General features: G+C 67.0%; 35 protein-coding genes (2 of these 35 cut by a window edge). 13 read left to right on the top strand and 22 right to left on the bottom strand.

Annotation, left to right across the window (positions count from 1 at the left end; all coding sequences use genetic code 11):
- The 3 genes from EV641_RS22645 to EV641_RS22635 form a co-directional block, all read right to left on the bottom strand.
- On the bottom strand, positions 1 to 20,181 hold the 5' portion of the coding sequence (locus tag EV641_RS22645; RefSeq protein WP_132474751.1) for a non-ribosomal peptide synthetase. 6,978 nt of this gene lie to the left of the window's left edge; 20,181 of the gene's 27,159 nt are visible here — the first part of the coding sequence; it begins with the start codon at positions 20,179 to 20,181; the stop codon falls past the left edge of the window.
- Positions 20,182 to 20,234: 53 nt separating this feature from the next.
- Positions 20,235 to 21,365 (bottom strand): alkane 1-monooxygenase, encoded by a 1,131-nt coding sequence (locus tag EV641_RS22640; protein ID WP_054717801.1) that lies wholly within the window; start codon positions 21,363 to 21,365, stop codon positions 20,235 to 20,237.
- 324 nt (positions 21,366 to 21,689) lie between these two features.
- Complete coding sequence (locus EV641_RS22635) at positions 21,690 to 21,893, bottom strand: cold-shock protein (RefSeq protein WP_054717809.1); 204 nt, start codon at positions 21,891 to 21,893, stop codon at positions 21,690 to 21,692.
- Positions 21,894 to 22,055: 162 nt separating this feature from the next.
- Here EV641_RS22635 and EV641_RS22630 point away from each other — a divergent pair, with 162 nt between their 5' ends.
- Together EV641_RS22630 and EV641_RS22625 are read left to right on the top strand one after the other, a co-directional pair.
- Positions 22,056 to 23,321 carry a pyridoxal phosphate-dependent aminotransferase gene (locus tag EV641_RS22630; protein WP_132474749.1) on the top strand — a complete coding sequence of 422 codons (1,266 nt, stop codon included), beginning with the start codon at positions 22,056 to 22,058 and terminating at the stop codon, positions 23,319 to 23,321.
- A gap of 309 nt (positions 23,322 to 23,630) precedes the next feature.
- Entirely contained in the window at positions 23,631 to 24,890 is a 1,260-nt protein-coding gene (locus EV641_RS22625) for a YibE/F family protein (protein WP_132474747.1), read from the top strand.
- Positions 24,891 to 24,967: 77 nt separating this feature from the next.
- Here the strand turns inward: EV641_RS22625 and EV641_RS22620 are convergent, their stop codons facing one another.
- Together EV641_RS22620 and EV641_RS22615 are read right to left on the bottom strand one after the other, a co-directional pair.
- Positions 24,968 to 26,380 carry an Hsp70 family protein gene (locus EV641_RS22620; RefSeq protein ID WP_132474745.1) on the bottom strand — a complete coding sequence of 471 codons (1,413 nt, stop codon included), beginning with the start codon at positions 26,378 to 26,380 and terminating at the stop codon, positions 24,968 to 24,970.
- Between the two features lie 156 nt (positions 26,381 to 26,536).
- Complete coding sequence (locus EV641_RS22615) at positions 26,537 to 27,856, bottom strand: UDP-glucose/GDP-mannose dehydrogenase family protein (RefSeq protein ID WP_132474743.1); 1,320 nt, start codon at positions 27,854 to 27,856, stop codon at positions 26,537 to 26,539.
- 273 nt (positions 27,857 to 28,129) lie between these two features.
- Here EV641_RS22615 and EV641_RS22610 point away from each other — a divergent pair, with 273 nt between their 5' ends.
- Positions 28,130 to 29,653 (top strand): MFS transporter, encoded by a 1,524-nt coding sequence (locus EV641_RS22610; RefSeq protein ID WP_277874521.1) that lies wholly within the window; start codon positions 28,130 to 28,132, stop codon positions 29,651 to 29,653.
- Positions 29,654 to 29,680: 27 nt separating this feature from the next.
- Here EV641_RS22610 and EV641_RS22605 read toward each other — a convergent pair whose 3' ends face one another.
- Together EV641_RS22605 and EV641_RS22600 are read right to left on the bottom strand one after the other, a co-directional pair.
- Positions 29,681 to 31,087, bottom strand: a complete 1,407-nt coding sequence (locus tag EV641_RS22605) for a DUF2252 domain-containing protein (RefSeq protein WP_132474741.1) — start codon at positions 31,085 to 31,087, stop codon at positions 29,681 to 29,683.
- A gap of 15 nt (positions 31,088 to 31,102) precedes the next feature.
- Entirely contained in the window at positions 31,103 to 31,501 is a 399-nt protein-coding gene (locus EV641_RS22600; RefSeq protein WP_054719567.1) for a hypothetical protein, read from the bottom strand.
- A 143-nt stretch (positions 31,502 to 31,644) separates the two neighbouring features.
- On the opposite strand from EV641_RS22600, the gene EV641_RS22595 reads away from it, so the two are divergent.
- Positions 31,645 to 32,985 carry a diacylglycerol kinase family protein gene (locus tag EV641_RS22595; RefSeq protein WP_132474739.1) on the top strand — a complete coding sequence of 447 codons (1,341 nt, stop codon included), beginning with the start codon at positions 31,645 to 31,647 and terminating at the stop codon, positions 32,983 to 32,985.
- 7 nt (positions 32,986 to 32,992) lie between these two features.
- Here the strand turns inward: EV641_RS22595 and EV641_RS22590 are convergent, their stop codons facing one another.
- Both EV641_RS22590 and EV641_RS22585 read right to left on the bottom strand, forming a co-directional pair.
- A complete protein-coding gene (locus EV641_RS22590) occupies positions 32,993 to 33,781 on the bottom strand; it encodes an SDR family NAD(P)-dependent oxidoreductase (protein WP_132474737.1) in 789 nt (262 codons plus the stop codon).
- Position 33,782: 1 nt separating this feature from the next.
- Complete coding sequence (locus EV641_RS22585; protein WP_132474735.1) at positions 33,783 to 34,637, bottom strand: TauD/TfdA family dioxygenase; 855 nt, start codon at positions 34,635 to 34,637, stop codon at positions 33,783 to 33,785.
- A gap of 175 nt (positions 34,638 to 34,812) precedes the next feature.
- Between EV641_RS22585 and EV641_RS22580 the strand changes: the two genes are divergently transcribed.
- From EV641_RS22580 to EV641_RS22570, 3 genes are read left to right on the top strand one after another with little or no spacing between them, the layout of a single operon-like run.
- Positions 34,813 to 35,568 (top strand): IgiC, encoded by a 756-nt coding sequence (locus tag EV641_RS22580; RefSeq protein WP_132474733.1) that lies wholly within the window; start codon positions 34,813 to 34,815, stop codon positions 35,566 to 35,568.
- Between the two features lie 2 nt (positions 35,569 to 35,570).
- Entirely contained in the window at positions 35,571 to 37,556 is a 1,986-nt protein-coding gene (locus EV641_RS22575) for an FAD-dependent oxidoreductase (RefSeq protein ID WP_132474731.1), read from the top strand.
- Between the two features lie 55 nt (positions 37,557 to 37,611).
- A complete protein-coding gene (locus tag EV641_RS22570; protein WP_132474729.1) occupies positions 37,612 to 38,367 on the top strand; it encodes an SDR family NAD(P)-dependent oxidoreductase in 756 nt (251 codons plus the stop codon).
- Positions 38,368 to 38,376: 9 nt separating this feature from the next.
- Here the strand turns inward: EV641_RS22570 and EV641_RS22565 are convergent, their stop codons facing one another.
- The 7 genes from EV641_RS22565 to EV641_RS22535 form a co-directional block, all read right to left on the bottom strand.
- Positions 38,377 to 38,982: a response regulator transcription factor gene (locus tag EV641_RS22565; RefSeq protein WP_132474727.1), complete on the bottom strand. Its 606-nt coding sequence runs from the start codon at positions 38,980 to 38,982 to the stop codon at positions 38,377 to 38,379.
- Positions 38,979 to 40,007: a sensor histidine kinase gene (locus EV641_RS22560; protein ID WP_199233357.1), complete on the bottom strand. Its 1,029-nt coding sequence runs from the start codon at positions 40,005 to 40,007 to the stop codon at positions 38,979 to 38,981. Before EV641_RS22560 ends, EV641_RS22565 begins: the two co-directional genes overlap by 4 nt.
- A gap of 76 nt (positions 40,008 to 40,083) precedes the next feature.
- The gene (locus EV641_RS22555; protein ID WP_132474723.1) at positions 40,084 to 40,845 is read right to left on the bottom strand and encodes an ABC transporter permease; all 762 of its coding nucleotides are present in this window, start codon (positions 40,843 to 40,845) and stop codon (positions 40,084 to 40,086) included.
- The gene (locus tag EV641_RS22550; RefSeq protein ID WP_132474721.1) at positions 40,842 to 41,768 is read right to left on the bottom strand and encodes an ABC transporter ATP-binding protein; all 927 of its coding nucleotides are present in this window, start codon (positions 41,766 to 41,768) and stop codon (positions 40,842 to 40,844) included. The genes EV641_RS22555 and EV641_RS22550 overlap by 4 nt, the downstream gene beginning before the upstream one ends.
- Before the next feature lie 69 nt (positions 41,769 to 41,837).
- Positions 41,838 to 43,010, bottom strand: a complete 1,173-nt coding sequence (locus EV641_RS22545; RefSeq protein WP_132474719.1) for a CoA transferase — start codon at positions 43,008 to 43,010, stop codon at positions 41,838 to 41,840.
- Entirely contained in the window at positions 43,007 to 44,713 is a 1,707-nt protein-coding gene (locus tag EV641_RS22540; RefSeq protein ID WP_132474717.1) for an acyl-CoA dehydrogenase family protein, read from the bottom strand. Before EV641_RS22540 ends, EV641_RS22545 begins: the two co-directional genes overlap by 4 nt.
- A 34-nt stretch (positions 44,714 to 44,747) precedes the next feature.
- The gene (locus EV641_RS22535) at positions 44,748 to 46,097 is read right to left on the bottom strand and encodes an MFS transporter (protein ID WP_241997407.1); all 1,350 of its coding nucleotides are present in this window, start codon (positions 46,095 to 46,097) and stop codon (positions 44,748 to 44,750) included.
- Positions 46,098 to 46,233: 136 nt separating this feature from the next.
- Between EV641_RS22535 and EV641_RS22530 the strand changes: the two genes are divergently transcribed.
- The 3 genes from EV641_RS22530 (at position 46,234) to EV641_RS22520 (ending at position 48,598) form a co-directional block, all read left to right on the top strand.
- Positions 46,234 to 47,202: a LysR substrate-binding domain-containing protein gene (locus tag EV641_RS22530; RefSeq protein WP_132474715.1), complete on the top strand. Its 969-nt coding sequence runs from the start codon at positions 46,234 to 46,236 to the stop codon at positions 47,200 to 47,202.
- The gene (locus tag EV641_RS22525) at positions 47,199 to 47,978 is read left to right on the top strand and encodes an enoyl-CoA hydratase (protein WP_132474713.1); all 780 of its coding nucleotides are present in this window, start codon (positions 47,199 to 47,201) and stop codon (positions 47,976 to 47,978) included. Before EV641_RS22530 ends, EV641_RS22525 begins: the two co-directional genes overlap by 4 nt.
- Positions 47,979 to 48,058: 80 nt before the next feature.
- Positions 48,059 to 48,598, top strand: a complete 540-nt coding sequence (locus EV641_RS22520) for a dihydrofolate reductase family protein (protein ID WP_132474711.1) — start codon at positions 48,059 to 48,061, stop codon at positions 48,596 to 48,598.
- A 115-nt stretch (positions 48,599 to 48,713) separates the two neighbouring features.
- On the opposite strand, the gene EV641_RS22515 is transcribed toward EV641_RS22520, so the two are convergent.
- The 3 genes from EV641_RS22515 to EV641_RS22505 all read right to left on the bottom strand — a co-directional run bounded on the left by EV641_RS22515 (position 48,714) and on the right by EV641_RS22505 (position 52,127).
- Positions 48,714 to 49,277, bottom strand: a complete 564-nt coding sequence (locus EV641_RS22515; protein WP_132474709.1) for a TetR family transcriptional regulator — start codon at positions 49,275 to 49,277, stop codon at positions 48,714 to 48,716.
- Complete coding sequence (locus EV641_RS22510; RefSeq protein WP_132474707.1) at positions 49,264 to 50,787, bottom strand: MFS transporter; 1,524 nt, start codon at positions 50,785 to 50,787, stop codon at positions 49,264 to 49,266. The genes EV641_RS22515 and EV641_RS22510 overlap by 14 nt, the downstream gene beginning before the upstream one ends.
- A 95-nt stretch (positions 50,788 to 50,882) precedes the next feature.
- Complete coding sequence (locus tag EV641_RS22505; RefSeq protein WP_132474705.1) at positions 50,883 to 52,127, bottom strand: amidohydrolase; 1,245 nt, start codon at positions 52,125 to 52,127, stop codon at positions 50,883 to 50,885.
- 139 nt (positions 52,128 to 52,266) lie between these two features.
- On the opposite strand from EV641_RS22505, the gene EV641_RS22500 reads away from it, so the two are divergent.
- Positions 52,267 to 53,139, top strand: coding sequence for an alpha/beta hydrolase (locus EV641_RS22500; protein WP_132474703.1), 873 nt, complete (start codon positions 52,267 to 52,269; stop codon positions 53,137 to 53,139).
- Between the two features lie 75 nt (positions 53,140 to 53,214).
- On the opposite strand, the gene pcaD is transcribed toward EV641_RS22500, so the two are convergent.
- The 3 genes from pcaD to EV641_RS22485 are packed head-to-tail and all read right to left on the bottom strand — an operon-like array spanning position 53,215 to position 56,677.
- A complete protein-coding gene (gene pcaD / locus EV641_RS22495; RefSeq protein WP_132474701.1) occupies positions 53,215 to 54,381 on the bottom strand; it encodes a 3-oxoadipate enol-lactonase in 1,167 nt (388 codons plus the stop codon).
- Entirely contained in the window at positions 54,378 to 55,700 is a 1,323-nt protein-coding gene (locus EV641_RS22490; RefSeq protein ID WP_132474699.1) for a lyase family protein, read from the bottom strand. The genes pcaD and EV641_RS22490 overlap by 4 nt, the downstream gene beginning before the upstream one ends.
- A 56-nt stretch (positions 55,701 to 55,756) precedes the next feature.
- On the bottom strand, positions 55,757 to 56,677 hold the full coding sequence (locus EV641_RS22485; protein ID WP_132474697.1) for a LysR substrate-binding domain-containing protein: 921 nt from the start codon (positions 56,675 to 56,677) through the stop codon (positions 55,757 to 55,759).
- 99 nt (positions 56,678 to 56,776) lie between these two features.
- Here EV641_RS22485 and pcaH point away from each other — a divergent pair, with 99 nt between their 5' ends.
- Together pcaH and pcaG are read left to right on the top strand one after the other, a co-directional pair.
- Complete coding sequence (gene pcaH / locus EV641_RS22480; RefSeq protein WP_054719276.1) at positions 56,777 to 57,508, top strand: protocatechuate 3,4-dioxygenase subunit beta; 732 nt, start codon at positions 56,777 to 56,779, stop codon at positions 57,506 to 57,508.
- Between the two features lie 9 nt (positions 57,509 to 57,517).
- On the top strand, positions 57,518 to 57,671 hold the 5' portion of the coding sequence (gene pcaG, locus EV641_RS22475) for a protocatechuate 3,4-dioxygenase subunit alpha (RefSeq protein WP_054719282.1). Its footprint extends 503 nt past the window's final position; the window shows 154 of its 657 coding nt (coding positions 1–154); the start codon lies at positions 57,518 to 57,520; its stop codon lies off the right edge, out of view.

Genomic DNA, 57,671 nt, shown 5'->3' with positions numbered 1-57,671 from the left:
CCACATCCGCTGTTGCGCGAGCGACAACGGGATCCGCTCGGGGCGTTCCTGCGGCACGAGGGCCGGGCGGTCGGCGGATCCGTACCGGAACACTTCGGCGGCCAGGCCCACCACCGTGGGCGCCTCGAAGATCGCACGAACCGGCACGGTGGTGCGCAGCGCTGCTCCGATGCGGGCGGCGATGCGAGTCGCGACGAGGGAGTTGCCGCCGAGCGCGAAGAAGTCGTCATCCAGCCCGACACGCTCGACACCGAGGACCTCGGCGAATACGGACGCGACGGTCTGCTCGACATGCGTCACCGGTGCGCGGAATTCACGTTCTTCGAACACGGGATCGGGCAGCGACTTGCGGTCGACCTTGCCTGAAGGATTGAGCGGCATCCGCTCGAGCACCATCACGGTCGACGGCACCATGTACGACGGGACACGCTGTGCCACCGCATTCTTCACGTCGTCGACGTCGAGGACTGCGGCGTCGTGCGCGACGAGATATGCGGCGAGGCTGTCGCCGACGTGCGGATCCTTCCTCAGCACCACGACGACCTGACGCACCGCGGGGTGCGCACCGAACGCGGCTTCCACTTCGCCGAGTTCGATACGCAGACCGCGTAGCTTGACCTGGAAGTCGGTGCGGCCCATGTATTCGAGTTCGCCGGCACTGTTCCACCGCACGAGGTCGCCCGTGCGGTACATCCGGGTTCCGGTGGGTCCGTAGGGGTCTGCGACGAACCGCTCTGCGGTCAGTTCCGACCGCGACACGTAGCCGCGACCGAGCTGCTGTCCCGCGAGATACAACTCGCCCGCGGTACCGCGCGGAACGGGCTGAAGCCTGGTGTCGAGGACGTACGCACCCGCGTCGCCCTGCGGAACGCCGACGGGCAGCGACGGCACGCCTGTGTCGGACGCGACATGGCGGGTGATCGAGAGCGTGAACTCGGTCGGCCCGTATTCGTTGGACACCTCCGCCCCGCTCGCCGCATGCACGGCCTGCGCGAGACGCGGAGTCAGGACCTCACCCGAGCAGTACACCTGGCGCAGCGAGTCCAGTTGCCCCACGCGCGCCATCGCCACTACCTCGCTGAGCACCGACGGAACGAAGTACGCCGAGGTCACGCCGTGTTCTTCGATGGCTGCGGCGAGGTAGGACGGGTCGCGGTGCCCGTCCGGTGAGGCGACGACGAGGCGCGCACCGGCAGTGAGCGGCCACCAGAATTCGCGACCCGACGCGTCGAACGTGAACGCGGTCTTCTGGAGGACGGTGTCGCCGACCCCGAGTCGGTACCGCTGCTGACGCCAGTCGATCGCGACCGCGGCCTGCCCATGCGGAACCGACACACCCTTGGGCTTGCCGGTGGAGCCCGACGTGAAGATCACCCACGCGGTGTTCTCCGGACGCAGCGCACCGATCCGCTCCGCATCCGTCACCGTCGTGTCGGCCAGATCCGTCAGTTCGACCCTGTCGACGAGCAGCAGCGGGGCGTTGCTGCGCGCGGTGAGCGCCTCGTCCGAGGTCGCTACGAGGAGAACGGGTGCTGTCATCTCGAGCACGTACTCGTTGCGCTCGTCGGGCAGGTCCGGGTCGATCGGGACGTAAGCGCCACCGGCCTTGACGATCGCGTACATCGCGACCAGCTGGTGCAGCGACCGCGCCATCGCCAACGCGACGTGGGTCTCGGGTCCGACGCCCAACGAGATCAGGTGACGCGCCAGGCGGTTCACGCGCGCATCGAACTCACGGTAGGTGAGGGTGACGTCGTCGGCCACCACCGCGATCGCGTCCGGCGTCCGCTGCACCTGCGCGTCGAACAGGCTCGGCAGGGTCCCCTGCGGCGCGGTGCCGGTCCAGGTGGTGAGCAGCTCCGCGCGCTCGGTGGGCTCGAGCACGTCGATGGTCGAAAGTCGGCGTTCGGGCTCGTCCACCACGGTCCGCAGTACGCGTTCGAAGCGGCCGGCGATCGTCTCGATGGTGGGGGCATCGAACAGTGCTGTTGCGTAGGTGAATTCGGCGACCATTCCGGTGATGTCGCCGGCGCCGTCGTAGGTTTCGCCCAACGTGAGCTGCAGATCGAAACGTGCCTCGGCGAAGTCGATGTCGAGGGCGCTCATCCGTACGTCGTCGAGTTCGAATGCGGCGTGCTGCATGTTCTGCAGGACGAGCATGACCTCGAACAGCGGGGTCCGAGATTGCGATCGGACCGGTGCGAGGACGTCGACGAGGCTTTCGAACGGGACATCGGCGTGCGCGAACGCGGCGAGGTCGGTGGTGCGGACGGAGTCGAGGAACTCGCTGAACGACCGGTCTGGGTCGACGTCGGTGCGCAGCACCAGCGTGTTGACGAACATCCCGATCAGGTCGTCGAGCGCCGCCTCACCACGCCCTGCGACGGGAGTGCCGACGGCGACGTCGCGGCTGCCGGACAATGTAGAGAGCAACACCGCGAAAGCCGCATGGATGACCATAAAAAGAGTCGAATGATGTTCTCGAGCAATACCTTCTAGTCGGGTATACAGGTCGCGGTCGATCGTGATCCGGTGAAGCGCCCCGTGCTGTGTGCGGACGGCGGCGCGCGGACGGTCGGTAGGCAGATCGAGTTCCACGGGCGCTCCGGCCAGCGTCTCGGACCAGTAGGCGATCTGTCGCGACACGAGGCTCGAGGCATCGTCTTCGGAACCGAGGAGCTCGCGCTGCCAGAGCGCGTAATCGGCGTACTGCACGGCGAGTGGTGTCCACGCCGGGCGTTCACCGGCGGTACGGGCGGTGTACGCGACCATCACGTCGCGCATCAGCGGCGCCATCGAGAACCCGTCGCCCGAGATGTGGTGCACGACGAAGACCAACACGTGTTCACTGCCGCCGAGGTGGAACAGCCGTGCGCGCACCGGGACGTCGCGGGTCACGTCGAACGCAAACGTGATGAATTCAGTTGCCAACGAGACCACGTCGTCGTCGGATGCCGGAACCCGAGTGAGATCGAGGGTGACCTCGCGTGGCGGCAGGACACGCTGGTGGGCGGTGCCGTCGAGCTCGGGGTAAACGGTTCGCAGGATTTCGTGGCGGTCGATCAGGTCGGCGACCGCCGCGTTGAGCGCATCGACATCGACGGCGCCTGACAACCTCACCGCGATCGGGATGTTGTAGGCGGCCGAATCCGGAACGAAGCGGTTCAAGAACCACATCCGCTGCTGCGCGAACGACAGCGGCACAAGTTCCGGACGTTCCTTCGCGACGAGCGGGAGTCGTGCACCATTCGTAGCGAGATCCGCCACCGCCGTGGCGAGGGCTTCGACGGTGGGGTGCTCGAAGAGAGTGCGCAGCGGCAGGTCGACTCCGAGTGCCGCACCGATCCGCGACACCACACGTGTCGCGACGAGCGAGTTTCCACCGAGTGCGAAGAAGTTGTCGTCCAGGCCGGCACGTTCGACGTCGAGCACCGATACGATCGCTGCGGCCACCGCATGTTCGACGTCGCTGCGAGGTGCACGGAATGCGCGGACGGCCACTTCGGGTTCCGGCAGGGCGCGTCGGTCGAGTTTGCCGGATGCGTTGAGCGGCAATGCGTCGAGCATCATCACTGCGTCGGGGACCATGTAGCGCGGCAACGTCCGGCCGGCGGCACCACGAACCTTGTCGCTGTCCACTTCGGCACCCTCGGTCGGCACGACGTACGCGACGAGTTGAGGTCCGTGGTTGCTGTTGTGCGCCACGACCACGACGCGTGCCACCTCGCCGAGGGCAGCGATCGCGGATTCGATCTCACCGAGTTCGATGCGTAGGCCTCGGATCTTGACCTGGAAGTCGGTGCGGCCGAGGAAATCCAGGGTGCCGTCGGAAAGCAGCCGCACACGGTCACCGGTGCGGTACAGGCGTTCACCACTCGGAGTGGCCACGAATCGTTCGGCCGTGAGATCGGGGCGGCCATGATACCCGCGCGCCAGTTGGAGTCCGCCGAGGTACAGCTCGCCGGGGATGCCCACCGGTGCCGGGTGCAACCGCGCGTCGAGGACGTGGGCGGTGGTGTTCCGGATGGGGCGTCCGATCGGCACCGCGCCGCGGTAGTTGCCGTCGCTGCGCAGCACCGTCGAGGTCACGGTGGCTTCGGTGGGGCCGTATGTGTTGTCGAGGACTGCATCGGAGCGGGCCGCGACCGCGGCGGCGAGGTCGGCAGGCAGGGCTTCGCCGCCGACCGACAGGTACCTCACCGACCCGGGTAGTTCGAGGTCCGGGTCGGCCAGGAACACCGCGAGCATCGACGGCACGAATTCGAGGATGCTCACGTCCTCGTCACGCGACAGTTGCGCAAGGTAGGCGGGGTCGCGGTGGCCGCCGGGGATGGCGATGACGAGTCGCGCGCCCACCTGCAGGGGGTAGAACAGTTCCCACACCGATGCGTCGAACGTGATCGGCGTCTTGTGCATCGCGGCGTCGCCGGGGCCCAGGTCGTAGCGTTCCCGCATCCACGCGATCTGATTGGCCACGGCGCGGTGTTCGACAGCGACACCTTTGGGTCGCCCGGTGGATCCGGACGTGAAGATGACATACGCGATGTTGCCGCCACGCAGGGGTGCGAGTCTGTCGGCGTCGGTGAGGGGCGCATCGGCCAGGTCGGGCAGCGAGGCGTCGACCTCCACGACCCGGTGTTCACCCGGAAGCGTGGACCGTTCCCCCGAGGTGGTGAGCACGAGCACCGGCTTCGCGGTGGCGAGCACGTACGCGGTGCGGTCTGCGGGATGTTCGGGGTCGAGCGGCACGTAGGCGCCGCCGGCCTGCAGCGTCGCGTAGATCGCGACCATCATCTCGACCGAGCGCGCGGCATAGATCCCGACGAGCGTATCGGGCCCGACACCGGCACCCACGAGGTGCCGCGCGAGCCGGTTGATGCGCGACGCGAACTGCCCGTAGGTCACCACTCCGCCGTCGAACACGAGTCCGGCCGCATCCGGTGTGCTCGCTGACTGTGCGAAGAAGCGGGTGAGCAGGGTCTCGCGGTCGACCTCGGCCGCGGTGTCGTTGACGGCGTGCACGAAGGCGCGTTCGTCGGGCCCGCGCAGGTCGATGTCCCCGACCACCGCACGAGAGTCTCGGGTCGCGGCATCGAGCAGGGTCACGAGGTGTTCGGACAGCCGGCCGACGGTGTGGTCGGTGAACAGGTCGGTCGCGTAGGTGATGGACCCGTCGACCCCGGTGCGCTGTCCGTCCGCATCCACGCTTTCCCCGAGGTGGATTTCGAGATCGAGTTTCGCGCCGACCGCGCCGGGTTCCACCGGTGCAACGGTCAATCCGGGCAGCGACACCTCGGAGCGGGTGAAGTTGTGCACGACGAGCAACGTCTGGAACAGCGCGGAATACGCGGTCGACCGTGCCGGGTCGAGGAGTTCGACGAGTCGTTCGACGGGAACGTCGGGGTGTGAAAATGCGGCGAGGTCGACGTCGCGGGCCTGTGCGAGAACATCGTCGAACGTGGTGGCGGGATCGACCTGCAGGCGCAGCACGAGAGTATTGCCGAACATCCCGACAAGATCGTCGAGAGCGGGTTCGCCGCGACCGGCGACCTGCGTGCCGATCGCAATGTCGGTGCTGCCGGACCACCGGGCGAGCAGTACGGCGACAGCGGCGTGCGCGAGCATGAACAACGTGACTCCGCGTTCGCGGGTGAACCGTTCGATTCGGTCGGCGAGTTCGACGTCGAGTGAGAACTCGACGGTGGCTCCGCGCGACGATTGCACGGCCGGACGCGGATGATCGGTGGGCATGTCGACGAGGTCAGGGAGATCGGCGAGGGCATCGGTCCAGTAGGCGAGCTGCCGCGCGATGAGGGACGACGAGTCGTCCTCGCTTCCGAGCAGCTCCTTCTGCCACAGTGCGTAATCGGCGTACTGTACGGGCAGCGGCGCCCAGCCTGGGGCGTCACCGTCCGAGCGCGCCAGATATGCGGTGACGAGATCGCGTGACATCGGGGCCTGCGATCCGCCGTCGCTGGCTATGTGATGGGCGACGACGGCAAGCACATGCTCGTCGGCGGAGATCCTGAACAGCCGCGCGCGCACCGGGGCGTCGATGCTGAGATCGAATCCGCGGGAAGCGAATTCGACGAGGATCGAGTCGGCAACCTCCGCGGTGACGTCGACCGTCACGAATTCGGTGACTGCCTGATCCGACGGCACGATCACCTGAGTCGGCCCGGTGTCCGTGTCCGGGTACACGGTGCGGAGAGATTCGTGGCGTTCGAGAACGTCGACCAACGCCGCCCGCAGCGCCGGTTCGTCGAGAGCGCCGGTCAGCCGCAGCACGATCGGAATGTTGAACGCGGCGGATCCGGGATCGAACCGGTTGAAGAACCACATCCGCTGCTGCGCGAGCGACAGCGGGATATGTTCGGGCCGATCGTATTTCACCAGCGCCGGCCGTGACCCCTCCCCTGCGGTGTGGGCGATCACCACGGCGAGCGCGCTCACCGTCGGGTTCTCGAACACGGCCCGCACCGGGACGGTGGTATCGAGGGCAGCGCCGAGTCGCGCGACGAGCTGGGTGGCGCTGAGCGAGTTGCCGCCGAGTTCGAAGAAGTCGTCGTCGAGGCCCACGCGGTCGGTGCCGAGCAGGTCGGCGTAGACCGCGGCGACGATCTGTTCGACGGGGCCCTCGGGTACCCGGAATACACGCGTTTCGAACCCGGGGACGGGCAGGGCCTTGCGGTCCAGCTTGCCGTGCGCGGTGATCGGCAGAGCGTCGAGGACAAGGATCTGCGCGGGCACCATGTACGCCGGGAGTTCGTCTGCGAGCCGGTCGCGGATCTGCTGGGGATCGACGGTGGCTCCCGCCGCCGGCACCGCGTATCCGATGACGCGGTCGCCGGTGTGCGGGTCCGAATGCACGACGACGATCCCCTGCGCGACGTCGTCGCCGCGGGTGAGGGCGGCTTCGATCTCACCGAGTTCGATGCGCAGACCACGGACCTGGACCTGCGCGTCGCTGCGGCCGACGAAGTCGAGTTCACCGGTGGTGGTGCGTCGCACGAGGTCGCCCGTGCGATACATGAGGTCGCCGGTGAACGGGTTCGCGACGAATCGGGACGCGGTCTGGGCGGGGCGCCGGTGGTAGCCGCGTGCAAGACCGGCACCCGACAGGTACAGCTCACCGATGACGCCGTCGGTGACGGGCTTCAGCCGGTGGTCGAGCACCACGGCACCGGAACCCTCGATGGGTGTGCCGATGGTGATGGCGTCGCCCGGCGTCAGCGGTTCAGTGGCGGTGATGATGATGGTGGTTTCGGTGGGGCCGTAGCTGTTGACGAACCGGCAGGTCGGGCCGAATCGTTCGACGAGTTCGGGAGGACACACGTCTCCGCCCACGACCACGGCGTCGAGGTCGGGGAAACCGCCGGTGGTCAGCGTGCCGAGTGCGGCGGGCGCGGAGAGGATGTGGGTGACGCGTTCGCGTCTCAGCAGATCGGTGAGCTCGGCTCCGCCGACGATGTCCGGAGGCGCGACCACCATGGTGGCGCCGGCGGAGAACGCGGCGATCTGTTCGAACACCGACGCGTCGAAGCTCGACGACGAGAACCGCAGCATCCGCGAGGTCGTGCCCAGGCCCAGTTCCGATCGGTGCTCCGCGGTGAATGCCGCGAGCCCGCGGTGAGTGACGACGACACCCTTGGGAGTGCCGGTGGAACCCGACGTATAGATCATGTACGCCGCGGATGACGCCGTGATCGGCGGCGAGAGTGGAGTATCGGGCTGGTCGTCGGCCTCGACCGACAGCCACTGCACATCGGAGGGGCCGGTGCCGATCCCGACGCTCGCACCCGAATCCGACAGCAGGTACTCGATGCGCGCCGCCGGCAACGCAGGGTCGATCGGCACGAACACGGCGCCGGTCTTCACGACCGCCCACAGTGCGACGATCGCATCGATCGATCGTGGGAACGACAGTGCCACCACAGTTTCCGGAGCGACACCGCGTCCGAGCAGCTTGTGAGCGAGCTGGGTGGAGGCGCGGTCGAGTTCGGTGTAGGTGAGCGTGCGGGTCCCGTCGGTCGCGGCAATACCGTAGGGGTTCGCAGCGACACCGGCGGCGAAGATGTCGGGCAGCAACCGCACCGGCAGTGCAGCGGGAATCGCGTGCGCGAGGGCCTGGACGGTCTCGGCGTCGTCGAGTAGCGGCAGGTCGCCCACGGTGAGCGTCGGGTCGGACGCGATCGCGCGAAGCAGTCGTCCCCACCGGTCCGTGAGGGTTGCGGCGGTCGAGGAGTCGAACAGATCGGTCGCGTAGGTGAGCGACATAGCGAGTCCACCGTCGTGGTCACGGAGGGTGAACTCGAGATCGACCTTGGCGACGTCGATGCCGGGCTCGAGGGGTTCCACCGCGAGGCCGGGCAGCTCGAGGGTTCCGGTGCCCTGGTTCTGCAGCGACAGCGACACTTGGAACAGCGGTGCGTGTGCTTGCGAGCGGACGGGGTCGACGGCGTCGACGATCTCCTCGAACGGCACGTCGGCATGACCGAATGCGGCGAGGTCGATGTCGCGGACTTGTTCGAGGAACTCGGCGAATCCGGTGCCCGGATCGATCCGGGTGCGCAACACGAGGGTGTTGACGAACATGCCCACAAGATCGTCGAGCGCGGCCTCCCCGCGACCGGCGATGGGCGTGCCCACGCTGACGTCGTCGCTGGATCCGAGCCTGCCGAGCAGCACGGCGAGCGCCGCGTGCAGGACCATGAAGCGGGTCGCGCCGTGGCTCCGGGCGAGGTCGTCGAGCGCGCGCACGGTGCCGGGGTCGATGCGGAATTCGGTGCGGGCGCCGCGCTGTGAGGCGACTGCCGGTCGCGGGCGGTCGGCGGGCAGATCGAGCACCGCAGGCTTGTCCGCGAGCGTCTCGGTCCAGTACGCGAGCTGACGCGCCGCGATCGACGCGGGATCCGAGTGATCGCCCAGCAGAGCGCGTTGCCACACCGCGTAATCGGCGTACTGCACGGCGAGCGGCGCCCACGCTGGTTCCGATCCGGACAGTCGCGCCTGGTAGGCGACGAGAATGTCGCGGGAGAGCGGCATCGTCGAGGCGCCGTCTGCGGCGATGTGGTGAACCACGACGACGAGGACGTGCTCGTCGCCTGTGAGCTGGAGCAGCGCTCCGCGGGCGGGAGTCTCGACGGTGACGTCGAACCCACGACCGGCGACGGCGACGATCTCGTCGTACAGAGTGTCGGCGGTGACGACACGCGGGGTGAGATCGAGCGGTGCGGCGTCGACCACCACCTGGTGCGGTAGCGCCTCCGGCGCTGATGGCCGAATGTCACCTTCGGTCAGTTGGACTGACCGAAGGTGACATTCGGCCATGGGGAAAATGGTGCGGAGGGTCTCGTGCCGCTGCACGACGTCGTCGACCGCTGCCTGTAGTGCGTCGACGTCGAGGTGCCCGGACAGGCGCACCGCGACGGGGATGTTGTAGACCGGCGATGCGGGGTCGAACCGGTTGATCAACCACATTCTCTGCTGCGCGGGCGAGAGTGGGATGCGCTCGGGTCGCGGACCCGCGACCAGAGCAGGACGGTCCCCCGTCGCGCTGCCGCGGGCCGCGACTGCCAGCGCCGCGACCGTCGGGTTCTCGAACAACGCACGGACCCCGAGCGACGAGTCGAGCCGCGCGATCACCCGCGTCGCCGACAGCGAGTTGCCGCCGAGCGCGAAGAAGTCGTCGTGCGCACCCACCCGGTCGATGCCGAGGACCTCGGCGAATACGTCGGCAACGCGCCGCTCGTCCACTCCGCGTGGCTCGACGAATTCTGTTGCCGCGAAAACAGGCTCGGGGAGGGCGCGGGTGTCGATCTTGCCGGCGCCGGTGCGCGGGAAGACGTCGAGGACGGTGATCGACGACGGCACCATGTACCCGGGCAGCACCTGCGCGGCGTGCACGGACAGTTCGGCCGGATCGACTGTGCCGGTCACGTACGACACGAGAGTGCCGGTCGCCTCGTGCGGCACGGTCACCGCCGCATCGACACCGGGATGACCGGCGAGCACAGCGTCGATCTCCGACACCTCGATCCGGTGACCGCGCACCTTGACCTGGAAGTCGGTGCGCCCCAGGTAGTCGAGGTGGCCGTCGACCCACCGGACGAGGTCGCCGGTGCGGTACATGAGCCCGCCGTGCAGCGGGTTCGCGACGAATCGGGATGCGCTGAGCGACGTCTGGTCGTGGTAGCCGCGGGCGAGTCCGGCGCCGTACACGTACAGCTCGCCCGGGACCCCGTCGGGAACGGGACGCAGACGCTCGTCGAGCACTACTGCGCCGGTGCCGATCACGGGTCGGCCGATCCGCACGGGCTCGCCCGTCGTCATCGGCCCGAAGTGGGTGGCCATGATGGTCGACTCGGTCGGGCCGTAGGCGTTGAACATCTCGCGTCCCGGCGCCCACCGTTCGACCAGCGACGGCTCGCATGCCTCGCCGCCGACGACGACTACTCTGATCTGTTCGAGCCGTTCGGGATTCAGGGACGCGAGGGCAACCGGGGTGAGGAACAGGTGTGTCACCGACGCGAGGTGTTCCTCGAGTTCGGTGCCGCCGTACACATCGGTCGGGATCAACTGGAGGGTTGCTCTCCCGCCTACGGCCATGAAGATCTCGAGCAGCGACGCATCGAAACTCGGCGACGCGAACGCCGCGACCCGGTCGCCGGGCCGTACGCGGTAGTGGCGCTGCTGTTCTGCGACGAATGCGCCGAGTCCGCGGTGTGTGACGACGACGCCCTTGGGCACGCCCGTGGACCCGGAGGTGTAGATGAGGTAGGCGGCGGCGTCCGGACACGGCACGCGATCGGTGATCGGCCTGTCGTCAGCGCCGGTATGCGGCGACACCCAGGTGATGTCGCCGGGCAACGTCGAGTCGGCAACACCGAGGCGCGCACCGGAGTCGGTGAGCATGTGTTCGATGCGCGCCGCGGGATAGCGGGGATCGACGGGCAGGAACGTGGCGCCGGTCTTGGCGACGGCCCACAACGCGATCACCGAGTCCACCGATCGCGGTACCGCCACCGCCACGACCGATCCGGGCACTGCCCCGGCGTCGATGAGGTTGCCGGCGAGGATGTTCGAACGCCGGTCCAGCTCGCCGTAGGTCAAGGCCACGGAGCCGGAGACGAGCGCGAGAGCCTCGGGGTCGGAGGCGGCGTCGGCGAACAATCCGGGCAGTGACAGGTACGGGGGGTCCTCCGGCGCCCGCAGGAGCGCGATACGTTCGTCGTCCGTCAGTAGATCGACGTCACCCACTGCCGCCGACGGATCGGTCGCGGCACCGGAGAGCACTCGCACGTATCGCTCGAGCATCGCGACGGCGGTGTCGTCGTCGAACAGGTCGCGCGCGAACGTCAATGCGACGGTCGCGTGGTCGTCGTGCTCGGTGACGGCGAATTCGAGATCGAACTTGGCGATACCGAAATCGACGGGAAGCACATCGATTTCGAGACCCGGCAGCGACACGGACGTCGGACGGGGAACCTCGAGCGCGAGGACGGTCTGGAACACCGGGTTGTGCGAGGTGGCCCGCGACGTGCCGAGTGCGTCCGCGAGCCGCTCGAACGGCAGGTCGGAATGCGCGTAGGCGGCGAGGTCGACGTCGCGCACCCGCGCGAGCACCTCGGTGAACGACTCGCCGGACGCCACCGACACACGCAACGGGAGTGTGTTGACGAACATGCCGATGACGTCGTCGAGGTTCGACTGTCCGCGACCGGCGACCGGTGTGCCGATGGTGACGTCGTCGGTGCTGCTCAGCCGGGCCAGCAGCGCTGCGAGGGCGGCGTGCAGCACCATGAACAGCGACGCACCGCTGTCCCGTGCGAGTTCCTCGAGCTGCGAGTACAGCCGAGGGTCGAGTTCGGCCGAGACAGTGCCGCCGCGGAACGACGGCACGGCGGGACGGCGACGGTCGGTGGGGACGTCGGACACCTCGGGCGCACCGGCGAGGGTGTCCCGCCAGAAGTCGAGTTGACGGGCACCGAGTGAGTCGGGGTCGTCGACGCTGCCGAGCAGGGCGTTCTGCCACACCGCGAAGTCTGCGTATTGGACGGGCAGCGGTTCCCAGGTGGGGGCGTTGCCGAGGACACGGGTTCCGTACGCGGCGACGAGATCGCGGGCGAGGGCCTGCATGGACCAGCCGTCGATCGCGATGTGGTGCACCACCAGCACGAGCACGTGACTGTCCACGATTGCGCCCTCAGCGCTACTCTCCCGCAGCACCGTCAACGCGACGGGCGGCGCGAGGGTGACGTCGAAGCCGCGTCCCACCACCGCGCGCAGCCGCTCCTCGAGCAGACCGTCGAGCGGTTCGATCGCCGGAGCCCGACCGGCCTCGGCGATGGACAGAACCTGCTGGTACGGGCCGTCTCCGGAGTCCGGGTAGCGGGTGCGCAGCGTCTCGTGGCGTCCGACGATGTCGATCACGGCAGCGTGCAACGCCTCCTCGTCGAGTGCACCGGTGAGCCGCAGTGCGACCGCGACGTTGTAGGCGCCGGAGGTGGGGTCGAAACGGTTGACGAACCACATGCGCGCCTGCGCGGGCGACAGCGGGATGCGCTGGGGGCGCGGTTGCGCGGTCAGCTGCGGTCGCCTGTCTTCCCGGCTGCCGTCGATGATCTGCGCCAGTCCGGTGACCGTGGGATTGTCGAACAGGTCGCGCACCTGCAGGCGCGTACCGAAGTGGTCGTCGAGTCGGGCGAGGAGGCGGGTCGCGGTGAGCGAGTTGCCTCCGAGGTCGAAGAAGCTCGTCGTCGCTCCGACCCGGTCGTGGCCGACGAGTTCGGCGATCACCCCGGCGACGAGGTGTTCGGTGCCCGACGCCGGTGTCACGTGTTCGGCGGATCCGAACTCGGGGTCCGGCAGGGCCTTTCGGTCGAGTTTTCCGTTCGCGGTGACCGGCATCGCGGCGAGGGACACGGCCAGGGTCGGGACCATGTGCCGTGGGAGTCGCGACTCGGCGTGCGCGAGAGCCGCGTCGCCGTCGCCGACCACGTACGCGACGAGGTGTTCGCCGGCGGTGTCGTCGCGATGCAGCACCACGACGGCCTGGGTCACGGTGTCGTGCTCGAGCAGTACGGCTTCGATCTCACCGAGTTCGATGCGCTGACCTCGGAGCTTGATCTGGAAGTCGCTGCGGCCGACGTATTCGAGTGCGCCGTCGGCGCGCCACCGGACCAGGTCGCCCGTACGGTACAGGCGCCCATTGCCCGCGGGGTCGGCGACGAATCGTTCCGCTGTCAGTCGCGCTGCACCGTAGTAGCCGTTCGCGAGTTGTACACCGCCGAGATAGAGCTCGCCTTCGACCCCGATGGGCACGGGGCGCAGACGCCCGTCGAGCACCCGCACAGACGTGTTCCATACGGGTGTACCGATGGGCACCGGGGTCTCGCCGGGCACTGTCGCGTGGGCGGTGACGTCGACGGCCGCTTCGGTCGGTCCGTACAGGTTGTGCACGGGCACGCCGAGTGTCTCGGCCACCCGCGACACGCTCGCCGCGGTCAGCGCCTCACCGCTGGTGAAGATCTGCCGCAGAGCGGCACACCGCGACACGTCGCCTTCCGCGAAGAAGACATCGAGCATCGACGGAACGAAATGCGCGGTGGTGACCTGACGTTCGTGGATCACACGCGACAGATAGCGGGGGTCGCGGTGCCCGTCCGGAGTCGCGAGCACCATCGCGGCGCCGGTCAGCAACGGCCAGAACAACTCCCACACCGACACGTCGAAGGTCGCCGGGGTCTTCTGCAGGACGACGTCGTCACCCGTCAGCGGGTACCGGCCCTGCATCCACTGCAGCCGGTTGACGATGCTGCGATGCGAGATCGCGACGCCCTTGGGCCGCCCGGTGGAGCCGGAGGTGAACAGCACGTACGCGAGGTCGCCGGAATGCAGGGGCCTGCGACGATCGGTGTCCGTGACCGCGCTGTCGGAGAACGACAGAGCATCGGGCAGCGCGTCGAGCACCAATGCGGGACGCGCCGTGTCGAGGACGTGCGCGGTGCGCTGCTCGGACTGATCAGGATCGATGGGCACATAGGCCGCGCCGGCGGTGACGATGGCATGTATCGCGACGAGCTGCTCGAGCGACCGCGGCATCGCGACTGCCACGAGGTCGCCGGAGCCGATCCCGTCGGCGATCAGCGACCGCGCGACCCGATTCACGCGTCCCGCGAACGATGCGTAGGTCAACGCGCCGCCGCCGTCGACGACGACCGCGGTGTCGTCGGGCGTGCGTGCCGACTGCTCCCCGAGCAGATCGGGAAGGGTCTTCGCGGGCAGCGCGACGTTCTCGCCGCGCTCGAAGTTCGCGATCACGTCGAGTTCACCGGGTACGAACACCTCGACGTCGCCGACATGCGTGTCGGGATGCGCGACAAACGTTTCGAGTACACCGAGCAGTCGCTGCACGATCCGCTCGACGGCGGCGCGGTCGAACAGGTCGGTGCGGAAACGCACACTCAACCGCAGGATGGGTTCGAGGATCGCCATCACGGTGATCGGGTAGTGCGTGGCGTCGCGGGCACCGATGTCCGTCACGTGCATCCCGGCGAGATCGGTGGTCTCGTCGAATCCGGCACGGTCGACGGGGTACGACTCGAAGACGGTCAGCGTGTCGAAGAGAGTTCCGGCGCCGACGCGACCCTGGATCTCGCTGAGCCCGATGTGGTGATGCTCGAGCATCGCGACCTGGTCGTCCTGCACGCGCCGGAGCAGGCCGACGACGGTGTCGGACTCGTCGAGCCGGACCCGCACGGGCAGGGTATTGATGAACAGGCCGAGCATGTACTCGACGCCGGGCAGCTCGGCGGGGCGACCCGACACGGTGGCGCCGAACACGACGTCGTCGCGACCGAGCATGCGCCCGAGAACGAGCGCCCACGCCGTCTGCACCAGGGTGTTGACGGTGACGTCGGTGTCGCGGCGGTCTACGAGGCCCGTGCGCAGCCACGCGGGCATTTCGACGTCGATCTGCTCGGGATCGACGTCGAGCACTTCCCCGGCATGCGGGGCGACGAGCGTGGGTTCGGTGAGCCCGGACAGCGCGTCGCCCCATGCCTGCAGCGACCGGTCGCGGTCCTGGACGCTCCACCACCGGAGATAGTCGCGATAGGGCACTGGTTCGACGAGCGCGTCGGGTGAGACGTAGCAGGAGAGCACTTCTCGCACGAGCAGGGGCATCGACCAGCCGTCGAGGACGAGGTGGTGGTTGGTCAGCACCAGCACCGCGTCTGCATCGGTACGCACGAGAACGGCCCGCAACAGCGGCGGACGTGCGGTGTCGAACGGCGAAGTACGCTCCGAATCGAGCACGTCCGCAAGATCCTCCGGCTCCACCGACATCTCGCGCCACGGAACGTCGACGTGGTCGAGCACGACCTGGGCGGGCACCCCGGTGTCGTCGTGGACGAACGCGGTGCGCAGGTTTGCGTGCCGGGCGACCACGGTCTCGATCGAGGCACGCAACCGTGCCGCGTCGATGCTGCCGGTGAGGTTCAGCGTGAGCTGAGCGACATAGACGTCGTGCGACCCCACAGCGAGCTGCGAGTGGAACAGCAGGCCCGACTGCAGCGGCGGAAGCGGCCAGATGTCCTGCACACCGGAGTATTCGGATTCCCACCGTGCAATCTGACTCTGACTCACCGACACCAGCGGCACATCGGAAGGAGTGAGACCACCCGCGTCGGGCCCATCCACGTGTGCGGCGAGGGCTGCGAGAGCGGTGTGCCAGCGTGTCGCGAGGTCGGTGACGAAGTCTGCCGACACCACCCGCGGCGCGTACGCGAACGTCGCGGTCAGATGAGGACCGTCGGGGCCGTCCACCACCATGGCGTTGATGTCGACGGCCGAGGACACCGCGAGCCCGGAGGTGCGTGTCGGGTCGAGGTCGACCTCCGCGGGCACCCAGCCGATGTCTCGGATCTCCTCGGGAATGTGCCCGGAGGTCAGGCGTCCGAGGTAGTTGAACCCGATCTGCGGGACACCCGATGCGGCGAGGACGGGGCGCGCCTCGTCGTCGAGATGGCGGAGGATGCCGTATCCCGCACCGTGATTCGGGACTGCGGCCAGCTCCTCCTTGATGGCTTTGAGCACCGCTCCCGCGGCGGGACCGCCCGCGAATGCGTCGTCGAGGTCGATCGACTCGGGCACTGCGGGACGAACCGGATAAACACTGGTGAACCAGCCGACGGTGCGCGCGAGGTCGGCGCCCTCGTGATCTCGGCCGTGGCCTTCGAGCATGATCGGCACTGCGCGGTCATGCCTCGACAGAGCCAGCGCAAGCGCGGCGATGAGCCCGTCGGCCGTGCCCGAACGGAACACCTCGGGCAATCGTGTGAGCACTGCGGCGGTGGTCGCGGAGTCGAGGTCCACTCGTACGCGCTCGGTGGTCGCGAGCGTGTCCACCCGCGGGTCGAGTTCACCGATACCCGGAAGCGGCGTCACTGCATCGAGGGTGCGCTGCCAGAATCCGAGCTCGTCGGCGTGTACGCCATCGCGGGCATCCGAGTGCAACGCGTGCGCCCACCGGCGATAGGACGTTCCGACCTCGGCGGGCACTGATTCGTCCGGCACAGATTCGATATTCGCGACGATCTGCATCCACGCTCGAGCGAGGTCCGGCAGCAGCACGCGCCACGACACACCGTCGACGACGAGGTGGTGCGCCACGAGCAGCAGCCGGCCGTGACCTTCGGCGGCGTCGAACCACACGCACTGCAGCATCTCGCCCGCAGTAGGGTCGAGACGCTGTGCGGCCGAGTCGCAGTGCGAGTCGACGAGGTCGTCGACCGACGCGGCGTCCGGGACGGTGATCCGCTCGATCGCCACCGCACCGGCGGGACTCTCCGCCCAGACCTGCCACGCGTCGCCGGTGAAGGTCGAGCGCAAGATGGGATGCTGCGCCTCCACGACGGTGAGCGCGGCGGTCAGCTGATCGTGGGTCAGGTCGACGGGGGTCGTCACCAGCACTGCCTGCGCGAACGTCGAATAGTCGCCGCGGCCGAGCATCTCGTGCACGATCGGAGTGAGGGGCACCGGGCCCACGCCACCACCGTCGAGTTCGCTGAGGACCGGGTTCTCGGAGACCGCGGTCGCAACTCGGGCGAGTGCCGCAATCGTCTTGTGTTCGAAGATCTGTCGCGCCGTGATGTACAGGCCGGCATCCTTCGCGCGAGCAGCGAACTGCATCGCGACGATGCTGTCGGCGCCGAGCGCGAACAGCGAGTCGTCGGCGCCCACGCGTTCGACGTCGAGCAGTCCCTGTGCAACCTCGACCAGCACGCGTTCGGTGTCGGTGACGGGAGCGCGGAACTCGGCCGACGCGAACCGCGGCGCGGGCAACGCGGCACGGTCGAGTTTGCCTGCGAGAGTGACAGGTACGTCGTCGAGTTCGACGACGGACGCGGGCACCATGTGCGACGGCAGGGTACGTTCCACTCCGCGAGTCAAGGCCTCGGCGTCGAACACTGCGCCGGTCTCCATCACCACATACGAGACGGGAACGACGGAGTGCCCCGTGTCGTGGACGACGGTGACCGCGTAGTCGACCCCGTCGAGCGCGAGCAGCGCCGAGTCGATCTCGCCGAGTTCGATGCGGAACCCGCGGATCTTGACCTGAAAGTCGGAGCGTCCCACGAAGTCGAGTTCGTGATCGGCTGTCCAGCGCACCTCGTCACCCGTGCGATACAGCCGGGTGCCGGGGTCGAACGGATTCGCCACGAACCGGTCCGCGGTCTGCCCTGGACGATTCAGATAGCCGCGCGCGAGTCCGGCACCGCCGATGTAGAGCTCGCCGACGAATCCGACGGGGACCGGCCTGAGCCTGCGGTCGAGGACCACGGCCGTCACCCCGTCGATCGGGCTACCGATCGTGATCGGTGCGCCGAGGGTCAACGGGTCGCCGGCGGAGACGACGATGGTGGTCTCGGTAGGCCCGTAGCTGTTGACGAAACGGCACGTGTCGCCGAACCGGGCGACGAGGTCGGGGGTGCACACGTCGCCTCCCACCACGACGGCTTCGAGATCGTCGAGGCCCGTGGGGTCGACGGTGGTGAGCACCGTCGGCGCCGACACGATGTGCGTGACGCGGTGACGACGCAGCACCTCGGCGAGGGCGTCCCCGCCGATCACGTCGGCCGGGGCCACCACCATCGAGGCACCCGCGCTGAACGCCTGCAGCATCTCGAAGATCGAGGCATCGAAACTCGCGGACGAGAACCGCAGCATGCGCGACTGCGACGTCAGGCCCAGCTCGGGCCTCGCTTCGGCGGCGAACGTCGCGAGCCCGGTGTGAGTGACGACGACACCCTTCGGTGTTCCCGTCGAACCGGAGGTGTAGATCATGTAGGCCGCGTGGTCGGGGCGCAGCGAAGGCGGAGCGAACGACTCGACGGACCGATCGGCCGTGATCGGATCGTCGACAGCGATCCAGCGCGGCCCCTCCGGCAGCTCATCGATTCGCGCATGTACGGTAAGTCCCAGCCGCACACCGGAATCGCGCACCATGTAGGCGACGCGTTCGGCGGGCAGTGCCGGATCGATCGGTACGAACGCGGCCCCGGTCTTCGCCACCGCCCACATCGCGATGATGGCCTCGGCGCTGCGGTCCATGCTCAGCGCGACGAATTCCTCCGGCCGGGCACCGGCAGCGCTCAGTACACCGGCGAGCCGCTCGGCGCGGTCGTCGAGCTCGCAATACGTCAGCGTTCTGGCACCGTCGAGGATCGCAGGTCCGTCGGGATTGCACGCGACCCCGTCGGCGAGCAGGTCGCGCAGTTGCCGTACCGGCCGAGCGACCGGCCCGTGCGCGGGGACGAGCGCGGCGCGTTCGTCGTCGTGCAGCACATCGAGTGCACCCACCGGCCCGGCGGTCGAAACGAAGCCGTCGAGGAACTCCACGAACCGTGCGTGATGCGACCGCAGCTCCGCCCGCGAATACAGGTTCGGGTTGGCCTCGAAGTCGATGTGGGCGGGGTTGTCGGCGTCGCTCGGATAGATGTTGACCGAGAGGTCCTCGACGGGCCCGGTGCTGAGCACATGCAGCGTGCCGATGGCGTCGCCGAGACGGACCTGTCCCTGGAACATCATGATGTTCACGGCCGGTCCGAAGAATCCGCGATCGGCGCTGCCGTAGCCCGTGTCGCGGCGCATGTCCTCGTGCCGGTACCGCTGGTGGCGCAATGCCCCGGTCAGTTCGAGCTGAACGCGTCGCATGAGGTCGGCAGCGGTGTCGTCGGGCCCCACCGTCATCCGGATCGGGACGACATTGGAGACCATGCCGCCGGAGCGACGCAGTTTCGCGGTGGTGCGCGCGGAGACGGGCAGGCTCAGCACCACTTCGCGTTCGCCGGTCACTCGCGACAGGAACGCCCCGAACGCGGCGACGACCACCGTCGCGAAGGTGGTGTATTCGTGTTCGACGAGCAATCGGTCGACGGCCTCGGCCACATGGTCGGACAGCGGCGCACTCCACCGCACCGGATGCGACCCGACGGGAGCCGCGCGTCCGGCGAGGCTGATGGGGTGCGGAAGGTTGCGGATCCGCTCGGCCCAGTGGCTGCGGTCGGAATCGAACCGAGTGGACGCGCGGTAGCGGGCTTCGTCCTCGACGATGTCGGGCAGCGCGCTCACCCCGAAGGGTTTGGGGTCGCGACCTTCGACCGCCGCGGTGTACCGCTCCGCAGTGCGGTTGCTGAAGGTCATCGCGCCGAAGCCGTCGAGGGCGATGTGATGGATGCGGGTGTAGATGAAATGACGCTGGTCGGCGACACGGAGGACAGCGCACACGATGAGCCGGTCGCGGAGCATGTCGAGTGGCGCGACCCACTCGGCGCGGATCCATGCGATCGCGGCCGCTTCAGGGTCGCCGTCACCGCGCAGATCGATGATCGTGGCCCGGTCGTGGAGGGTGTCGTCGATCACTTGGAGCGGCTCGCCGTCGACCTCGTCGAGCCGCAGCATGCCCGTGCCGATCTCGCGAGCGGCCTCTGCGCCGGCGTCGGCGAAGATCTCGGGCTCGAAGTCGCCGTGGACGTCGAGGTACTGGGCAATCGTCAGCGGCACATCGCCGAGTAGATGTTGCGCGAACCAGATGCCACGTTGGGCAGTGGAGAGAGGGAATCCCTCGAGCGAGGCATTGCCCTCGTGATGTCCATCAGACCCGAAAACCGCCGACACTAGCCTCCCACCCGCGCGTTCCCCCGAGCTGCGACGCGATCGTTATCGCAAACTCATCTTCCTGTTACAGGATTACCGGGCTGTCCGTACCGCGCAACCAGTGCATCCACTTTATCCGGATCCGTATTGATACGACTCAGATCGTAACCGTAGTGCTCGAGAAGCTTCGGATCGATGACCCGACGCCACAGCGGCGGGAACAACGCCAGGATGATGAGCACGGCATACCCCGCGGGAAGCTGCGGCGCGTCACCCATGGACCGCAACGTCTGGTAGCGACGCATCGGGTTGGCGTGGTGGTCGCTGTGCCGCTGGAGGTTGTACAGAAACAGGTTCGAGCACACGTGGTTGCTGTTCCAGCTGTGCTCGGGAGCCACCCGCACGTATTTCCCGTCGTCACGCTTGCGTCGCAGCAGCCCGTAGTGCTCGAGGTAGTTGGCCCCCTCGAGGAACATGATCGCCATGACGGCCTGCACCACGAGCCACGGTGCGATCTGCCACCCGAACGCGGCGATGAGGGCCGCGTACAGCAGCACGCTCATCAGCCACGCGCTCAGGATGTTGTTGTGTTTCGGATTCCACATCGACACGCCCCGTCGGGCGAGTCGTGCCTTCTCGTACTTCCACGCAGACGTCAGGCTCCCCACGACGGACCGCGGTAGGAACTTCCAATAGCTCTCACCGAACCGCGCGGTCGCGGGATCCTCCGGGGTTGCAACACGGATGTGGTGTCCGAAATTGTGCTCGACGTAGAAATGACCGTAGAACGACTGGGCGAGGGCTACCTTCGCGAGTCGTCGTTCGATCTTCGTTCGCTTGTGGCCCATCTCGTGTGCCGCGTTGATTCCGACTCCACCGACGATGCCGAGTGTCGCGGCCAACGCGAAGTGTTCGGCCCAGCCCATGGGCTGCGACACCCACATCCAACAGCCGAATACCAGCCCCGCGTACTGCAGCGGCAGGTAAACATATGTGCAGCGCCGGTAGTACTTGTCGTTTTCGAGATCCTGCATGACCTCTTCGGGCGGATTACTGGTATCGAGCCTCGTGAAGCGGTCCACCAGCGGGCAGATGACGGCGATCATGATGGCGCCGGTCGCCCAGAAGACGCCGAGATGCAGATAGTGGACCAGGAGCCACGCCAGAAATGGACTCAGTGGGATCGCCAGACCGTACAGCCACATGTATCTCTTGGGATCTCGCCACTGGCGCCGACTCGTCCCCTGCTGCAAGTCTTGCGCAGCAGAGTTTCCTCCCCGAATTACCGACACGATCAACCCGCTCCATGCCACTCGGGAGAATCCCCCGAGCACGATTTGCTTGCCCACAGAAACCAACTGGCCTCTGTGACCCCCCGACGCGGATAGATGTTACCGAAGCTCGCCTCACCTGCAGCAACCTCATGCGGGTTTGTGCCCCAACGCACACGGCGGCCCCACCTCGGCCTACACGACGGCGGCGCCGCATCTCACGATGCAACGCCGCCGGCAGAAAAGCTGTGGGTCGAGTCAGATGACGCGGACGCCCTGAGCCTGCGGCCCCTTCTGTCCCTGTCCGATCTCGAACTCGACGCGTGCGCCCTCATCGAGGCTCTTGAAGCCCGAGCCCTGGATCTCGGAGTAGTGCACGAAGACGTCAGCTCCGCCGCCGTCCTGCTCGATGAAGCCGAACCCCTTCTCTGCGTTGAACCACTTGACTGTTCCCTGCGCCATTCCGAGTACTCCTAAATCGTCCCGCTTCATCACCCCGATGAAGCAGATCTTGCATGGAGCCCCAATCATTGCACTGATACGGACAAACGTCGCCCCTGAGTTTCGACAAATTTTGCGTGTCGCGAAAAACCGGGTGAAAACCGTTTGCTCGACAGTGGCACGATGGTCCCCGTGAACAACGAGGATCAGGGCCAACTTCACCATCGAATGACACGCACACTCGAGCAGTCGTCGAAGCTCCAGAACGTGCTGTACGAGATTCGTGGGCCGGTACACGCCCACGCCGCGCGCCTCGAAGCCGAAGGTCACCGCATCCTCAAGCTGAACATCGGCAACCCCGCACCGTTCGGATTCGAAGCCCCCGACACGATCGTGCAGGACATGATTGCATCGCTCCCGCACGCGCAGGGCTACTCCGAATCGCGCGGGATCGCCTCCGCGCGCCGCGCGATCGTCACCCGCTACGAGCTGGTGCCGGGCTTCCCCAAGTTCGACATCAACGACGTCTACCTGGGCAACGGCGTGTCCGAGCTCATCACCATGACGATGCAGGCACTGCTCGACGACGGCGACGAAGTCCTCATTCCCGCGCCCGACTACCCGTTGTGGACGGCGATGACGTCCCTGGCCGGCGGTACGCCCGTCCACTACCTGTGCGACGAGACGAACGACTGGAACCCGGACATCGACGACATCGAGTCCAAGATCACCGAGAAGACCAAGGCGCTTCTCGTCATCAACCCGAACAACCCGACCGGCGCGGTGTACTCGGCGGAGATCCTCGCCCGGCTGGTCGCACTCGCCCGCAAGCACCAGCTGCTGCTGCTCGCCGACGAGATCTACGACAAGATCCTCTACGACGACGCCAAGCACATCTCCCTGGCGACGCTGGCCCCCGACCTGCTGTGCCTGACGTTCAACGGCCTGTCGAAGGCCTACCGCGTCGCCGGGTACCGGTCGGGCTGGATGGTCATCACCGGCCCGAAGGAGCACGCGTCCGGGTTCCTCGAGGGCATCGACCTGCTCGCCTCCACGCGACTGTGCCCCAATGTCCCGGCACAGCACGCGATCCAGGTGGCGCTCGGTGGCTACCAGAGCATCGACGACCTGGTGCTTCCCGGCGGGCGCCTCCTCGAGCAGCGCGACGTCGCGTGGGAGCGTCTCAACGCGATCCCCGGCGTCAGCTGCATCAAACCGCGCGGCGCGCTGTACGCGTTCCCGAGGCTCGATCCCGAGGTGTACGAGATCCACGACGACGAAAAACTCGTCCAGGATCTGCTGCTACAGGAGAAGATCCTCATGGTGCAGGGCACGGGCTTCAACTGGCCGAACCACGACCATCTGCGCGTCGTCACGTTGCCGTGGGCACGCGATCTCGCGGTGGCGATCGAGCGGTTCGGCAACTTCCTGTCCAGCTACAAGCAGTAGGAATCGTTGCCAAACGGAGATCTGGACAGTCGTGGTTCGGAAAGTACCAGGTCGGAGCAGGTCACCTCTAGGTCGACATGGGGGATTTGTCCGAGAGTGATCAGACCCACACCCCGATCTGCTTCCCGGATTGGTGAAACTACAAGTAACTTGGTGTCCGGCACCTCGAGTGCCGGGCTCCCTGGCTCACGCCATCCCCCCCTGTGCGAAGCCAGGTGAAGGTGGCGGGGACACCCCCTGCTCCCCGCCACCACCAGCCCTTTCTCCCCCACCGCGAAACTCCCACCGATCTATGGCTAGCCTGTTGCGGTGAGTCACGGACACGGGCACGGACACGGCCACTTCGAGGGCCCGGCTCCCCTCGCCCCTCTCGCCGCCAGAATCGTCGTCGGCCTCCTCGTCGCAATCGGCGCGGTTGTGCTCGTGGGCACAGCGATGCTGTGGCCGAGCGAGCAATCCGTCGACATTCCCGCACCGTTCCAGACTTCCGACGGCGGCGCCGTTGTCACCGAGGCCGGCACCGTCGTCGAGCAGAACACCGGGTGGTGTGGAAGTGCCTCGATGGGCAGGGTGTTCACGGGTGAACCTGCTCCCCCGTCGACCGAATCGTTCGAATGCGAACGCAGTGTCATCGATATCGAGTCGGGCCCCAACACTGGTACCCGCACTCTGCTCGAAGTCATTCCGGGCCCTGGCCAACCCGAACTGCACACCGGCGATTCGATCCGTCTGGTACGCCAGACCGATCCGTCCGGCGCGACGGTGTACTCGTTCTACGACTTCGCCCGCGGACTGCCGCTCACCCTGATCGTCGCGGCGTTCGCGATCGTCGTCGTCGCAGTCGCCCGGTGGCGCGGCCTGCGGGCGCTGATCGGCCTCGGTGTGGCGTTCGGTGTGCTCGTGCTGTTCATGCTCCCCGCGTTGCTCGACGGACAGCCTGCCGTCCCGGTCGCGCTGGTCGGTGGGTCGCTGATCCTCTACGCGGTGCTCTATCTCGCACACGGCGTCAACCTGCGGACGAGTTCCGCGCTCCTCGGCACCCTCGCGTCGATGGCCCTGGCGGCAGTGCTGTCGTACGTCGCGATCGAAATGACGCATCTGACGGGCCTGTCGGAGGAACAGAACACCGACGTACAGCTCTATATCGAGCAGGTGTCGATCACAGGACTGCTGCTCGCCGGTTTCATCATCGGTTCGCTCGGTGTGCTCAACGACGTGACGATCACCCAGGCGTCGTCGGCGTTCGAGCTCGCAGGCCTCGACCCGCGCGCGTCTCGGCGGGAGATCTTCGTCTCGGCGATGCGTGTGGGCCGCGATCACATCGCCAGCACCGTCTACACCCTCGTCCTCGCCTACGCCGGCGGTGCGCTGCCGCTGCTGCTGTTGTTCTCCGTCGCGGGCAGGTCGGTGTCGGATGTGATCACCGGCGATGCCGTCGCCATCGAGGTGGTCCGCGCGTGCGTCGGCGGTATCGCGTTGACGCTGTCGGTGCCGCTCACCACGGCAATCGCCGCGGTGCTCGCGCGCACCGGCGCCCCGGCCGCTCCCGCCGGCCGTCACTCTCGCTGACGTAACAACTTTCGTCCGCTTGTGCAGGTTGCCTCACGCGCACGACCTGAGGAAACCTGCACAAGCGGAGGAAACCCTCAGAGCCCGGGCAGCTGGATCTGCGGGAGCGGAGGCAGCTCGATGGTCGGAAGCTGGATGACGGGGAGCTCGACACCCGGGATCAGTTGCGGCGGCGGTGGCGGCGCAGGCTCCGGAGACGGAGGAACCGGACGCGGCGCCTCCTGCGTCACGGTCGTGGTGACAGGAGGAGTGGTGGTCACGGTCGCCGGCGCAACAGCAGGCTGCGGGCGCGGGACGGTGCGCGACGTCGTGGGTGTCACGAACGTCTCGGTGGGGCTGGTTCCATCGTCGCCGGAAGAACCGGAGAACAGGCTGTTACCTGCACCCAGACCCACACCGATCACCGCGACCACGGCCAGCGCGGTTCCGGCGAGACCGGCACCGGAGATCTGCTTGCCGCTCACCTCCGGTCCCCTCTGGGTCAGCGCGCCGATCCACGACTTCTTCACCGTGGAACCGGCAGGTTCCGGCTCGGCCGACGCAGTCACCGGCACGGTGACCACCGGGATCTGCTCGGTGACCGCCGACATGTCCACCGTGGGCGGAACGATGCGAGTCAGGGAGCTCACCGGCTGCGAGGACTTCGGCTTCCCTGCGAGGATCGCGCCGCCCTTGGCGAGCACGAGTTCGGGCTCGTGGGGCACGACCAGCGGAAGCCCGATCCACGAGCGCAGCACTTCCTGCACGAGCGGGATGTGGGCGCCTCCGCCCAGGAGGACCACCGCTTCCGGATTGCGACCGGACCGCGCGATGACGTGGTGGACGAACTGCGCCGACGACTCGACGCATTGCGCAATGAGGGGATCGAACGTGTCGCGCGACATCAACACGACGCCGGCGGCACCGGGGACGGCGACACTGTCGGTCTCCGACAACTGCTCCTTCGCCTCCCGGCACTGCGCCGACAGTTCGTCGTCGGCCGCCGGGTCGTCGGGTCGCCACACTCCGTTGGTGTCGAGCTGGTGCTCACGGATCACCTGATCGAAGATGCGACCACCGACGGTGTCGGTGCGTTCGGCGAGGACCTCGCGAAGATCGAGGTCGACGACGGTGACGGTGAGACCCGAGTCGCCGAGGTCGTAGAACACGGCGGTGTCGCTGCCCAGCTCACCGGTCGACTGCAGATACGCGAGCGCCGCTTCGGGCTCGGAGACGAGCGTGAAATTGTCCAGATGCTCGACGGCCATCGCCGCGCGAATGCGCTCTGCCTGGGCTTCATCGCGGTAGACGATGCCCACCGCGTCGATCGGCTCACCGGCGATACCGGTCTGGCTCAACACGCCCAGCGTGCGGGCAGCGAGCTGAGCGGGCTGGTCCTGGCCCGTCTCGACCACCTGGAATTGGAATCCCGCCGACGGCGCGGTCCGGTCGATCGGACGCACAATCCGGACGGCGCTCTCCCCCACGGTCACCCCGAGAACCGAACTCATCAGCCGCCTTCGACAGTCGTTGTCGCGCCGGCTGTCAGCCACCCCCGGCACCTCGCACCGGATCGATGGTACCCAATGGGATTTTCCATATCATTCGGGTCGGTATCCCCCAGGTCGCCACGCCGAACCTCGCATGACAGTTACGTGACGTGACCACTACACCGCGACACCCAGCCTCGAATAGGTCCATCCGGCACTTTCCCACGCCTCGCGGTCGAGGCACGCCCGGCCGTCGAGCACCGCGCGAGTGTTGACGACAGACGCGATCGCCGTCGCGTCGAGATCACGGAATTCGGGCCACTCGGTGAGCACGAGCACCGCGTCCGCCCGAGTGCAGGCCTCGATCCCGCTCGTCGCGTATCCGAGGGTCGGGAACACGCGCCGTGCGTTGTCCATCGCTTGCGGGTCGAACACCGTCACCGCTGCGCCCTCGAGTTGCAGTTGCCCTGCAACGTTGAGTGCCGGGGAATCGCGGACGTCGTCGGAGCCCGGTTTGAACGCGGCTCCGAGCACCGCTATTCGTGCACCGAGGACCGAACCGCCGCACGCCTGCCGCGTCAGTTCCACCATCCGTGTCCGGCGACGCATGTTGATGCTGTCGACCTCACGCAGGAAGTGCAGCGCCTGGTTGGCGCCCAGCTCACCGGCACGGGCCATGAGAGCACGGATGTCCTTCGGCAGGCAGCCACCACCGAATCCCAGGCCACTACTCAGGAAACGCCGGCCGATCCGGTCGTCATGACCGAGGATGTCGGCGAGTTCCACGGCATCTGCGCCGGAGACCTCGCAGACTTCGGCGATCGCGTTGATGAACGAGATCTTCGTGGCAAGAAAGGCATTCGCCGACGACTTCGCGAGCTCCGCGGTTGCGAGCTCGGTAACGAGGAAGGGCACGCCGCGGTCGATCAGCTCCGCGTACACGTCGCGCAGGATCGCTTCGCCGCATCCTTCTCCCTTGCGCTCCACTCCGCACACGAGACGATCCGGCGACAGGGTGTCCTGCACCGCGAAGCCTTCGCGCAGGAACTCGGGATTCCACACGAGCTCGACATCGGCCGGTGCGGCGGCGCGGACCCGCTCGGCGAGGTCGACCGCAGTCCCGACGGGCACCGTCGATTTGCCGACGATCAGCGCGGGCTCGGTCAAGAGCGGACTCAGTGCATCGACGACGGCGTTGACATGCGACAGATCCGCCGCGTACTCGCCCTGCTTCTGCGGGGTGCCGACGCAGATGAAGTGGACGTCGGCGAATGCTGCCGCGTCCTCGTAGGAGGTGGTGAAGGCGAGACGACCGGCCCCGAGGTTCCGGCGGAGGATCTCGGCCAGGCCCGGCTCGTAGAACGGCACCTCGCCTGCTTCGAGCTTCGCAATCTTGCCGGCATCGACGTCGACTCCGAGCACGTCGTGCCCGAGTTCGGCCATGCAGGCCGCGTGCGTGGCTCCCAGATACCCTGTTCCGAACACTGCGCAGCGCATACCCGACTTACTACGCAGTGAATGTGAGCGACGGGCAAACCGTGAGAAGCACCGAGCGAACGGCCGATGTACATCCCCGCCTGAAACAGCCGTGCGCCGGTGCCCCTTCGAGGATCCGGAGTAGGAACCCCTCTCGTACGAGCGCCGGAATGTTGTCCGACGGTGGGTGTAACTTGATTCGTCTGGGCCTCCGTGGCCGGGTGCCGTTGATCGTTTCGGACGACTTCCTTGCTCGCGGGTGGCCGATACGAGACGAACGGTGAGGAACAGCACGTGACCGATACGAGCCAGCAGCACACCTACGCCAGGCCCTGGCCTGCACTGTGGGCGTTGTGCCTGGGCTTCTTCATGATCCTCGTCGACACCACCATCGTTGCGGTCGCCAACCCGGCCATCCTCGAAGCCTTCTCCGCCGACATCAACAGCGTCGTCTGGGTCACCAGCGCCTACCTCCTGGCGTATGCGGTGCCGCTGCTCATCACCGGGCGCCTCGGCGACCGGTACGGTCCGAAGAAGCTGTATCTGACAGGTCTCGCCCTGTTCACGGTGGCGTCACTGTGGTGCGGTCTGTCCGGCAGCATCGAGATGCTGATCCTCGCGCGAGTGTTCCAGGGCTTCGGCGCAGCCATGATGACCCCGCAGACCATGGCCGTCATCACCCGTACCTTCCCGCCCGACAAGCGCGGCACCGCGATGGGACTGTGGGGCGCGACCGCCGGTGTCGCGACACTCGTCGGCCCGCTGGCCGGTGGCATTCTCGTCGACGGACTCGGATGGGAGTGGATCTTCATCGTCAACGTGCCCGTCGGTGTCATCGCGTTCCTCGCCGCGATGCGGTACGTCCCTGCCCTCGAGACACACCCGCACAAGTTCGACATTCCCGGAGTCGTCCTGAGCGCCGCGGGCATGTTCCTTCTGGTGTTCGGTCTGCAGGAAGGCAACACCTACGACTGGTCGCTGCGGATCTGGCTGATGATCGGGTCCGGACTCCTGTTGCTCGCACTGTTCGTCTGGAACCAGTCGCGCAACAAGGACGAGCCGCTGCTGCCCCTCGTCCTCTTCCGCGACCGCAACTTCTCGATGGCCAACATCGCGATCACGTCGATGGGCTTCTCGATCACCTCGATGATGCTCCCACTGATGTTCTACGCGCAGAGTGTGCGTGGGCTGTCCCCGACCGGGTCCGCTCTGCTGATGGTGCCGATGGCCGTATTGTCCGGTGTGCTCGCCCCGTTCGTCGGCAAGTTGGTGGACCGCACCCATCCGCGTTACATCGCGGCACCCGGATTCCTGATGCTCGCAGTCTCGCTGGCGTGGCTGGCACTGGTGATGACACCCGACGTCGCGATCTGGGAACTGCTGCTGCCGATCTCGCTGACGGGCATCGCCAACGCCTTCATCTGGTCGCCGCTCGCCGCGACCGCGACGCGCAATCTGCCGCCGCATCAGGCGGGCGCGGGGTCCGGCATCTACAACACCACCCGGCAGGTCGGTGCAGTCCTCGGCAGCGCGGCCATCGGTGCGCTCATCACCGCACGCCTGGCTGCCAACGGGTTGTCCGGCGAGGGCGGGGGCATGGAGGGCATGTCCGGCGAGATACCCGAATTCGTCCGCGAGGGTTTCAGCTCGGCGATGGCCCAGTCGATTCTGCTGCCCGCCGTGGTGCTGGTCGTCGGATTCGTTGCGTCACTGTGTTTCGCGCGCCCCATTCGTGCGGATGAGCAACGTCCCGGTTCCCCTGGTGACCTTCCCGCGCGCACACCAGCTTCCGACACCCACGATCGCACGCGCGGATAGCCGACAAGGACGCGGGAAGCCGGCGCGTCAGACGCCGGGCATGGCGGTGATCCTCCCCTGATCGATCGCGTCGACCAGCAGCGCGTGGTCCTTGACGTTGCGCGCTGCGTACGTCTTCGCGAAGGCCATCATCGATTCGTCGAATTCAGTGCCCGATCCGAGGTACTCGGCTATGGCGATGCGGTCGCCACCGCGGGCATGCGCATAGGCCAGCGTCCGGCCGCACAGCCGTCCGTACAGTGTCATCCCCGCCGGCGACATCACCTCGATCGCCGCTGATCCCTTGCCGTCGCGCAATTGTCTCAGGTAGAAGTCGCGCCGAACGCCGTCGACGCCGAGCCCTTGTTCCCAGCCGAGGAAGATGTCGCTCGTCGCCTGCATCAACCGCTGACCGTTGACGACCCGCTCCCCTTCGTTCTGGAACGTCGGCCCCTCGACGTATCCGGACAGCACCGACTTCTGCGCTTCCTTCGCCTGCAGGAACAGCGGGTCTTCGTCGTCGGCACCGAGCAGCAGGAAGATGAATGCTCGGGTGCCGACGCTCCCCACCCCGACCACCTTGCGCGCCGCCTGCACGAATTCGAACCCTTCGAGCAGGACCCGACGGTCCCACTGCAGCGTCGACCGGTACGCACGCATGCGGCGATGAAGCTCCTCGTACAACATCGCCGTGTCGCCCACGGCCAGTGCTTCCTCCAACGGGACCACCAGCGGCGGATTGTGGATGATCTTCCGCTTTCCGTTCACGACCTCGGTAAGTTTGCTCAACGCCTGCACGCTGTCGCGGGTCTTCGACTTCTCGAGCATCTTGCGGGTACGTTTCCTCATCGTCGCATCGAGTTCGTTTCGCAGCTCGACGAGTTCGGTCGTCGGCTCGATGTGCGAATACCACACCGCAAGATTGCCGCGCTCCGCCTGGACGAGCATCGTCTCCCGGTACTCCGCCGCGCACGCCCGCGTGATCCGTTTGACCTGCTTGCCGCTGTACCCGTTCTCCAGCCCCGCTACGGCCAGGCTCGCCACCAACCGCTTGACGTCCCATTCGAACGGGCCGGGGTAGGTCTCGTCGAAATCGTTGACGTCGAACGCCAGCTTGCGTTCCGGGGTCGCGAAGATCCCGAAATTACTCAGATGCGCGTCGCCGCACAACTGCGTGTACAGACCGGAGTTCGGGGTACGCGACAGGTCGTCGGCCATCACCAGTGCCGCGCCCCGATAGAACGGGAAGGGCGACGACGACATCCGCCCGTACCGCACCGGCACGAGTTCCGGCACCCGCGACTTCGCCTGCTGCTCGAGCAACCCGATCGGGTCGCGCGCCGAACCCGTGTCGACTTCGGCGAGCGCCTCCAGCGGCGTCACATTCCGAGCCGCGCGACCACGCTCCGCTCGTTGTTCACGGGTCGGATGCGCAATCACACCGGACGCGGACATCGCCACTCGCTTCCATCAGACCCGCTCGGGATTCCACGTCACGATCGCCCAGATGACGACGATGTCGACAGCGATGATCAGGATCGACCACCACGGGTAGTACGGCAGCCACAGGAAGTTGGCGACGATCGAGAGCGCGAGGATGCAGATCGCCGCGAACCTCGCCCAGGTAGCGCCTGTGAACAGAACCAGGCCGGTCAACGTGACGAGGATGCCGAGGATCAGGTGGATCCATCCCCACGTGGTGAAATCGAACTTGTAGATGTACTCGATGCCGGTGACGAACACCTCGTCCTTGGCAATCGCCGCGATGCCCTGGAAGATCTGCAGGACACCGACGGTGACGAGGAGAATTGCTGCGCCGAACGCGGTTCCCTTGGCGACAGCCTGCTTGGTATCCGGATCGTGGGACATGACTGTTCCCGTCTCGAAAGGGATAGGACAGGTTTCAGTGTGCGCCTTCGTGGAACATTCGACGGGAGAACGGCGCAATTCCGACGTAACCCAGGATTCGGGTAACTACCGTGAGATCACCCGCGTTCGAGAGGTGGACCGGCATGCCCGAAGCTCTGACCGTCGAGGACGCCACACCCGGCCGACGCTGGTGGGCGCGCGCCGCCTTCGCCTTCGCGCTGCTCACCGTCGTCGTTCCCCTGCTGTTCGCCGGGCTTCTGAGCACGATGGGGATACTCCTCATCGGGGTCGGCGGCGTGGTGGTCTGCGTGGCTGCCCTGTACTGGTTTCTCGCCGGCCGTGCCCCCCTGCGCTGGGCAGCGCTTGCCGTGGCGGTGCTGGCGCCGCTGACGGTGTTCGTGTTCTTCGTGCGGGCCCATCTGCTCGCGGTGGTGATCGCGTCGCTGATCCTCGCTATCCTCGCGACGGTCTGTGGTCGCGCGGCGTTGCGGCGCAGGAAATCTGCCGAGGTGATGCTGGAGATTCCCACGACACCACCGAGTCGCCCGTTCCTCATCATGAATCCGCGATCCGGGGGCGGGAAGGTCGCGAGATTCGATCTGCAGCACAAGGCCGAAAAGCTCGGTGCCGAAGTAGTTCTGCTCGACGAGACGAACTTCGCCGACATCGACGAACTCGCCCGCCGGGCGGTCTTGGACGGCGCGGATCTGCTCGGCGTGGCCGGCGGCGACGGGACGCAGGCACGTGTCGCTGCGATCGCCGCCGAAACCCGGGTGCCGTTCATGGTGATCAGCGCGGGCACACGCAATCACTTCGCGATGGATCTCGGGCTCGATCGCGACGATCCCGCGCGGTGCCTCGATGCACTCCGCGACGGTGTCGACATCCGTATCGATCTCGGGCGGATCAACGGGCGGGCGTTCGTCAACAACGCGTCGTTCGGTGTGTACGCAGAGGTGGTGCGCAGCCCCGCCTACCGTGACGACAAGACCCGGACAGTGCTGAAGATGCTTCCGGATCTGCTTGCCGGACAGTCCGGTCCGAACCTGGTCGCGCAGATCGGCGACATCACCGTCCGCTCCCCGCAGGCGGTACTGGTGAGCAATAACCGATACGGCGGAAGCGACCTCGCGGGTATGAATCGTAGGGATCGGCTCGACCGGGGTCTGCTCGGCGTCGTGACGGTGTCGGTCACCGGTACCGGTCAGGCCGTCTCGCTGCTGCGACGAACCCACGCGCGTGGCCTGACCCAGCACGAGACACCCGAGGCGATCATCGATGCCGACGCCCCCGAGATCTCGGTGGGGGTGGACGGCGAATCTCTCCTGCTGACCACCCCGGTGCGATGCACGATCGAACCCGGCGCGCTACGGGTGCGGGTGCCTCGGGAGCGTCCGGGCACCCGGCCGTCGCCGCCTCCTGTCGACTGGGTGCGGTTGCGTGCGCTGGCCGGGTTCGGGCCGGTGCGTCGTCCCCCGTCCTGACCGCAGGTCAAGCCGTGTGCCGACCCGGTTTCTCGGCGCCCATGCCGGAGAATCCGACCGAGTACCCGCCGTCGGCCGGCATCAGAACGCCGGTGACGTACGACGAGCAGTCGCTCGCGAAGAACAAAGCGGCCGAGGCAATCTCGTCGGGTTCGCCCCAGCGGTCCATCGGGATTCCGGGCACCCGGTTGACGCCCGGCGGGGGCGTCGGATGGTCTTTCGAGAGAGCCACGAGACCGGTCCACACGGTTCCCGGGCATACCGCGTTGACCCGGATGTTCTCGTCCGCATAGTCGAGCGCAGCGGTCTTGGTCAGCTGGTTGACGCCTGCCTTCGCCGCCCCGTACACGCCGTGGTGTTTGAATCCGACCATCGCGGTCATCGAAGAGATGTTGACGATGGAACCGCCACCGGTGTTCAGCATCGACCGGATCCCGTACTTCATGCACAGGAACGCACCGCGCAGGTTCACATCGTGGACCTGATCCCAGTCGTCGAGCGACTGCTCGTGGAGCGGCTTCATCGGCCCGCCGAACCCGGCATTGTTCACCAGCACATCGACCCGGCCGAACACGTCCTCCGTCGTCGCGATCATGCGCACGACGTCTGGTTCGCTGCTGATGTCCGCCTTGATTCCGATGGCGTTGTCGCCGATCTCGTCGGCCACGTCGATGGCGCGTCCGGTGACGCTCACGCACACCACGTTCGCGCCCTCCGCAGCAAATCTGTGCGCGATCGACTTGCCGATCCCGGAACCGGCACCCGTGACCACAGCGGTTCTGCCGTCGAGTTGCATCTCAGGCCCCAACCGTCGCCTGGCGCAGGCTCGTGATGGGCTCGTCGCCGGCCAGGGTCGTGCGATGCATACGACGTGCTTCGGAGCGGTCGAACGGGCAGGCGCGATGCAGCAGTCCGAGGTTGTCCCAGATGACGAGGTCACCCACCTGCCACTCGTGCCGCAGCACGCGCTCAGGACTGGTGGCGCGACCGATCAGATCGTCGAGCAGTGCCCGCCCCTCGTCGAAATCCATCCCCACGATGTGAGAGGCGCTGTGTCCGAACACCAGCGACCGCCTGCCCGAACGGTGCTCCCAGACCAGCGGATGTTCGCGCTGCGGCCACTTCGCCCAGTCCTCGAGCTGTTCCGGCGTCGGGTTCGGATAGCTGAGGCGTTGGATCGCCTCGAACGTGTGCACCACCTGCAGTTCCGCGAAGTGCTCCTTCTCGTCGTCGGAGAGGGCGTCGTAGGCAGCGTAGGTACTCGCGAATTCGGTCTCTCCCCCGTCGCTCGCGAGGACGCGCGCGCTCAGGGTGACGGCCTTCGCGGGTATATCGTCCATCGACCCGTCGAAATGCCAGTGGTCGTTGCTCGGGAAGTAGTTCACGTTGGGATTCGCCGGGTCGAAGCTGATCACCATGACGTTCGGGTTCTCGTACTTGGGAAACTGCACCACCTCCCCGAGCCTGCGGCAGAACTCGACCTGCACGTCGTCGTCGATGGGAAGCCCTCGCAGGAGCAGCACACCGTACTGCTCGAGGGCCTCCGCGCACTCGCGCGGCAGGTCGTCGTCGTGGAGGAGCCGGTGCACGTCGACATCGACGAGCTCGGCCCCCACAGTGTCGGTCAATCGGCGCGCGGTCAGCGTGGCCATCGGGAACTCACCTTCCATCGCACAGCTCGGATACCAGCATCGTGAAGGGAACTTTTTGCAATATAAGGGTTTTCATCTATACATTCAATCCTTGCGAGGATAGACCTCGGGAGTGTATGCAGGAATGGGCGGCACGTGCGGTAGGCGCTCATTCGACGACATACGGGAGATCGGGATGACCGACGCGCTGGGCTACAGACTCAAACTCGGAGTGGTCACGCCCTCGGTGAACACCATCGTCCAACCCGAATACGACGACATGCGCCCCCGCGGTGTCACCAACCACATCGGCCGCATCCACATCCCCGACCGCGTCACCTCCGACGACGACGACTTCGAGGAACTCGTCCGCGACATCGACCGCGGGGTCGACGACGCCGTGGAACGTGTCCTGACCTGCAAACCCGACTGCGTCGTCCTAGGCGTCTCGATCGAATCGGTCTACGGCGACCCGAAGGCCGGCGAAGCGATCCAGCAGCGACTCCGCGACAAGTTCGGCGACGACCTGCGTCTCATCCACGCCGGCGAAGCGATCCCTGCCGCGCTGAGCGCCGTCGGGGTCGACGACGGACCCATCGCACTGCTCACCCCCTACCAGCCGGTGTCCGAAGGCCACCTGAAGACGTTCGTCGAGACCTGCGGCTACCAGCTGCACGACGCCATCCACCTGCGCGCCCCCAGCGCGGTGGGCATCGCACACATCGCGAGGGAGACCGTCGAACGCGGATTCATCGATCTCGCCGCGACCCGCCCGCGCGCGATCGTCCAGTTCGGCGCCAACATGTGCGCCGGCCGCTACGCCGCCGAGGCCGAACAACGACTCGGTCTCCCGGTGATCGCCGTGAACACCGCTACTTACTGGCATGCGCTGCGCAGCAACGGGATCACCGATCGCGTCGAGGGTTACGGGCAGCTACTGGAGCTGCACTGACCATGCACGCCTACCCCACCCTGTTCTCCCCGATCGCGCTCGGGCCGCGCACGGCCCGCAACCGTATCTGGATGACGGCCCACGCCACCGAGTTCTCCACCGACGGCACGTTCGCCGATGCGAGCGCCGACTACTACGCGACACGCGCCCGCGGCGGTGTCGGTGTGATCACCATGGAAGCGATGGCCGTACACCCGACAACCCAGCCCCGGCGCGGTGTGATCCACGCCTACGACGAGGCCGTCGTCGACAGCTACCGGAAGGTCGCCGACGCGGTCCACCCGCACGGAACACTGCTGCTGGCGCAACTCTGGCATCGGGGACGCCAGACCGACGGCATCATCTCGCGCCTGCCGACGTGGGCGCCGAGCGCGATACCCGACACCGTCTACCGCGAGATCCCGCACGAGATGAACCACCGCGAGATCGATGAACTGGTGGAGCATTATGCACGGGCCGCGAAGTACGCGATCGAGGGCGGCGTCGACGGGATCGAGGTGCACGGCCTCGCTCACGGTTACCTTCTGGGTCAATTCCTTTCGCCGGCAACCAATCACCGTCGCGACGAATATGGAGGTTCCTTCGGGAACCGGATTCGGATCGTGCGGCGGATCGTCGACGAGGTCCGGCGCGTTGTACCCGAGGATCGGATTCTCGGCATCCGGATCAACAGCAACGACGGCGGCATGCCAGGCGGCCTCACCAACGCCGACTGGGTCCGGATCGCGGAAGTCATCGATGGCGACGGCATCGACTACATCTCGACCAGCCAGGGCACGTATCTGGACCGCATGCAGATCTACGGAACGTCGACGGCGCGCCCCGCCGGATACGAACTCGCCGATACCGCGGCCATCACCCGCGCTGTCTCGGTGCCCGTGATGGCCGTCGGGCGCATCACCACCCCCGAGATGGCAGAGGACGTTCTCGCCACCGGCCAGGCGCAGTTCGTCGGCATGGCCCGTCAGCTCATCGCCGACCCGATGTGGCCGGCGAAAGCCCAGCGAGGCGAACCGGATTCGATCCGCCCGTGCATCGGATCGAACTGGTGCGTCGCGTCGTTCGCGCGCGGTCCGCTCTCGTGCATCCACAATCCGAAAGTGGGTCGCGAGAGGGAGTTCGACGGCGACGACACCCGCTCGAGGTCGCGCCGCACCGTCGCGGTCGTGGGCGGTGGCCCGGCAGGATTGCGCGCCGCGTTGACAGCCCACGAATTGGGTCATGTGGTCACCCTTTTCGAGCAGGATTCCGAACTCGGTGGGCAGGTACGGTGGATCGCCGCCGCCGAGCCGTATCGGGAATGGTCGGGAGTCACCGACTGGCTCGCAACGCAGCTCGACGATGCAGGCGTCAAGATCGAGCTCGGTCACCGCGTGACAGCGAAGGAGCTCACGGGCAGATTCGACGCCGCGGTGATCGCGACCGGGTCGTCGCCCGTGCGGCACGGGTGGACCGCGCGTCGCCCCGACCTGTGGAGTGGCGGTTCGCTGCCCGGATCGGACCAGTGGAATGTGTACACGCCGGAGGAGGTTCTGAGCGGTCGCGCCGAACTCCCCCGCCGCATCCTCGTCGCCGACGACACCGGCGACCGGCATGCCTTCATCACCGCCGAGTACCTGGTGGCGCGGCGTCACCCCGTGCACATCGTTTCGCAGTATCCACAGCTCGGGCACGCCTTCGCCGACGCCCACGACCTGCCCTTCGCGTTCGGCCGATTGCGTCGTGCCGGGGTCACGTTCACTCCGCACGTGGAGGTCGCGGCGATCGACGGCGACACCGTCACCCTCACCGACGTGTTCACCTCCGAGACCTCGACGCTGACGGACATCGACGCCGTGGTGCTGATCGACGGCAACGCCGCCGACGACCAGCTGGCCCGCGACCTCGAAGGTAGCGCCATCGATGTCCATCTCGTCGGCGACGCGCACGCCCCGCGGCGGATCTTCAATGCGATCTGGGAGGGAGAGAACGCCGCCAGGCTGCTTTGAACATCCTGCTACACCGACGGATTCAATCACGCGAGAACTCAGCGAAAGTGGGAACATGACTGCATCACAGAAGTCCCGGATAGCAATCGTCACCGGCGGAGGCTCCGGCATCGGACTGGCCATCGGTCGCCGGCTCGCCGCCGACGGCAACCCGGTGGCCCTGTTCGACCGCGACGGCGACAGCGCGAAAGCGGCTGCCGCGCAGATCGAGTCAGAGGGCGGAACCGCCATCGGGGTGCCGGTCGATGTGACCGACCGCGCCGCCATCGACGCCGGTGTCGATGAGGTGAAGACCCGGCTGGGCGTCCCCCAGATCCTCGTCAACAGCGCAGGCGTCACCATCGCCGGCCCGGCCCTCGAGGTCACCCGCGAGGTATGGGACACGGTGCACGCCGTCAACCTCACGGGTACGTTCGACTGCTGCCAGGCTGTGCTGCCGCACATGATCGACACCGGGTGGGGCCGAATCGTCAATATCTCGTCGTCGAGTGCACACAGCGGTGTGGCGGGAATGTCGGCGTACGTGTCCTCGAAGTCGGCGGTGATCGGCCTGACGAAGTCGCTCGCGCTCGAATTCTCGAAGCACGGCATCACCGTCAACACGATTCCGCCGGGATTCATCGACACCCCGATGATGCGCGACCACGCAGGTCAGGGCCTGATCTCGGTGGAAGACCAGATCGCGCGCACACCGGTGGGCCGTGTCGGGACGGCGGAGGACATCGCCGCGACCACCTCGTTCCTCGCCAGCGACGGCGCGAGCTACATCACCGGCCAGATCATCGGCGTCAACGGCGGACGCAACACCTAGCGATCCGGCTCAGATCCACCCGTTCTGCTGGGCTCGACGGGCCGCTTCGACCCTCGTCGCCGTTCCTGTCTTCCCGATCGCCGACGACAGGTAGTTGCGCACCGTCCCCTGCGACAAGTGCACAGCGGATGCGATGGCGGCGACGGGCACACCGTCCAACGCCGCGCGCAGCACGTCCCGCTCGCGGTCGGTGAGAGGATTGTTGCCTCCGGCGATGGACTCGGCGGCCAGAGCCGGATCCACGACACGTTCGCCTCGCCGAACTCGCCTCACCGCTTCGGCGAGTTCGGTGGCGGGGGTGTCTTTGACGACGAACCCCGACGCACCCGCTTCGAGCGCGGAGCGCAGGTAGCCGGGGCGGCCGAAGGTGGTGACGATCAGCGACCGCACGTCGGGGAGCTCGCGGGCGAGTTTCCCGGCCACCTCGATACCGTCGAGTCCCGGCATTTCGATGTCGAGCAGGCACACCTCGGCGTTGCTCGACCGTGCCGCGTCGAGAACTTCGTCGCCTCGCCCCACTTCGGCGACGACGTCGAGGTCGCCTTCGAGGCCGAGCAACGCTGCCAGCGCACCGCGGACGAGGGCCTGGTCGTCGGCCAGCAATACGCGAATCATCCGAACACCACTTTCAGGTCTGTGCCTGCGCCGTCGGGCCCTGCGCCGAGTGTGAATTTCCCCCCGGTCGAACGAACCCGGTCGCGGAGCCCTCGCAGGCCGTTGCCGTCGCGGCTGCCGTCGATGCCCACACCGTCGTCGACGACGTTCAACGATTCTCCGCCGAGGTCGATCACGCAGGTGAGGGCGTTGCTGTGCCGGACCACGTTGGTGACCGCTTCCCGCAGCACCCAGCCGAGCACGAGACGGTATCGGGGGTCGACGACCGACGCGTCGCCGCGCAGTTCGACGCGGATGCCGGCGTCGTCGAGTGCGGTGCGAGCGCGGTCGAGTTCGTCGGCGAGCCGCGCGACACGCAGCCCGGTGACGGTGGCCCGCACTTCGCCCAGGGCTTCGCGGGTGAGCGCGCGGATCGCGGCGAGTTCCGCTTTGGCGCGTTCCGGGTCGATGTCGATGAGGCGTTCGGCGAGTTCCGCTTTCACGGTGACCGCGGTGAGGCTGTGTCCGAGGACGTCGTGCACGTCGCGGGCGACCCGGTCGCGCTCGTCGGCGATCACGAGTTCGTTGCGCAGTGCGTTGTATTCGTCGTCGCGGTCCCCGACGGTGCGGATCACCGCGGTGATCGCGCCCACCAGCACCACGATCAGCGTGTAGAAGAAGTCGTCACGAAGGGTGCCGTTGAACCACGGCACCAGAAGGCATGCGGTGGTGACGACAGCGAGGACGATCATCCTGGGCACGAACGTCAGCGTGAACATCGCAAATGACACGACGAACGCACCCATGCCCAGTGCACCCGGACCGATGTGCAGGCCCACTGCGCAGATCAAGAGGACGAGCAGCGGCAGGTGGATCGCCGCGATCCGTGAGGGCGCAAGCTCCTTGTAGAGCGCACGAAATCCGTGGACGTAGACGACTGCGAATGCGGCGATACCGACCGTGCCGAGGGTCTTGCCGAGTGCCGATCCCGTGGTCAGCACCTCGGCCAGCGGGTAGATCAGGAACAGGAGCCAGACGGTTGCCATGAACCATCCGAACCGGATCCACGGGTCTTCCCCTGGGGGGTCTGTCGGTCGCTTGCCTGTCACTGTCATCCCCCTGTCACTGCCGTCCCCGCCCTCGCTTCACCAGGTATGTCGAGAGAATCACGAAGATCACTGCCCACACCGACAAGTTAAGCATCGGTACCCACAGCGGCTCGGCAGGCAGGGGGTTGCCGCTGCTGTCGATCAGGACGCCTTCGGTCAGCGGATACCGGGCGAGTGCCACGTAGCCGTAGAGCGGGGTGAACTTCGCGATGGCAAGCATGGTGCCCGACAGCGGGATGAAGATGTTGCCGAGGAACGCGAGGACCACCAGGCTGCCGCTCGCGGCGCCGACAGCGGCCTCCGATCGGAATGCCAGGCCGAACATCAGTCCGTAGACGGAGAACACGGCCGCTCCGACGAGCACGGCGATCGAGCTCAGAATCCAGGCGCTCCACTCCCCCGACGCTCCTGTGAACACACCGAGGATGAAGATCAGAGCGATGGGGATCGCGGCGAACACCAGCGCGACGGTCGCCTTCATCGCGACGAACCCGGCGTCTGTCAGCGGCGTCAGACCGAGTTGACGTCCCCATCCCTGCATGCGCTCGACCGCGGCCATCCCGCCGATGCCGGTGGTCGCGGTGACGGCGCCGTACGCGGCCATCGAAATCATGATGTACATGGCGACGTTGCCGTGGCCGGCCGACTCGGATGCGTACGACTGCGACGCACCGAAGATGATGTAGAAGAATGCGGGCAGGATCGCGATGAAGAAGACGCTCACGTAATCGCGGAACTTGCGGCGCAATTCGAGGCGGATGAATGTAGTGGTCATGCCGACACCTTCTCGGTGAGTGTGAGGAACGCGGTTTCGAGTGAACCACCGGTGATTTCGAGATTTGTGGCACCGAGGTCGACGAGTAGTGTGCGGGCCACCTCGTCGGAATCCGTTGCCCTGATCTCGATCCGGTTGCCCATCACGGAGATGTCGGCGACACCGGGGCGCGACGCCAGCGCCGCGCGCACCGTGTCTTCGTGTCCGTGGCCGATGTCGGCGGCGACGATCCGTCCCGCAGCGAACGCACGGATCTCGGATGTCGGACCGTCGGCGACGACGCGTCCGTCGGCGATCATGACGATGCGGTCGGCGAAGGAGTCGGCTTCTTCGAGGTAGTGGGTGGCGAAGACGACGGTGCGTCCGGCGTCGGCCTCGGCGTGCATGGTCGACCAGAAGTCGCGGCGGGCTCCGACGTCCATCCCTGCGGTCGGTTCGTCGAGGACGATCAGGTCGGGGTCGGGTAGCAGCGCAAGGGCGAAACGCAGCCGCTGCTGTTCACCACCGGAGCATTTCGACACCATCCGGCCCGCGAGTGCGGTGACCCCGGCCCGTTCGAGGACCTCGTCGACGTCGCGGTGCTCGGGAAACGTAGACGCGATCATCTGAACGGTCTCGCGGACGGTGAGGTCGCGCAGCAGCCCACCGGTCTGGAGCACCGCAGATACCTGGCCTGCGGCGATGGCGTGTCGTGGCGGTTTCCCGAACACCGACACCACCCCCGCGGTGGGTTCGGTGAAGCCCAGCACCATGTCGAGGGTGGTGGTCTTCCCGGCGCCGTTGGGGCCGAGCAGCGCGACGACTTCGCCGCGCTGCACGGTCAGGTCGAGGTGGTCGACGGCGCGCACCTCGTCGCCGCCTCGGGGTCGGAAACTCTTGACGACGTCGAGCAGCTCGATGGCTGCGACCTCTGTGTGTTCCATGATCGGAAGTCTTGTGGTTCACGGGGCGCGACGCGATCCCCGGCTGTCACAAGATCACCGTGACAAATGTCAGACGGAGACGGCGCGGTACTTCTCCAGCACGTCGTCGGTGTGCTCGCCGTGCGCCGGTGGCGCCGAGCGCAGCCTGGGTCGCACTCCGCCGAAGTTGACGGGGAACGCGATCTGTTCGAGCGGACCCGACGCGTGATCGACGGTGCCGATCATGCCGATCGCGGCGGTGTGCGGGTCGTCGTAGATCTCGTCGAGGTGCCGGATCGGTGAGACAGGCACAGCGTGTTCCTCGAGCACCCGGCACCAGTACTCGACGGTGTTCGCGGCGAACACCTCGGTGAGCACCTGTTCGAGATCGTCCCGGTGCTCGATGCGGTCTCGGTTGCGGAGGAACCGTGGGTCGGTCGCGAGTTCGGCGCGACCCATCGCCTTGCACAGGTCGTCCCACAGAGAATCGTTGCCGACCGCGACGACGAAGTAGCCGTCGCTGGCCGGATATGCCTGGTAGGGAGCGAGATTGGGATGCGCTGAGCCGAGAGCGTGCGGGCGCTTCTTCGTTGCGAAATAGTTGGTAGCCCAGTTGACGTGCATCGCGAGCTGGCATTCGAACAGCGAGGTGGTGACGTACTGCCCGCGTCCGGTTCGGCCGCGTTCGACCAGCGCCGCGAGCACACCGATCACACCGAACAGCGCCGCACCGAGGTCACCCATCGCGTAACCGGACTTCATGGGTGCGCCGCCGGGTTCGCCGGTCAGCGACATCAGCCCGCCCGCTGCCTGGGCGACCATGTCGTAGCCCGGCTGGTCGGACAGGGGCCCTTCGTCGCCGAACGCGGAAATGTGCAGGACGACGAGGTGCGGATGCCGTTCCGACAGTGCGCGGTAGTCGAAGATCCTCTGCAGTCCGCTGCCCGGCTTGAAGTTCTCGACGACGACGTCGGCGTCCTCGAGCATCCGGTGGACGATCCGCTGCCCTTCCTCCGATTTCAGGTCGAGGGTCACCGACTTCTTGCCGCGGTTGACCGCGAGATAGTAGGTGGCGTCGTCGCCGACGAAGGGCGGGCCCCACATCCGCGTCGGATCGCCGCCTTCGGGGTGCTCGACCTTGGTGACCTCGGCACCGAGATCGGCGAACGACATCGTCGCGTAGGGCCCGGCGAGGATCTTCGACAGATCCACAACTTTGACGCCGGTGAGCGGGGCGGGTCCGGTGATCGGGTTCTCGGTCATTTCAGGGCTCCTGCCAGTGTGTCCGGTGCCGCGGCGTGCGCGAGGGACGGGTCGATGTGGGTGCCGTCGACGACGACGTCGAGGTGTGCGAGCGCAACGGCGTTCGGTTCGCCGCGGAGCCCGGTGAGATAGGCGTTGGCGACGAGCAGCGACCGGTGCCCGCGACCGTGCTCGGCGCTGTGCGACGCGAGGTCGACGAGCAGGGTGGCCATCACCGCGCGGGCCAGGTCGTCGGTGTAGGCGGCGCACAAGGTCTGGGCGCGCACGTCGTCGCCGGCGAGCAGTTCCTCGCCGCGCTCTTCGATCACATCCCACCGTTCGCGCAGGTCGGCGACGGCCGGCGCGCATTCCTCGGAGGCTGCGTCGAGCATCGTCCGCATTGCGGCCGCCAGGTCGCGGTGCGCGCCGTTCTTACGCATGGAACGCAGCACGTCGAGGGCGATGACGTTGCTCGAGCCCTCCCAGATCGATCCGAGGTGCGAGTCGCGGACGAGCCGCGCGAACACCCGGTCCTCGATGTAGCCGCTGCCGCCGCGTACCTCCATCGCCTCGCCGGTGACGGTGCGTGCCCGCTTGCATATGTAGTGCTTCGCGACGGGGGTGAGGATCCGGACGATGCTGCGGGCGACGTCGTCGCCGCGATCGGCGCGGTCGAGGGTGGCTCCGCTGTACGCGACGAGCGTGAGCGCTGCCTCGGCGTCGAGGGCGAGCGGCAGCAGTGTCGCGCGCATGAGCGGCTGGTCGAACAGGGACTTTCCGAATACTTCGCGAACCCGTGTGTGCGCCACCGCGTCCCGCACGGCGCGGCGCATGAGTGCGCTCGAGCGCATCGCGTTGGAGAGCCGGGAGGTGTTGAGCATCTCTGTCATCTGCCGGAAGCCGCGGTCGAGTTCGCCGACCTGCAGCGCGTAGGCGCCGTGCAGTGTGACTTCGCCGCTGGGCATCGAGCGGGTGCCGAGTTTGTCCTTGAGACGGTCGATCGTGTACGAGTTTCGGGTCCCGTCGGGAAGTCGCTTGGGCACCATGAACATTCCCACACCGCGGGTGGAGTTCCCGGCGCCGCCCGGGAAACGGGCGAGTGTGACGATGACGTCGGCGTCGGGGTTGGATGCGAACCATTTGCGTCCCGTCAGGCGCCATCCGGTGCCGTCGCGCTCGGCGCGGGTCTCGGTCTGCGCGATATCGGTTCCGGCCTGCGTCTCGGTCATGAACATCGCGCCGGTCAGCGCGGCGGCCGGATCGGTCGATGTCAGCCCGTCGATGTAAGGGCCGAACACGTCGGGATCGCCGAACATGCGCAGCGTGCGGGCGGCGGCGTCGGTCATCGACACCGGGCAGGCCAGCCCGAACTCGGCCTGCACGAACAGGTACGACGCAAGGTACTTGACGAGGTGCGGCGGCACGTCGGTCCAGCCGTGGACGGGGCGATGCGACAGGGCGGAGAGCCCGTATTCCGAGTACGCGGCGCGGCACAGATCCAGATATGCGGGGTGGTAGTCGATGGTGTCGATGCGCTCGCCATCGCAGTCGTACTGGCGCAGGGTCGGGGGGTTCGCGTTCGCGGTGGCGGCGAGGCCGTCGAGTCGCTGTGCGGCGTCGGCACCCAAGCGGTCGAGGAGACGCTCGGTGAGTTCGCGGTCGGGTTCGTCGATCCACCGGTCCAGCACTGCCCGGAGTGCGGGGTCCTCGTGTGCGTAGTTCATTGTCGTCCTTTCGGCAGTGTGTTCTCGGCGGAAGTCAGTGCGTGGCAGCGGGGGCGCGGGCGGGTGCGGGGTCCGCAGGCTCGGCGTCGCCACCGGAGGCGGTGGCCGATCGACGCAGAAGCGCGGTCATGCAGATCATCGAGAGCAGGACGTATCCGAGCCCGAGTCCGACGACGGGCCAGATCGAGCCGGTGCGATTGAGCAGGAATTGGCTGACCATCGGAGCGGTGCCCGCGAAGATCGCCGTCGACAGCTGGTACGACAGCGAGATCCCCGTGTAACGAATGTGGGTGGGGAACACCTGCGCGAGGATGCCGGCCAGCGCCGCGTAGTACATCGCGTGCGGCGCCGTCGCGAGGACCATGCCGATGATCGCCCAGGTGAGCGAGCCGGTCTGGATGAGTACGAACATCAGCGGCAGGACGACGAGTTCGGGGATCAGCATCCACAGCACTGCTCGACGCACATCGATCCTGGTTGCGAGGATGGCACCGAACGGCTGCACGATGACCTGCGCGACCAGCGCAACTGTGATGACGAGCAGGAAGTCGCCTCGGTCGAATCCGAGATCCGTCGTGGCCCAGGCCAGCGCGAAGGTCGTTTTGACGTAGGTGATCGCCACACCTGCGACCACCGCACCGACGCCGAGCAGCAAGACCGTCTTGTGCGTGCTGAGTACCTCCGCGAGCGGAAGCCGCTTCTTCTCCTGGGACTCGACTGCCGCCTTCATCTCGGGGGTTTCCTGGATCCGCAGCCGGATGTAGAGGGCCACGACGACCAGTGCGGCGGAGGCAACGAACGGGATTCGCCAACCCCAGCCTTCGAAGGCGGCATCGGACATCGCGGTCAGGCCGAGGAAGGCCACTGTCGCAAGGAGATTGCCCACAGGCGAACCTTGCTGCGCGAACGCGCCGTAGAGCACTTTCTTGCGTGGTGGGGCAAATTCCGTGGCGATGAGGACGGCACCTCCCCATTCCCCGCCCATCGCGATGCCCTGCAGTACGCGCAACAGGACCAGGAGGATGGGCGCCCAGATACCGATCTGGGCGTAGGTCGGCAGCAGGCCCACACCGACGGTTCCGATGCCCATGATCGCGAGGGTGGTGATGACGGCGTTCTTACGTCCGAACTTGTCGCCGAAGTGTCCGAAGACGATGCCGCCAAGTGGTCGTGCGATGAACCCGACGGCGAATGTCGCGAATGCGGCCAGCGTGCCGATTGCCGGGGAGACGTCGGGGAAGAACAGCTTGCCCAGCACCAGTGCGGACGCCGTGCCGTAGATGTAGAAGTCGAACCACTCGATCGTGGTGCCGACGAAGGCGGTGACGCCGGCGCGGCGCGCAGCCTTGGTGTCGTGCGCGGTGTGCTCTGGGGTTGGATTCACGATGCACTCCGGGGCGTGTCGTGCGGGCCATGTCCGCGAATGAATGAGGCGTGTATCACTATCGGTGGCCCACCGTGTAAAGTCCAAGACCTAATCCGACATGATTATGTGGATATTCCACTGAGTTGAGGGCAATATGGAATTCCGTCATCTGCAGGCATTCCTCGCGGTCGCCGAGGAACTGCATTTCGGACGCGCCGCAGAACGACTGCACATCGCACAGTCGCCACTCAGCCAGATGATCCGCGCCCTCGAACGCGAGCTCGGCGCCCGATTGTTCGAGCGCACCACCAGATCGGTGCAGCTCACCGCCGCAGGCACCGCGCTATTGGCCCCCGCGCGGGTGATCGCCGCACAGGTCCAAGTGGCACGCGCGGTCGTGCGGTCGACGGCAGCGGGAGAGACCGGAGTGGTCAGCGTCGGATTCGGCGGCGCGAGCGGCTACACCGTGCTGTCCGAACTGACCCGCGCGCTCGCAGATCGCCATCCCGGCATCGAACTCGATCTACGCCCGCAGACCTATTCGGGGGAGGTACTCGATCTCGTCGCCCAAGGACTGCTCGACATGGGCATCGTCGGACTTCCCGTCTCCGACGACTTCGCCACCGAGACCGTGCGACACGAATCCCTGATGGTCGCGGTACCGACCGGGCATCGACTCGCCGAGCGCGGCACCCTCGAACCCACCGATCTCGCAGGTGAGCGGCTGGTGGTCTATCCCGCCGCGCACGGCTCACTCGTGCGCGATGCCACCTTCACTGTGTGCGCGTCGGCGGGTTTCGCACCGACCATCGCCCGCGAAGCCCCCGATCCGTACAGCCTTCTGGCGCTCGTCGGCGCGGGTGTCGGGATTGCGGTCGTCGTCGCGTCGACCGCGCACATCACCGTGGACGGCGTGCACTACATCCCACTCGACGGCGGCCCGGTGCTCCCGATCGCGCTCGCGTGGCGACGGGACAACCTCGCACCCGCCGTCCACCGGGTGTTGGAGGTGCTGCGCGAGCTGCCCGGACCCGATGGCGCCGAACGCCACGAGTCGGGTAGACAGAGTTCGGCTCACGCCGGAGAACGGCTCGCACCCGAGAACACTGAGGAGAATTCGTGACGGAATCGATCCTGCTCGTCGACCAGCGCGGACCCGTCCGAGTTCTCACGTTCAACCGCCCGCAGCAGCGCAACGCACTCAGCTCGGCTCTCATCGACACACTTCGCGCGGAGCTCGCCGCCGCGGACGCCGACGAGCAGACCAGCGTCGTCATCCTCACTGGCTCCGACCCCGCCTTCTGCGCGGGCCTCGATCTGCAGGAACTCGGATCGGGTGGCAACACCCTCCTGAAGGTCGAGGACGAGAGCATTCCCGTCGGGCATCCGTGGCTGCCGCTGTCGAAGCCGATCATCGGCGCGATCAACGGCGCCGCGATCACCGGCGGCCTCGAACTCGCACTCGCGTGCGACATCCTCATCGCCTCGGAGCGAGCACGATTCGCCGACACTCACGCCCGCGTCGGTGTACTCCCCGGGTGGGGCCTCACGTCGCGGCTGCCCGCAGCGGTGGGACGCGGGTTCGCGCGGCGCATGAGCTTGTCGGGGAACTTCGTCGATGCCGAAGCAGCACTGCGAGCCGGTCTGGTCACCGAGGTCGTCGAGCACGACGCCCTCATGAACACCGCACTCGCGCTTGCGGAAACGATCGCCGGCAACGATCAGCCCGGCGTGCGCACGCTGCTCGCGTCGTACCGCCGGGCCGAGGAGCACATCGTCGGCCCGGCCCTGCAGGCCGAGAAGCAGACGTCGCGGGCGTGGTTGGAGACGTTCACTCCCGACCGGGTCGCGGATCGGCGTGCGGAGGTGATCGGGCGGGGTCGCGCGCAGAATGCCTAGGTGTATGAGGCCAGGACGATGATTATTACCCGCTCCTGAAGTCGATACTGGGGACAACGTCCACTCGACGAGGGAGAACCATGGCCAAGGTGTTGTACTCGGCGACTATGTCGCTGGACGGTTTCATCGCCGGACCGGGCGGCGACATGTCGTGGATGAAGCCGTTCTTCGAACCCGACGAGGAGACCGACGAACTCGCGGCCGATATCGGTGCGCTACTGGTCGGCAATCGCACCCACCGAGGGGACGACCCCAACCGCGGCACCGAGAACGAGGGCGCCTTCGGCGGGACCTGGGACGGCCCCTACTTTCTGCTCACCCACCATCCGTCGATCACGCCGGAGCCGGGAGTGACCGTCGTCCACGATCTCGAATCCGGACTCGCAGCCGCCAAGGCCGCGGCCGGCGACAAGTACGTCGGCATCCTCGGCGCCGACGTCGCACGCCAATGTCTCGAGATCGGCGAACTCGACGAGGTGATGGCGAACATCGTGCCGATCTTCCTCGGCGACGGCACACCCCTGTTCTCCTATCCCGGCGGCAAGCAGGTGCGGCTCGAGCAAACGACGGTGTCGCACACTCGGACCTGGACGAGTATCTGGGCGAGGGTCGTCCGCTAGCACTGTTCGTCGAACCGGCGCACCGAAGTAGGCAGACGAAACAGGAACCTCGCAGGGCCAGTGGTCAACCACCAGCCCTGCGAGGTCTACATTTGCCCTGCTTACATCCGGAGCGCTAGTGCTCCTCGGTGAGGGCCAGCAGTTCCGCGCGCGCAAGTTCGAGGTCGTCGCTCGTCAGGTACGGGCTCGGCGCCGAGAGTGCGAGCCCCTCCGCCGCGAACCGGATCATCAGCACACGCGACCAGGGCAGGCCGTCCGCCGCGAAAGCGGCGCTCAGATTCTCGGCATCGCGGGCATACAGCGCCTCGATGCCGGGCGGATTCCCGAGCGTCGCGAGCAGTGTCCCGGGATTGAAGGTGTCCATGAGATAGGCACTGCCGCCGGTGAGGGCGCGCACGTATCCCCGCGTGAACTTCCCGGGCCTGTTCTCCGACAGGTCGATGTGAGCGTGGATCTCTTCCCACATCCTCGTGATGCAGTGTTCGATGACTCCGTAGATCAGTGCTTCACGGTTCGGAAAGTGGTGCATGAGACCACCCTTGGTGACACCCGCTGCAACGGCGATGTCGGCGAGACTGACCTTCGACCCACGCTCCGAGAACATCTGCTGGGCAGATTCGAGGATCGCTCGGCGCGTGCGTTCCTTATCGCGGGTGACGACCTGATCAGTGCGCTTCATGGGTACCTACTGTGGCATCCCGCGGCGACGGGATCACGCGCCAGGCCACCACAGCCGAGACGGCAAGGATCACCGCGGCAACGAACGAGGTGGTCTGCACCGCCGACACGAAGGCGGACTGGGCATGGTCGACCACGACCGGATCAGCAACATCGGCGACGGTCGAGGCCAGCGAGCTCTCGGCGATCGTGGCGTCGGACGGATCGGTGCCGGCGGGCAGGTCCAGATGCGACTGGTACATCGCCAGATGGACAGATCCGAGCACGGCAATACCCAATGCCCCTCCGAGTTCGTAGGCGGTTTCCGCAATGGACGACGCAGCTCCGGCGCGTTCCGTGGGGACGGCGGAGACCACGGCATCGGTCGACAATGTCATCGCGATGCCGATACCGAGGCCGAGAAGCACCAGCGAGATACCGAGGCCCCAATAGGCGGACATCGAGACGGTCATACCGATCCCGGCGAGCCCGATTGCACCCAGCGTCAGACCGAGCCCGATCGAGCGCCCCGCCCCCATGCGTGCCACGAGAGCACCGACGAACAGAATGACGACCATCGACGCAATCGTCGACGGCAGTTCCGCCACACCGGCCTTCAGCGGGCCGTATTCGCGGACCAGCTGCAGGTACTGCGAGAAGAAGTACAGCAACCCGAGGAACGCAAAGATCGCCAGGCCGTTGGCGGCCACGGCGCCCGAGAAGGCGGGCATTCGGAACAGGAAGAGGTCTAGCAACGGATTCGGCAGTCGCGTCTGCCTACGCACGAAGAGGTATCCCATGATCATGCCGAACGCTGCGGTGGCCGGAACACTCCAGTCCAGCCCGCCACCGGCCCAGTGCTTCACGGCGTACACCACCGGGACGATGGCGAGGATCGACAACAATGCCGAGATCACGTCGATCGTCTGAGCAGAGCTACCGCGCGACTCCGACAGCAGGATCGGTCCGGCGACAAGCACGATCACCATCACCGGCACATTGATCAGGAACACCGAGCCCCACCAGAAGTTCTCGAGCAGGACCCCGCCGACGAGCGGACCGACCGCGGCACCTGCGGTGGCGCCCATCGCCCAGATTGCGATCGCCGTGGTGCGTTGTGTCGCGTCGAGGAAGGTAGCGCGGATGATCGCCAGCGTCGAGGGCATCAACGTCGCCCCCGCCACGCCCAGCAGGACGCGCGCAGCGATGAGGATCTCGGGGTTCGGGGCGAACGCTGCGATCACCGATGCGACACCGAACCCTCCGGCACCGATGAGCAGCAACCGTTTGCGGCCGATGCGATCGGCCAGGTTGCCCATCGTGATGAGCAGGCCCGCCAGCACGAACGAGTAGATGTCGCCGATCCACAACAATTGGGTCGAGCTCGGGGCGATGTCGACGGCCATCGACGGCACAGCCAGGTAGAGCACAGTGTTGTCGACCGCGATCAACACGACGACGAGGACGAGGACCGTGAGGGCCGACCATTCGCGACGCCCGGCGCGCGGTGTCAGGGTCTGTTCTTCGGTCACGCGCACCACGGTAACAGTCCATATGGACTGTTGTAGAACCCGAAAGGGCGGTTGTGATGAGTTTCGCCCCTGAGCGCAGAGGCTCCGGCAATCCGCTACGCCACCGGCAACCACGTTCGCGCTGCGGTGACCAATGCCGTGACCCCGATCGTCATCGTCGGTTCGATGACCGGCGCATAGTGCGGCGAGTGATTCGAAGGCACCTTCAGCAGCGCAGGATCCGTCATGTCGCCCGTGGTGAACACCGAAGGATCCGCGCCTCCGAGCAGCCAATATGCCAGGGGCGCACCAGCACTCGTGGCGAGGACTCCGACGTCCTCACTGCCTGCACCCGCTCCGGGATCGAGGATCTTGTCCTCCCCCAACCACGTGGCGAACGCCTCCAGAGTCTTGCCCAACGCGGAGGGATCGTTCGTGACCACCGGGAAACGTTCGATCGAGGTGATTTCGGGTTCTTCCGGGGCGCCTGCCGTCGCAGCCTCACCTCGAACAATGCGATCGACGCTGTCGAGGATCTTCTGCCGTATCTTCGCGTCGTAGCTGCGGATGTTCAGCTGCAGCACGACCTCACCGGGAATGACGTTGGCCGCATCTCCCGCGTGAATGGAACCGACCGTGAGCACCGCGGTCGCCGTGCTCGGGATCTCGCGCGAGATGATCGTCTGCAGACGCAATACGACCTCGGCCGCAATGACGATCGGGTCGATGGATGCTTCCGGCATCGACCCGTGCGCACCTCGGCCGATCACACGCACGCGCAGCGAGTCCGACCCCGCATACGAGAGACCGGGATGTCCGGCGATCTTGCCTGCCGGAAGCGGCGCCACATGCTGACCGAGCACCACATCCGGTTTGGGGAACCTGTCGAACAGCCCGTCGTCGACCATGGCTTGGGCTCCCGCACCCAACTCTTCGGCCGGTTGGAAGACGAGGAGCAGTGTGCCCGACCAACTCGCAGTATCAGTGGAGAGAATCTGCGCTGCGCCGAGCAGGCACGTCATGTGCATGTCGTGACCGCACGCGTGCGCCACCGGCTTCGTCTCGCCGTGTTCGTCCACGGCGGTAGCGGTACTGGCGTAGTCGAGGCCGGTGTCCTCCTTGACAGGGAGGGCATCCATGTCGGCGCGAAGCAATGCGGTCGGTCCGGCGCCATTCTTCAACACCCCGACCACTCCGGTCTTCCCGACACCGGTGGTGACCTCGAACCCGAGAGCATTCAATCGCTCGGCCACGATGGCAGAGGTGCGATGTTCCTGGAATCCGAGTTCCGGATGTCTGTGAAGGTCCTTGTACAGATCGGTCAGCGCCGGATCGATTTCCACCTTGTCGGATCTGGTCACAAGCTCGTCCCTTCCGATGCGGAACACTGGGGTCCTTGTCGAGTATCCACGGGATCGGCCATCGGCGGGCCGATACCCGCGATCGGGCAGTCTCGGACCGGACCGATGAGTTCTGTCGTCGACCCCGGTCTGTCACGGCATGACCACAATCGATCGCCCCGTCACCACCGCCACCCTGGACGTTCCCGGCGCCACCCTCACCTACGACATCCGCGGCGACCTGAAGTCCGGCACCCCACTGCTGATCGTGGGGTCGCCGATGGATGCGGGAGGATTCGCAGCGCTCGCGGCGCAGGTCGTCGACCGCCCCGTCGTCACCTACGACCCTCGCGGCGTGATGCGCAGCCCCCGCGACACCCCCGGCCTTTCGACGCCCGACCTCCACGCCGACGACCTGCACCGCCTCATCGAGGCACTCGGCGTCGGCCCGGTCGACCTGTTCGGCAGCAGCGGCGGCGCGGTGAACAGCCTAGCGTTGGTCGCGAAACATCCCGAGCAGGTCCGGACACTGATCGCGCACGAACCGCCCACCTGCCCGCTGCTGCCCGACTCCGCAGTCATCAAGGCGGTGGTCGACGACATCGACGCCACCTACCAGCGCAGCGGCATGGGTCCGGCGATGGCGAAGTTCATCATGATGCTGACGCAGACGGAGCCGCTGGAGCCCTCCTACCTCGCCGTGCCCGCGCCCGACCCGTCGATGTTCGGGATGCCCACCGACGACGACGGCACCCGCGACGACGCCCTGCTCAGCCAGAACCTGCAGTCCTGTACCGGATACGAACCCGACTTCGACGCCCTCGCAAAGGCGTCGACCCGCGTCGTGATCGGGGCGGGCACGGAGTCGACGGGTGAGGTCTCCGCTCGCGCGGCAGCGGAGGTCGCGAAGCGACTCGGCGTCGAACTCACGATGTTCCCCGGCGGGCACGCCGGGTTCACCGGCGACGGATACGGCGTGCCCGGCGACCCGGAGGGCTTCGCGGCGGTGCTGCGCACAGTGTTGGCTCGCTGAGGTCTGCACACCTGATGTGAGGTTCGCACACCCGTTTGTCGACCACAGGGTGTGCGAACCTCACATTTGTGTTGCTTACTTCCCGGCGGATTCGAGATCCGCCAACGCCTGCTTCCCCATCGCAAAGGCGCGGTTGCTGTTGGGCACGCCCGCATAGACAGCGGTGTGGAGGAAGACCTCGATGAGTTCGTCGGGATCCACGCCCGCTCGCAGTGCCGCACGGATGTGCATGTCGAGTTCGTGCTCGTTGCCGACTGCGGTGAGGATCGCGAGGGTAAGCAGCCGTCGGGTGTGATGGTCGAGTCCGGGGCGCGCCCAGATGTCGCCCCACGCCGTGCGGGTGATGAAGTCCTGGAACGGCTCCGTGAACGCCGTGGCCTGCGACATCGCACGGTCCACGTGCGCGTCACCGAGCACCGAACGTCGCATTCGCATACCCACCTCGACAGCTGCAGAACGATACGCACCCACCTGCTCCGAACTCGTGATATGCGCGCGGATCAGAGCTGTCACACGGCCCGCCTGCTCGACGTTCACCAGATGGGCGCCCGGGTCGAGGACGTGGAAGTCGGCATCGGCGATACCGTCGGCGAGTTCACGCATGACGTCCGGCGGGGTCGCCGGATCCTGCGCACCCGCGATCACGAGCGTGGGGGCGACGATTCGCGCGAGGTCGGCGCGTCCGTCGAACCCGGCCAGGGCGTGGCAGCAGCCGGCGTACCCGTCGTCCGACGTCGCCGACACCATCGCGACGTGCCGCTGGACCAGCTCGGGGTCGCGTTCCGCCAGATCGGCCGTGAACCAGCGTCCTACGATCTGCTCGGCAAACGAACCCGCCCCGTCGGCGAGCACCGTCTCCGCGCGGTCACGCCACTGCTGAGCCGGCTCGAACACCGCGGCCGTGCACAGCAAGGTCAGCGACCGCACCCGCTCCGGGCGATGGGCGGCAAGCCACTGCCCGACCGCACCACCTAGTGACAGGCCGACGACGTGCACCGCGTCGACCCCCAGCTCGTCGAGCAGTGTCAGAACATCTCCGGCGAGTTCGGCCACCGTGTAGGCACCCGCAGCAGAATCAGATTCACCGTGCCCACGATGGTCGACCGCGATGACGTCGGCGATCGGCGACAATGCCACGATCTGTGGCGACCACATCCTCCGGTCGGAACCGAGCGACCCCAGTAGCAGTACCGACGGGGCGGCGGGATCACCGTGTCGTTCGTAGGCGAGTGATGTCATCACAGTCCTCCGTGTCGGGCGAGGGCACGGTCGACCAGATCGGCGGCGTGCCCGAGATAGCGGGTGGGATCGAGGAGTTCGGCCAAGTCATCGGCCGACAGGTGCGCGGTGATGCGCGGGTCTGCGTCGAGCGGGATTCCGGAGACAGCGGCGTCGGTGACGACGGCTCGCGCATCGTCGACGTGTCGCGACAGTGCGCTCGCCACCTTCTCGGCCAGCACCGCGCCCCCGGTGAGCCCGAGGTTGCGGTCGAGAGCATCGACGTGCACGTGCAGTCCACTGAGACTCACGGAAAGCCGTTGTGCAGCACCACCGGTGAGACGAAGCAGATCCGCAACGACCTCCCACTCCGCATGCCACGACCCCGCGGCGCGGGCGAATTCGTGGTCGGCCGACGACAACACGGTCGCGACGAGCCCCGGCACCCGACGCGCGGCAGCCCTCGCCGCGATGGCGGCCACGGGATTTCGCTTGTGCGGCATGGCCGATGAACCGCCCGGTGAGTCTTCGGAGACTTCACCTATCTCGGTCATGGCCATGAGCACCACGTCGGTCGCGGGTTTGGACACTGCGCCGGCCGCGACACCGAGCGCCGCGGCGAGCCGCGTCATCGGCGTGCGCACGGTGTGCCACGGGATGGTGGCGCGCGCGAGTCCGAGGCGGTCGGCGAGGTCGTCGGCGAAGTACATCCCGTCGGGTGCGACGGCGGCGAGGGTGCCGGCGGCACCTCCGTACTGCACGGGCAGCGCCGAGAGGGCGCGGTCGAGTTCGATGCGGGCGTCGTCGAGTCCGGTGAGCCACCCGGCGGCGAGAGCGCCGAACGTGGTGGGAAGGGCTTGCTGGCCGAGGGTGCGCGCGATCATCGGTGTCGCGCGATGTGCTCGGGCGAGATCTGCAGCAGCGTCGGCGGCCGCGGCGAGGTGGTCGAGGATGCGTCGTCCGGCACGACGCGCGAGGAGCACCAGCGCGGTGTCCATGACGTCCTGGCTGGTTGCGCCGACGTGCACGGCGGTCGCGGGGGCGGCGGCGCGATCGCGGAGCAGCTTCACGAGCGGGATGACGGGATTCCCACCTGCCACGGCAAGGGCACCGAGTTCGGCAGGGTCGAGGTCGCGGGCGAGTTCGGTGGCGGCAACGGCCACGGCAGCGGCGTCCGCTTCGGTCGCACGCCCGATCCCGACGGCGCCGGCGGTGATCGCGGCCTCGACCTCGAGCAGCGCTCCGATCCACGCGCGGTCCGACACCTCGGGTGCCATGTCGTCGGCCCCGAAGACAGGATCGAACAACGGCCCGCGGGTGGATTCCTGGTGGGGGTGTGACATCGGAGACCTCGGGATCGGATCGGGTTCACTCGGAAAAGCTGCGCCAGAGCGCGGTTTCACGCACTGACTGTGCCATGGCCGGCTCGGCGCAACAGCGCAGCAACGTCGTCGACGATAGCGGACGCCGCCGCAGCCGAGCGGATCACGCCGATCGTTTCGGCCGTGCCGACGGTGTCGACGGGCAGCCGAGTGAGCCTCCCGTCGGCGATGTCCCGCCCGGGGACGCGCTCGGGGGCCACCCATACGGCATCGGATTCGCGCGCGTAGGCGGCGGCGACCGCGACGTCGAGGGTCTCGACGGTGCCCGGAGGTAATTCGAGGCCGTGTCGGCGCAGGAGCACGTCGGTGTGGTGTCGCGGAACGGTGCCGGCCGCCCCGACGACCAGCGGGTATTCGCACATCGCGGGGAACGTCGCCCGCGTGCCCGCCAGCGGATGGCCGGGGCGGACCACGAATGCGAGCGCCTCGGCATAGAGCAGCTCGAACGACAGACCGGCCATGGTGTCGGGGTCGCTCATCCGCCCGATCATCACGTCCACGTCGCCGGCCCGCAGTGCCGCGAGCAGTTCGGTGTTGGTGGCGGTGCGGAGGCGGACGTCGAGCTCGGGGTGTTGCGCGCGCAGCTCTCCGAGCACCTCGGGGAGCAGCACCGACGCGGCCGATGGCAACGCTCCGATGCGCACGGTCGCGTGCTCGGATTCGCCGGCGCCCGCCAGTCCCGCGACGGCGGTGTCGAAGGCCTGGACGACGCGTTCGGCGTGGTCGAGGAAGCGTTCACCGGCGGCGGTGGGGACAGCGCCGTGACGGCCTCTGTCCAGCAGTTTCATCCCGGCGAGGAGCTCGAGTTCGTTGATGGTCTTGGTGACGGCAGGCTGGCTCAGGTGCAGCCGTTCGGCAGCGCGACCGACGTGGCGTTCGTGCGCGACCGCGACGAAGCAGGTCAGGTGCCGTAACCGGATACGGCCGTGAAGGTCCATTACCAGAAGTTATGCAACTTGGCCCGAATCGTCAATTTACATGAGGGTTCGGCACACATAGCGTAGATGTAACCCACAGCCCACGACAGGAGCGGCTTCATGAGCATCGCTGGAAGAAGCGCATACGGCGAGTTCGTCGAACGCGACCACACGCAGCATCCCCCGGCACTCACGCCGGGGTACCGCACGTCGGTCCTGCGTTCCCCGCGCAACGCGCTCATCTCACCACGGAACACGGTGTCGGAGAAGACCGCTCCACTGATCACCGCACGCGAGCTCGGCGAACTCGACAACGACCTGATCCTCAACTTCGCGCACGGCGGTCTGCCGATCGGCGAGCGGATCATCATGCACGGCTACGTCCGCGACGAGTTCGGAAATCCCGTGAAAGGCGCGTTCGTCGAAGCATGGCAGGCCAACGCCGGTGGCCGCTACCGGCACAAGAAGGACTCGTACCATCTCGCGCCGATCGACCCGAATTTCGGCGGTTGCGGCCGGATGCTCACCGACGACAACGGCTACTACTTCTTCCGCACCATCAAGCCGGGCCCGTACCCGTGGGGCAACAGCACCAACGCGTGGCGTCCCGCGCACATCCACTTCTCGATCATGGGGGACGGCTGGGCGCAGCGTCTGATCACGCAGTCGTATTTCGAGGGCGACCCGCTGATCGAGCAGTGCCCCATCGCCGCGACCATCCCCTCCCGCGACCAGGTGCGCAGCCTGATCGCCCAGGCCGACACCGCGAACGACGCCCCGTTCGACGCCCGCGCCTACCGGTTCGACATCACGCTGCGGGGCCGCCGCGCCACCTTCTTCGAGAACGCATAGGGAGCCACCATGAACCAGCCGCTCACACCGCTGCCCATGGTGCAGCGTCGCCCTGAGACCCCCTCGCAGACGGGTGGTCCGTACGTGCACATCGGTCTTGCGCCGCAGCAGGCCGGATTCGACATCTTCGAGAACAACTTCGGCAACGTGCTCGTCACCGACG

Origin of the sequence: Rhodococcus sp. SMB37 (genome assembly GCF_004345605.1) — a bacterium.
Classification (GTDB): Bacteria; Actinomycetota; Actinomycetes; order Mycobacteriales; family Mycobacteriaceae; genus Rhodococcus.
The sequence above is the reverse complement of the archived record's forward strand: the minus strand, read 5'-3'. Positions and strand labels throughout refer to the sequence as shown.

Excerpts from the sequence above, each read along its gene's own strand:
- EV641_RS22640 (WP_054717801.1), bottom strand. The coding sequence starts at position 21,365 with ATGTGGCTGTACGGTCTGGCGATCCCACTGAGTCCATTTCTGGCGTGG.
- EV641_RS22635 (WP_054717809.1), bottom strand. The coding sequence starts at position 21,893 with ATGGCGCAGGGAACAGTCAAGTGGTTCAACGCAGAGAAGGGGTTCGGC.
- EV641_RS22630 (WP_132474749.1), top strand. The coding sequence starts at position 22,056 with ATGGTCCCCGTGAACAACGAGGATCAGGGCCAACTTCACCATCGAATG.
- EV641_RS22620 (WP_132474745.1), bottom strand. The coding sequence starts at position 26,380 with ATGAGTTCGGTTCTCGGGGTGACCGTGGGGGAGAGCGCCGTCCGGATT.
- EV641_RS22615 (WP_132474743.1), bottom strand. The coding sequence starts at position 27,856 with ATGCGCTGCGCAGTGTTCGGAACAGGGTATCTGGGAGCCACGCACGCG.
- EV641_RS22605 (WP_132474741.1), bottom strand. The coding sequence starts at position 31,087 with ATGTCCGCGTCCGGTGTGATTGCGCATCCGACCCGTGAACAACGAGCG.
- EV641_RS22600 (WP_054719567.1), bottom strand. The coding sequence starts at position 31,501 with ATGTCCCACGATCCGGATACCAAGCAGGCTGTCGCCAAGGGAACCGCG.
- EV641_RS22595 (WP_132474739.1), top strand. The coding sequence starts at position 31,645 with ATGCCCGAAGCTCTGACCGTCGAGGACGCCACACCCGGCCGACGCTGG.
- EV641_RS22590 (WP_132474737.1), bottom strand. The coding sequence starts at position 33,781 with ATGCAACTCGACGGCAGAACCGCTGTGGTCACGGGTGCCGGTTCCGGG.
- EV641_RS22585 (WP_132474735.1), bottom strand. The coding sequence starts at position 34,637 with ATGGCCACGCTGACCGCGCGCCGATTGACCGACACTGTGGGGGCCGAG.
- EV641_RS22580 (WP_132474733.1), top strand. The coding sequence starts at position 34,813 with ATGACCGACGCGCTGGGCTACAGACTCAAACTCGGAGTGGTCACGCCC.
- EV641_RS22575 (WP_132474731.1), top strand. The coding sequence starts at position 35,571 with ATGCACGCCTACCCCACCCTGTTCTCCCCGATCGCGCTCGGGCCGCGC.
- EV641_RS22570 (WP_132474729.1), top strand. The coding sequence starts at position 37,612 with ATGACTGCATCACAGAAGTCCCGGATAGCAATCGTCACCGGCGGAGGC.
- EV641_RS22565 (WP_132474727.1), bottom strand. The coding sequence starts at position 38,982 with ATGATTCGCGTATTGCTGGCCGACGACCAGGCCCTCGTCCGCGGTGCG.
- EV641_RS22560 (WP_199233357.1), bottom strand. The coding sequence starts at position 40,007 with ATGGCAACCGTCTGGCTCCTGTTCCTGATCTACCCGCTGGCCGAGGTG.
- EV641_RS22555 (WP_132474723.1), bottom strand. The coding sequence starts at position 40,845 with ATGACCACTACATTCATCCGCCTCGAATTGCGCCGCAAGTTCCGCGAT.
- EV641_RS22550 (WP_132474721.1), bottom strand. The coding sequence starts at position 41,768 with ATGGAACACACAGAGGTCGCAGCCATCGAGCTGCTCGACGTCGTCAAG.
- EV641_RS22545 (WP_132474719.1), bottom strand. The coding sequence starts at position 43,010 with ATGACCGAGAACCCGATCACCGGACCCGCCCCGCTCACCGGCGTCAAA.
- EV641_RS22540 (WP_132474717.1), bottom strand. The coding sequence starts at position 44,713 with ATGAACTACGCACACGAGGACCCCGCACTCCGGGCAGTGCTGGACCGG.
- EV641_RS22530 (WP_132474715.1), top strand. The coding sequence starts at position 46,234 with ATGGAATTCCGTCATCTGCAGGCATTCCTCGCGGTCGCCGAGGAACTG.
- EV641_RS22520 (WP_132474711.1), top strand. The coding sequence starts at position 48,059 with ATGGCCAAGGTGTTGTACTCGGCGACTATGTCGCTGGACGGTTTCATC.
- EV641_RS22515 (WP_132474709.1), bottom strand. The coding sequence starts at position 49,277 with ATGAAGCGCACTGATCAGGTCGTCACCCGCGATAAGGAACGCACGCGC.
- EV641_RS22500 (WP_132474703.1), top strand. The coding sequence starts at position 52,267 with ATGACCACAATCGATCGCCCCGTCACCACCGCCACCCTGGACGTTCCC.
- EV641_RS22490 (WP_132474699.1), bottom strand. The coding sequence starts at position 55,700 with ATGTCACACCCCCACCAGGAATCCACCCGCGGGCCGTTGTTCGATCCT.
- EV641_RS22485 (WP_132474697.1), bottom strand. The coding sequence starts at position 56,677 with ATGGACCTTCACGGCCGTATCCGGTTACGGCACCTGACCTGCTTCGTC.
- pcaH (WP_054719276.1), top strand. The coding sequence starts at position 56,777 with ATGAGCATCGCTGGAAGAAGCGCATACGGCGAGTTCGTCGAACGCGAC.